41 protein-coding genes and 3 tRNA genes are annotated in these 46,544 nt (G+C 28.1%); 17 read left to right on the top strand and 27 right to left on the bottom strand.

Going from position 1 to position 46,544, the window contains the following annotated elements; translation table 11 throughout:
* The coding region (cyaB, locus tag LRB30_RS03620; protein WP_231019487.1) for a class IV adenylate cyclase at positions 1–371 on the bottom strand (371 nt) is incomplete at its 3' end.
* A gap of 96 nt (positions 372–467) precedes the next feature.
* On the opposite strand from cyaB, the gene LRB30_RS03615 reads away from it, so the two are divergent.
* Genes LRB30_RS03615 through LRB30_RS03600 form a run of 4 tightly spaced genes read left to right on the top strand, consistent with a single transcriptional unit; the run spans position 468 to position 4,933 of the window.
* A complete protein-coding gene (locus LRB30_RS03615) occupies positions 468–1,790 on the top strand; it encodes a TrkH family potassium uptake protein (protein WP_231014006.1) in 1,323 nt (440 codons plus the stop codon).
* Positions 1,791–1,795: 5 nt separating this feature from the next.
* On the top strand, positions 1,796–2,578 hold the full coding sequence (locus LRB30_RS03610; RefSeq protein WP_231014005.1) for a potassium channel family protein: 783 nt from the start codon (positions 1,796–1,798) through the stop codon (positions 2,576–2,578).
* 9 nt (positions 2,579–2,587) lie between these two features.
* Positions 2,588–3,559, top strand: coding sequence for a MinD/ParA family protein (locus tag LRB30_RS03605; RefSeq protein ID WP_231014004.1), 972 nt, complete (start codon positions 2,588–2,590; stop codon positions 3,557–3,559).
* A gap of 30 nt (positions 3,560–3,589) precedes the next feature.
* Positions 3,590–4,933, top strand: coding sequence for an ATP-dependent 6-phosphofructokinase (locus LRB30_RS03600; RefSeq protein ID WP_231014003.1), 1,344 nt, complete (start codon positions 3,590–3,592; stop codon positions 4,931–4,933).
* 21 nt (positions 4,934–4,954) lie between these two features.
* Here LRB30_RS03600 and LRB30_RS03595 read toward each other — a convergent pair whose 3' ends face one another.
* From LRB30_RS03595 to LRB30_RS03575, 5 genes are all read right to left on the bottom strand, one after another.
* Positions 4,955–6,286 (bottom strand): CoA-disulfide reductase, encoded by a 1,332-nt coding sequence (locus LRB30_RS03595; RefSeq protein ID WP_231014002.1) that lies wholly within the window; start codon positions 6,284–6,286, stop codon positions 4,955–4,957.
* A 14-nt stretch (positions 6,287–6,300) separates the two neighbouring features.
* Complete coding sequence (locus LRB30_RS03590; RefSeq protein ID WP_231014001.1) at positions 6,301–7,692, bottom strand: L-cystine transporter; 1,392 nt, start codon at positions 7,690–7,692, stop codon at positions 6,301–6,303.
* A gap of 65 nt (positions 7,693–7,757) precedes the next feature.
* A complete protein-coding gene (locus LRB30_RS03585) occupies positions 7,758–9,353 on the bottom strand; it encodes a glucose-6-phosphate isomerase (protein WP_231014000.1) in 1,596 nt (531 codons plus the stop codon).
* Between the two features lie 24 nt (positions 9,354–9,377).
* Positions 9,378–9,779, bottom strand: coding sequence for a ParB N-terminal domain-containing protein (locus tag LRB30_RS03580; protein WP_231013999.1), 402 nt, complete (start codon positions 9,777–9,779; stop codon positions 9,378–9,380).
* Between the two features lie 6 nt (positions 9,780–9,785).
* The gene (locus tag LRB30_RS03575) at positions 9,786–12,629 is read right to left on the bottom strand and encodes a penicillin-binding protein 1A (RefSeq protein WP_231019480.1); all 2,844 of its coding nucleotides are present in this window, start codon (positions 12,627–12,629) and stop codon (positions 9,786–9,788) included.
* A gap of 242 nt (positions 12,630–12,871) precedes the next feature.
* On the opposite strand from LRB30_RS03575, the gene plzA reads away from it, so the two are divergent.
* Positions 12,872–13,657, top strand: a complete 786-nt coding sequence (plzA, locus tag LRB30_RS03570; RefSeq protein WP_231013997.1) for a c-di-GMP-binding receptor PlzA — start codon at positions 12,872–12,874, stop codon at positions 13,655–13,657.
* 198 nt (positions 13,658–13,855) lie between these two features.
* Here the strand turns inward: plzA and LRB30_RS03565 are convergent, their stop codons facing one another.
* Positions 13,856–14,869, bottom strand: a complete 1,014-nt coding sequence (locus LRB30_RS03565; RefSeq protein ID WP_231019468.1) for an L-threonylcarbamoyladenylate synthase — start codon at positions 14,867–14,869, stop codon at positions 13,856–13,858.
* A 105-nt stretch (positions 14,870–14,974) separates the two neighbouring features.
* Between LRB30_RS03565 and LRB30_RS03560 the strand changes: the two genes are divergently transcribed.
* The 3 genes from LRB30_RS03560 (at position 14,975) to valS (ending at position 19,579) form a co-directional block, all read left to right on the top strand.
* Positions 14,975–15,766, top strand: coding sequence for a septal ring lytic transglycosylase RlpA family protein (locus LRB30_RS03560; protein ID WP_231019461.1), 792 nt, complete (start codon positions 14,975–14,977; stop codon positions 15,764–15,766).
* A gap of 191 nt (positions 15,767–15,957) precedes the next feature.
* Positions 15,958–16,947, top strand: a complete 990-nt coding sequence (locus tag LRB30_RS03555; protein WP_231019434.1) for a tRNA-dihydrouridine synthase family protein — start codon at positions 15,958–15,960, stop codon at positions 16,945–16,947.
* 4 nt (positions 16,948–16,951) lie between these two features.
* Positions 16,952–19,579, top strand: coding sequence for a valine--tRNA ligase (gene valS, locus LRB30_RS03550; protein WP_231014662.1), 2,628 nt, complete (start codon positions 16,952–16,954; stop codon positions 19,577–19,579).
* 82 nt (positions 19,580–19,661) lie between these two features.
* Here the strand turns inward: valS and LRB30_RS03545 are convergent, their stop codons facing one another.
* The 3 genes from LRB30_RS03545 to groES all read right to left on the bottom strand — a co-directional run bounded on the left by LRB30_RS03545 (position 19,662) and on the right by groES (position 21,421).
* Positions 19,662–20,258, bottom strand: a complete 597-nt coding sequence (locus tag LRB30_RS03545) for a hypothetical protein (RefSeq protein WP_231019421.1) — start codon at positions 20,256–20,258, stop codon at positions 19,662–19,664.
* 76 nt (positions 20,259–20,334) lie between these two features.
* Complete coding sequence (mnmD, locus tag LRB30_RS03540; protein ID WP_231014139.1) at positions 20,335–21,012, bottom strand: tRNA (5-methylaminomethyl-2-thiouridine)(34)-methyltransferase MnmD; 678 nt, start codon at positions 21,010–21,012, stop codon at positions 20,335–20,337.
* 136 nt (positions 21,013–21,148) lie between these two features.
* On the bottom strand, positions 21,149–21,421 hold the full coding sequence (groES, locus tag LRB30_RS03535) for a co-chaperone GroES (protein WP_002557327.1): 273 nt from the start codon (positions 21,419–21,421) through the stop codon (positions 21,149–21,151).
* Positions 21,422–21,562: 141 nt separating this feature from the next.
* On the opposite strand from groES, the gene LRB30_RS03530 reads away from it, so the two are divergent.
* The 3 genes from LRB30_RS03530 to LRB30_RS03520 all read left to right on the top strand — a co-directional run bounded on the left by LRB30_RS03530 (position 21,563) and on the right by LRB30_RS03520 (position 27,137).
* Positions 21,563–23,194, top strand: a complete 1,632-nt coding sequence (locus LRB30_RS03530; protein WP_231014140.1) for an ABC-F family ATP-binding cassette domain-containing protein — start codon at positions 21,563–21,565, stop codon at positions 23,192–23,194.
* Between the two features lie 34 nt (positions 23,195–23,228).
* Positions 23,229–24,926 (top strand): PQQ-binding-like beta-propeller repeat protein, encoded by a 1,698-nt coding sequence (locus tag LRB30_RS03525; protein ID WP_231019419.1) that lies wholly within the window; start codon positions 23,229–23,231, stop codon positions 24,924–24,926.
* 105 nt (positions 24,927–25,031) lie between these two features.
* Entirely contained in the window at positions 25,032–27,137 is a 2,106-nt protein-coding gene (locus LRB30_RS03520; RefSeq protein WP_231019409.1) for a P83/100 family protein, read from the top strand.
* 75 nt (positions 27,138–27,212) lie between these two features.
* Here the strand turns inward: LRB30_RS03520 and LRB30_RS03515 are convergent.
* Together LRB30_RS03515 and LRB30_RS03510 are read right to left on the bottom strand one after the other, a co-directional pair.
* Positions 27,213–27,285 (bottom strand) — tRNA-Pro (locus LRB30_RS03515).
* A gap of 7 nt (positions 27,286–27,292) precedes the next feature.
* Positions 27,293–27,366, bottom strand: a tRNA-Arg gene (locus tag LRB30_RS03510).
* Between the two features lie 100 nt (positions 27,367–27,466).
* On the opposite strand from LRB30_RS03510, the gene LRB30_RS03505 reads away from it, so the two are divergent.
* Complete coding sequence (locus tag LRB30_RS03505) at positions 27,467–28,102, top strand: endonuclease III domain-containing protein (RefSeq protein WP_231019407.1); 636 nt, start codon at positions 27,467–27,469, stop codon at positions 28,100–28,102.
* Between the two features lie 7 nt (positions 28,103–28,109).
* On the opposite strand, the gene LRB30_RS03500 is transcribed toward LRB30_RS03505, so the two are convergent.
* Genes LRB30_RS03500 through LRB30_RS03490 form a run of 3 tightly spaced genes read right to left on the bottom strand, consistent with a single transcriptional unit; the run spans position 28,110 to position 30,415 of the window.
* Entirely contained in the window at positions 28,110–28,970 is an 861-nt protein-coding gene (locus tag LRB30_RS03500; protein WP_231019400.1) for an ABC transporter permease subunit, read from the bottom strand.
* Entirely contained in the window at positions 28,970–29,950 is a 981-nt protein-coding gene (locus LRB30_RS03495; protein WP_231014145.1) for an ABC transporter permease subunit, read from the bottom strand. The genes LRB30_RS03500 and LRB30_RS03495 overlap by 1 nt, the downstream gene beginning before the upstream one ends.
* 6 nt (positions 29,951–29,956) lie before the next feature.
* The gene (locus LRB30_RS03490) at positions 29,957–30,415 is read right to left on the bottom strand and encodes a septum formation initiator family protein (RefSeq protein ID WP_231014146.1); all 459 of its coding nucleotides are present in this window, start codon (positions 30,413–30,415) and stop codon (positions 29,957–29,959) included.
* A gap of 98 nt (positions 30,416–30,513) precedes the next feature.
* Here LRB30_RS03490 and LRB30_RS03485 point away from each other — a divergent pair, with 98 nt between their 5' ends.
* Entirely contained in the window at positions 30,514–31,791 is a 1,278-nt protein-coding gene (locus LRB30_RS03485; protein ID WP_231019391.1) for a hypothetical protein, read from the top strand.
* Positions 31,792–31,984: 193 nt separating this feature from the next.
* Here the strand turns inward: LRB30_RS03485 and LRB30_RS03480 are convergent, their stop codons facing one another.
* From LRB30_RS03480 to LRB30_RS03455, 6 genes are all read right to left on the bottom strand, one after another.
* Complete coding sequence (locus LRB30_RS03480) at positions 31,985–32,998, bottom strand: DUF4340 domain-containing protein (RefSeq protein WP_231019388.1); 1,014 nt, start codon at positions 32,996–32,998, stop codon at positions 31,985–31,987.
* A gap of 19 nt (positions 32,999–33,017) precedes the next feature.
* Positions 33,018–34,526, bottom strand: coding sequence for a GldG family protein (locus LRB30_RS03475; protein ID WP_231014150.1), 1,509 nt, complete (start codon positions 34,524–34,526; stop codon positions 33,018–33,020).
* A gap of 5 nt (positions 34,527–34,531) precedes the next feature.
* On the bottom strand, positions 34,532–35,266 hold the full coding sequence (locus LRB30_RS03470) for an ABC transporter permease (RefSeq protein WP_231014151.1): 735 nt from the start codon (positions 35,264–35,266) through the stop codon (positions 34,532–34,534).
* Positions 35,263–36,192, bottom strand: coding sequence for an ABC transporter ATP-binding protein (locus LRB30_RS03465; RefSeq protein ID WP_231014152.1), 930 nt, complete (start codon positions 36,190–36,192; stop codon positions 35,263–35,265). The genes LRB30_RS03470 and LRB30_RS03465 overlap by 4 nt, the downstream gene beginning before the upstream one ends.
* A gap of 8 nt (positions 36,193–36,200) precedes the next feature.
* The gene (locus LRB30_RS03460) at positions 36,201–37,160 is read right to left on the bottom strand and encodes a ribonuclease Z (RefSeq protein WP_231014153.1); all 960 of its coding nucleotides are present in this window, start codon (positions 37,158–37,160) and stop codon (positions 36,201–36,203) included.
* A gap of 191 nt (positions 37,161–37,351) precedes the next feature.
* Positions 37,352–38,419: an NAD(P)/FAD-dependent oxidoreductase gene (locus LRB30_RS03455; RefSeq protein ID WP_231014154.1), complete on the bottom strand. Its 1,068-nt coding sequence runs from the start codon at positions 38,417–38,419 to the stop codon at positions 37,352–37,354.
* 201 nt (positions 38,420–38,620) lie between these two features.
* On the opposite strand from LRB30_RS03455, the gene LRB30_RS03450 reads away from it, so the two are divergent.
* The 3 genes from LRB30_RS03450 (at position 38,621) to LRB30_RS03440 (ending at position 40,073) form a co-directional block, all read left to right on the top strand.
* Positions 38,621–39,217: an ATP-dependent Clp protease proteolytic subunit gene (locus LRB30_RS03450; RefSeq protein WP_231014155.1), complete on the top strand. Its 597-nt coding sequence runs from the start codon at positions 38,621–38,623 to the stop codon at positions 39,215–39,217.
* Between the two features lie 46 nt (positions 39,218–39,263).
* The gene (locus LRB30_RS03445; protein WP_231019489.1) at positions 39,264–39,923 is read left to right on the top strand and encodes a hypothetical protein; all 660 of its coding nucleotides are present in this window, start codon (positions 39,264–39,266) and stop codon (positions 39,921–39,923) included.
* Between the two features lie 66 nt (positions 39,924–39,989).
* Positions 39,990–40,073, top strand: a tRNA-Leu gene (locus tag LRB30_RS03440).
* Positions 40,074–40,085: 12 nt separating this feature from the next.
* Here LRB30_RS03440 and LRB30_RS03435 read toward each other — a convergent pair.
* On the bottom strand, positions 40,086–40,943 hold the full coding sequence (locus LRB30_RS03435) for a DUF368 domain-containing protein (RefSeq protein ID WP_231014724.1): 858 nt from the start codon (positions 40,941–40,943) through the stop codon (positions 40,086–40,088).
* Positions 40,944–40,981: 38 nt separating this feature from the next.
* Positions 40,982–41,311, bottom strand: coding sequence for a nucleoside triphosphate pyrophosphohydrolase family protein (locus tag LRB30_RS03430; protein WP_075552402.1), 330 nt, complete (start codon positions 41,309–41,311; stop codon positions 40,982–40,984).
* Positions 41,312–41,421: 110 nt separating this feature from the next.
* On the opposite strand from LRB30_RS03430, the gene LRB30_RS03425 reads away from it, so the two are divergent.
* A complete protein-coding gene (locus LRB30_RS03425) occupies positions 41,422–42,315 on the top strand; it encodes a LysM peptidoglycan-binding domain-containing M23 family metallopeptidase (RefSeq protein WP_231019383.1) in 894 nt (297 codons plus the stop codon).
* Between the two features lie 246 nt (positions 42,316–42,561).
* On the opposite strand, the gene LRB30_RS03420 is transcribed toward LRB30_RS03425, so the two are convergent.
* The 4 genes from LRB30_RS03420 to LRB30_RS03405 form a co-directional block, all read right to left on the bottom strand.
* Entirely contained in the window at positions 42,562–43,920 is a 1,359-nt protein-coding gene (locus LRB30_RS03420) for a sigma-54-dependent transcriptional regulator (RefSeq protein ID WP_231019367.1), read from the bottom strand.
* A 2-nt stretch (positions 43,921–43,922) separates the two neighbouring features.
* On the bottom strand, positions 43,923–45,071 hold the full coding sequence (locus LRB30_RS03415) for a two-component system sensor histidine kinase NtrB (RefSeq protein WP_231014470.1): 1,149 nt from the start codon (positions 45,069–45,071) through the stop codon (positions 43,923–43,925).
* On the bottom strand, positions 45,068–46,114 hold the full coding sequence (locus LRB30_RS03410) for a hypothetical protein (protein WP_231014469.1): 1,047 nt from the start codon (positions 46,112–46,114) through the stop codon (positions 45,068–45,070). Before LRB30_RS03410 ends, LRB30_RS03415 begins: the two co-directional genes overlap by 4 nt.
* Positions 46,115–46,124: 10 nt before the next feature.
* Positions 46,125–46,544, bottom strand: a 420-nt coding sequence (locus tag LRB30_RS03405; protein WP_231019356.1) for a CvpA family protein, incomplete at its 5' end; no start/stop codon positions are given.

Below are 46,544 nucleotides of genomic sequence, written 5' to 3'. Positions count from 1 at the left end.
TCTACATTTAAATTATTAACTTGATAAATTAGACTTTTTTTTATTTTTTTGTATAGCTTTTTAAATTTAAGTTCTTTTATAAGAATTAAAAAATTATTAATACTGTCTATTTTGAATTCTATTTCTTTATTAATTTCTATATTATTATTATTATTATTATTATTGTTGTTGTTGTCTAATATTTTTTTTTTAAATGTAACAATTTTTTCTAGAGTATTTAATTTTCTTATTCTTATAATTTTTTTTTGGTTTGAGTAATAGATGTCGGTTTTTATTTCTTCTTTAATAAACTTAAATTTTTTATTTGCTAGCTTAATAATTCTTTTTAACTCTTTTGGAGGAATAAATGCTTTTGATTCTATTTCAAACATATATTAAAAATAATGTAATTATGATAATATTTCAATGTTAAAATATTATGCTATATAAGATGAATTTTTAATAATTTAAACAACTTTTTGTATGATATGTTGAAATTTGAATTTAGCGACAGGTTTTTACTTTTTAGTTATTTCGTTTTAATTATGTTTGTAGGCTCTCTTTTGTTGATGTTGCCTATTTCTTGGGAAGGTGATGGCAGATTAGCATACATCGACGCTCTTTTTACTGCTGTTTCTGCTGTAAGTATTACGGGCCTTATAACGGTTAAAATGGAAGGCTTTTCTACTTTTGGATTTATTTTAATAATGTTATTAATCCAGCTTGGGGGACTTGGATTTATAAGTATTACCACTTTTTATTTGCTTATACCTAAAAAGAAAATGAATTTAACAGATGCAAGAATAATAAAGCAGTATTGCCTTTCAAATATAGAATATAATCCTATTAGAATTTTAAAAAGCATATTGTTTATAACTTTTTCAATTGAAATGATAGGTTTAATATTAATACTTATTTGTTTTAAACTTAGGGGGGTGAATATTTCATTTTTAGAGGCTTTATTTACGACAATTTCTGCTTTTTGTAATGCAGGCTTTTCCATGCATTCTGAGAGTATTTATGCATGGCGAGATGTTCCTGAAGCTATAGTTGTGGTCTCTATTTTAATAATTTGTGGTGGACTTGGGTTTATGGTCTATAGAGATGTAAAGAATACTATTAAGAACAAAAAAAAGCTATCGCTTCATGCCAAAATAGTTTTTTCTTTAAGTTTCTTTTTAATTATAATTGGTGCAATTTTATTTTTTTTTACAGAGATGCATAAATTAAAAGCTGGTTATTCAATGGGTACTTTAATATTTAATTCAATTTTTTATTCGATTAGTACCAGAACAGCTGGTTTTAATTATCTTGATAATTCTTTAATAAGTGGCAGAACTCAAATAATTTCTCTGCCATTCATGTTTATTGGTGGTGCACCCGGATCAACTGCGGGAGGTATTAAGATTACAACATTTTTTTTAATTGTATTAGCTGTTGTTAAAAATCAAAACGGCAATGGATATATTATTGGGTCTTACAAGGTTTCAATAGATAGTATAAGATTTGCGCTTTTATTTTTTGCAAGAGCTATTTTTATTTTAAGTTTTTCCTTTTTTATGCTTCTTTTTTTTGAGGGAGGATCTGGCAATTGGAAGGTTATTGATTTGGGTTATGAAGTATTTTCTGCTTTTGGAACAGTTGGTCTTTCGGTTGGAGTAACTCAGGATTTGTCATTTTTGGGGAAAGTCATTATAATTTTTACTATGTTTGCAGGACGAATAGGGCTTTTTTCAATGGCTGTTTTTGTTTCAAGAAGGTCGCGTTTTGAAGAATTCACAAGGCCAAGGCAAGATATTTTGGTTGGTTGAAGCACATGAAAACATTTGTTATTATTGGACTTAGTAATTTGGGAATTCACTTACTTGAAGATTTAAGTAAGCTTGATTGTCAAATTATTATTATAGATACATCTAAAGAGCTTATTGAAGAATATGATGTGATATCTACAGAAAGCTTTGTTGTTGAGCAATTTACTAAAAATGCTTTAAAAAGAATAATTCCAGTAGATACAGATGCGGTTGTTATTGACTTTGATGATGATCTTGGCAAAAGTGCTCTTGTTACTCACTATTGCAATCTTTTAGGTTTGAAAGAAATATGTGTTAAGACCGAAAATAGGGATGATGCTGAAATATTAAAAACCCTTGGCGCAACAAAAATTATATTTCCAAGTAAAGATGCTGCAAGAAGATTAACTCCATTATTAGTATCTCCGAATCTTTCAACTTATAATATTATTGGGTATGATATTATTGTTGCTGAAACTGTTATTCCCAAAGAATATGTTGGTAAAACTCTTTTTGAAGCCGATCTTAGAAGAGAATGTGGGATTACAGTTATTGCTGTTAGAAATTTAAGTAATTCTAGATATGAATTTGTTGATGGCGATTATTTTTTTTTAAAAGATGATAAAATTGTGATTTGTGGGAAACCAGATAGTATTGAAAATTTCACAAATAATAAAGATTTAATTAAAGATTTAATTTCAGGCTCTAAAGAAGATGAAAATTTAAATAAAGATACTGGGAAGAAATCGAGATTTTTAGGGATTTTTAATTTTATGAAAATTTTTCAAAAAGATCGTAAGGATAATTAGGATTTAAGAATGACTAAAATTATTCCTGTAGCAAGTGGTAAAGGTGGTGTTGGAAAAACATCTTTTGTTGCAAATGTTGGTTACAAGCTTTCTAGTTTAGGTAAAACTGTAATACTTGTTGACCTTGATCTTGGAGGTTCTAATCTACATACGTGTTTGGGAGTTAAAAATAAGGGTGTAGGCATTGGTTCTTTTATTAACAAAAAGAGTAAAAGTTTTTCAGATTTAGTATGTAAAACGCCGTATGATAAACTTTATCTTATTCCAGGTGATGCTCTTTATACGGGAACAGCTAATCTTCCTTTTTCTATTAAGAAAAAGATTATAGAATCCATTCAAAAAGATCTTATTGCCGATTTTATTTTTTTAGATTTGGGATCTGGAACTTCTTATAATACAATAGATTTCTATTTGGCGTCTTATAGTGGTGTAATTGTTACAATACCGGAAACTCCTTCCATACTTAATGCTTATTCTTTTTTAAAGAATGCGCTTTATCGTCTTTTGTATTTAGGATTTTCGCAAAAGAGCCCCGAACGGGAGTATATTAGTAATTTTTTTAAAGATAAGATTGAAGGCACAAACCTTGGATTTAAAGATTTGGTTGTTGGGATTGAGCTTATTTCTTTGAGTTCTTCTTTAAAAGTTAAGAGAATGATGAATAATTTTTATCCCAGAGTTGTGTTAAATAGAATAGAAACTAGTGAAGAGATTGCTATGTGTGAAAATTTGATTAATGTTGTTAAGAATAATATTAATATACCAATAGAGTTTATAGGTTTTGTACCTTTTGCAAAAAGTTTCAGAGAGGCTATTAATAATAGAGTGCCATTTATTGATTTTGAGAAAAATTCAAAGTTGAATAAATATTTTGAATTCATAGCTGGTAATCTAATTAAATCTCCTATTGAGGGGTCTCCATATATTTACGACGACATATACGATATGATTAAAGATCAAAGTCGATTTATTAGAAAATAATTAGGCTATAATTCTATAAAGGAGTATTTGGTGTATAGAATTAAAAATGAAAATTTAGATTTTAAAATAGATGGCTTGGGAGAATGCAAGCAAAACAATCCTTTGATTGATTTTTATGCTAGTGAGGGTTCTTCACATTTTGTTAATGAAAAAAATAAAATCAAGTTTAGTGTATATAGAAATGAGGACGAAGGAGATAGATATGAAGATGTTCTTTTAGAAAAAGCCGGTCCTAGAGAAAAAATTTATTTTGTGCCTAGACATGTTAAAGCTGCGATTACTACTTGTGGTGGACTTTGTCCTGGCTTTAACGATGTTATTCGTTCTATTGTTCGAACTTTATGGAAAATTTATGGGGTTCGCAATATTTATGGAGTAAAATTTGGATATCAAGGACTTCTTCCCGAATCAAATTCATCTTTTATTAATCTTAATCCAGATGTTGTTGATGATATTAATAAATTTGGAGGCACTATTCTTGGTTCTTCAAGAGGCAGTATTAAACCTGTAGAAATAGTTGATACTTTAGAGAGAATGAACATTAATATGATTTTTAACATTGGTGGGGATGGTACTCAAAAGGGATCTCTTCTTATTGCTGAGGAGATAGAAAAAAGAAATTTAAAGATATCAGTTGTGGGTATTCCTAAAACTGTAGACAATGATTTTATGTTTGTTCAAAAATCTTTTGGCTTTGAGACTGCTGTAGAGCAAGCTGTTGCAGCTGTTGCCGGTGCTCATTTTGAAGCTAATAGTGCTTATAATGGCATTGGGCTTGTTAAAGTTATGGGGCGGGATTCTGGCTTTATTGCTGCTCATACTGCGCTTTCTTCTAATGATGTTAATTTTTGTTTAATTCCGGAGCTTGATTTTGATATAGAAGGTCCTAATGGATTTCTTGTTCATCTTGAAAGACGACTTTTAGAGAAAGAAAGCTTAGAAGAGATTCCTCATGCAGTAATATTGATAGCAGAAGGAGCAGGTCAAAAATATTTTGACCATTTTCCTAAAAAGAAAGACGATTCTGGGAATTTGCTTTATGAAGATATTGGGCTTTATATTAAAGATAAAATTACAGAATATTTTAAGGCAAAAAATATACAATTTACTCTTAAATACATTGATCCTAGCTATATTATTAGAAGTTCACCGGCTAATGCTAGTGATTCGCTCTATTGTGCTAGGCTTGGGTCGAATGCTGTGCATGCTGCAATGGCTGGTAAGACAAAAATGTTGATTAGTTTGTGGAGTACAAAATTTGTTCATATACCTATTAAGATGGCAGTAATTGATAGGAATAAGGTTAATCCAAATGGTTCTTTTTGGAGAGATGTTCTTTCAAGTACAGGGCAACCAATTAGCATGAAGAATTAAATTAAATTAAATTAATTCTTTCTATTTGGCAGCATTTCCAGCAATATTTAATATATCCCAAGTTCTTGAGAAGGGTGGAGAATATGAGAAATCCATCATCCCTAGCTCCTTTGTTGTGAGTTTTGAATAGATTGCAATTGCTAAGGCATGAATTCTTATTACGGCTCCATTTTTTCCTATTGCTTGTGCTCCAAGGATTATTTTGGTATTTTCCTCATAAATTAATTTAATATAAAGATCTTCTTGGCCTGGATAATAATTCGTATGATTTTTATCTTTTACAAAAATCGTTTTATATTTTATTTGGAGCTTTTTTGCATCTTTTTCTGTAAGTCCTGTTCTTGCAGCTTCTAAAGATAGTATTTTAATTGAAGCTGAGCCCAACGTGCCTTTAAATGCTACATGATTTCCAGCTAAATTTTCGCCAACTATTTTTCCAAGTTTGTTGGCTGTTGTTGCCAGGGGTATGTATTCATTTTTTTTACTTACTATATTATAAATAGTTGCACAATCTCCTGCAGAAAAAATATTTTTTATGCTAGTTTCACCATATTCATTTACAATTATTGCTCCATTTTCAGTAGTTTTAAGCTGATTTTCTAAAAATTCAGTAGCAGGCTTTATCCCGGTAGCAAGTATAACAGCGTCAGCTTGATAAGTATTTTTGTTTGTTACTACTCCTTCTACCTTTTTTTCTCCTATTAAACTTTTTACAAACTCATTTGTATGAAGATTAATTCCCTTTTTTATTAGTTCTTCTTCCATTATTGTAATTATTTCTTCGTCAAAGGAATCTATGAGTATGTGCTTGTCTAGTTGAATTAATCTTACATTTTTTCTTTTATTTTTTGCTGCTTCTACCATTTCAATTCCAATGTATCCAGCACCAATTATCACTATATTTTTAATCTCTTCTTCATCCATTAAATTTTTTATTTTTTGACCGTCCTCTAAATTTCTTAGCGTATGAAAATTTTTTAGATTGATATTATTGATTGGTGGTATAATAGGTTTTGCACCAGTTGCTATCATGAGTTGATCGTAAGTATTGTTAAAAATGGTTCCTGTTTTTTGATTTTTTATTACAATTGTATTGCTTTTTGCATCTACTTTGATAACTTCGTGGTTAGTTTTAATAGAGATTCCGGTTTTTTCGAATTCTTCTTTTGTTCTTGAGATCATTGTATTTGGGTTGTCAAAAAATCCTCCCACAAAGTAGGGCAGGCCACAGGTTCCAAAAGATACAATATTTGTTTTTTCATATATAGTAATGTCTAGCTTTTTGTTTAGGCGGTTTGCTTTAGCTGCGGCACTAGTTCCTGCTGATGTGCTTCCAATAATTATTATTTTCATCATTGTTTTCCTATTTATTTGCTTATGAGCTCTTTTTGGTTGTATATATTGTGGTTGAATTGTTTGAGCTGTTTGGCAGATATAACGCCTGCAAGCATTGAGCCGCCCACATTAACGGCCGTTCTTCCCATATCAATTAAAGGCTCAACAGATATTACAAGTCCAACCAATCCTACTGGAAAGTTCATTGCTGAGAGCACCATTAGCGAGGCTGTTGTTGCACCTCCGCCAGCTCCAGCAGCTCCAAATGAAGTTATTATTATTAATCCAATAAGTGTGAGTATAAATGAAATATCTGTAGGGTTTATTCCTTGAGTTGGTGCTATCATTATCGCAAGCATAGCTGGGTGTAGTGCTGCACAACCATTTTGTCCAATTGATGTTCCAAAGGAGCTTGATAAATTTGCTATTCCTTCGCTTACTCCCAGATTTTTAGTTTGAATTTCTATATTAATAGGTATGGTGGCAGCACTCGATCTAGATATGAATGCAAATGATAGTGCTGGAAATATTTTTTTTATAAAAGTAATTGGATTTAATTTATTTATTGCAATTAATGTCATATGCATAAGAAATGTAAGACCTATGGCAATGTAGGAAGCAATTACAAATTCCCCAAGCTTTATTATGCTTTTGATTTCGCTGGTTGCTGTAATTTTTGTCATTAAAGCTAATATAGCATAAGGTGTTAGTTTTAAAATTAAAGTTACTACACCCAATATTATATCTTGAAGCGTTAATATTATTTTTTTAAAAAATTCTACTGATTCTGGCTTTTTGATAGATGTTTTAAGGGCGGCTATTCCTATGATAGCTGAAAATATCACAACTCCGATGGTTGAGTTTTTTCTAAGTCCTGCGAGATCTTCAAATATATTTTGTGGAATAAGATCTGTGATTTTTTTTGTGATTGGTGTTTGCTTTAATATTTCAAGGCCTTTTTGCAATTTTTCACTTTGTAAAATTTCGCTAGTTCCTGCTTGTAGTCCTTCGGCTGTTAATCCTAATGCTAAAGCAGTGAAAATGCCAATTATGGCAGCAATACCTGCTGTAAATACTAGTGTTAATATTACAAGTAAGCTCATTTTTCCAACATCTTTACTGTTGGTTGATTTTATTATTGCAGATATTATTGATGTTATTATTAAGGGGATTATAATCATTTTAAGGAGCCTTACGTATCCATCGCCCAAAATACTTATCCAATTTATAGTTTCGTTTGTTATTTCTGAATTTGTTCCATAAAAACATTGAATAGTCATTCCAAATACTATTCCGATTGCTAACGATATAAACACTCTTTTTGTAAAAGAAACATTTTTTCTTTTACAAAAATAAATTATGCCTATTAGAATAAGCATAATCATAATATTAATTAATGTATATAATATACTTATCTTGTCCATTATTCCCTCTTATATAAGTTTAGTGCATTCTTTTTTAAACTTAAGGTGATATATTCAAAGATTAATTAATCTTGTTTTAATAAAATTTTTTTAGAATAAGATTCTATTACTTCATCTTCAAATGTGTTATTTTTTAAAATTTGGTTTGCAATAATTTTTCCTAGTTGAACTCCTTCTTGGTCGAATGAGTTTATATTTAATAGAAATCCCTCAAACATTACTTTATTCTCATAATGGGAGAGTATTGCTCCTATTGCATAAGGTGTTAATTCTTTTGAATATATTAGTGCAGAAGGCCTTTCGCCTTGAAAATTTTTATTTTTGTTACTATTTTCTTTGCCTTTTGAAAATGCTATTATTTGGGCTATTAGATTTGCTTTTAATTTATCATTGCTTGAGCTGTTATCAGTTATTGTATCTTCTTTAAGTTGTGTTTCATTGAAACCTATGAAATCCATTGGAACTATATCTGTTCCTTGGTGAAGCATTTGAAAGAATGAGTGTTGAACATCTGTTCCAATGCCCCCCCAAATTATTCTTACAGTTTTATAGTTTATTGTTTCGTTAAATCTATTTACACTTTTCCCATTACTTTCCATTTCAAGTTGTTGTAAATGAAGATAAAAATTTTCCATTGCTTTAGAATAAGCAATGATGCAGTTGCTATTGTAGTTGAGAACATTTCTTTCATATATGCTAATTAGTGCTGCTAAGAGAGATGCATTTTCTTTTATGTTTTTGTTTAATGATTTTTTGTCAGCTCCGCTAGCCCCTTTTATAATTTCTTTTGCAATTTTTTCTGTGAAGCAAAGAGTAAGTAATGTAAGTCCAACTGCTGATGTTGGAGAAAATCTTCCACCTATTGAGTCATGCATAAAGAAATATTCAAGATATCCTTTTTCCTCTAGTGCTAACATACTATCTTTTAATGTTATAATTACCATTTGTTTTTTATATTCTTTTATGCCATTTAATTTTAATTTGTTTATTAAGAATTGCATATTAGCTTTGGTTTCTAATGTATTTCCACTTTTTGAGACAATAATAAAAAGCGTTTCATCAACATTAATGCTGCTTAATACTTCTTCTGATTCGTCTGTATCAATGTTTGAAATAAAATAACCATTCATTATAGCTAGATTGTGTTTTTTTGCATAATTTTTTATTGAGCTATAAAGAGCTTTTGGCCCCAGGCTAGACCCACCAATTCCTATTTGAACTACGTTTTTAAACTTTTTACCATTTGAGCTTTTAATGTTGCCAGAATGAATTTGCTTTGCAAAATTATATATTTTTTCAAGTTCTGATTGGAAAAACTCTCTCATATTTTCTTTATTGTCTTCTATTACGTCCTTACCAATTTGTCCTCTTGTAAGGTGATGCAAGACTTTTCTATTTTCACTAATATTGATTTTTTCTCCATTAAGCACTTCTTTATATTTTTCTATTAAATTTGCTTCATCGCTTAAATTTTGAAATATTTTAAGGTGGGTTTCATTAATTTGCTTTGAAGCATAGTTATAATGTACACTATCTCCTTCTATTGTAATGTCATATTCTTTTATTCTTTTTCCAGTTAATGCCGTTTTGAGCACTTCTGGAGCAATTCCTTCAAGGATTTTAAAATTTTCAAGTTCATCAAGATTTTTGTAATTTAACATAAACACACACCCCTTTATTATGGTTTAAATTTTTCTATTTTTTCTTTTACACATGTTTTTAATTTTTAAGATAATAAATTTGAAAAATCTTATTATTATATTGCTTTCAGAATAAATTTTTAAGTAAGCTTCTCCTGTGTTTGCCTCGCTTCTTGTAAATGATTTTCTAACATTATTCTCATCAAGTTCAATTTCAAGTAAAGTTTTTTTGTTTTCAATTGAGATTACCTTTACCTCAACTTCTTTGCAACCTATTTCTTTTAAAGCTTGATATCTTCTAAGTCCTGCTATCAAGTTTTTATTTTTATCTATTATTATTGGATAAATTAATCCATGTTTTATAATACTGTTTTTAAGAGTTTCAATGTCTCCTATATTTTTTCTAATTCTTTTTTTTATTTTTATTTGATCGATATCTATTAACATATTGTTTTAATCCAATTGGATATCTTCTCCGTTGACGTCTTTATTGTTAATTTTCTCATTTTTATTGTTTTTTGAATTTAATTCTTTTGTGTTTTGTGTTTCTGTGTTTGTTTCATTAATAATGACTTCGTCTTTAATTTCTTTGTTGTTTTCAATAGGCATTTCTCGGTTATTATTGTTATTTATTGGCTCTTGTTGTGAGTTTTTATTTTCTATTTCACTTAAGGGTTCTTTGATGTTCATTTCTATTTCATCTTCATTTTGATTTTCTTCATTATTATTAGTGCTTTCAAGATCATTGTTACTGTTGTTATTGTTAATACTTTCAAGATCATTGTTATTGTTGTTATTGTTAATACTTTCAAGATCATTGTTATTATTATTGCTATTGTTGTTAAAGCTTTCAAGATTATTATCAAGATATTCAAATTCAGGAGTGTCAAAATTTATTTCATCGTTATTATTAATCTCATCAATTCCATATATGTTAAATTCTATTGTATTTTTAAATTCTTGTTTATTTTCGTAATATTTTGATTTTTCAACTGGTTGGGTGCCAGAAATAAATAGCTCATTTATTATTTTCTCATCAGCAATTTCTTCTGGTAGTAGGCCAGTTTCTGCTTGTACAGGGATACTAATTATTCCTGCAGGCTTTACAAAAACTTTTTTGGGCAAGTTTTTGTGATATTCTGCCATGAATTCTCCCCAACTAGGCCCTGCCAATCCTGTTCCTGTTCCAGATGTTCCCAGTGAATATCCTTTTTTGTCAAATCCAACCCAAAATGCTGTTGTTATATAAGGAGAATATCCTATTGCCCATCCGTCTGCCCAATTTTGTGTTGTTCCCGATTTTCCAGCAATGTCTGATTTAAAATTTTTGAGATTTGTATATCTTTGATTTACTAAGGTTCCGTATTGAATTGTTGATTTCATCATATCTGTGATGATATAAGCGGTTTGAGGAGACACTATTTGGGTTTGATGTTCCTTGCTTTTTATTTTAGCCAATATGTTTGCTTCTTCATTTGTTATTATTCTTCCAGCCCTGTCTTCAATGTATCTTATCCCATAAGGTTCGATTTCGTTACCACTATTTCCTAAAATTGCAAAGGCTCTTGCCATTTGGATTGGAGAAACCGATATTATGCCCAGTGCTAATGGATAAACTTTTGGAAACGTTTTTTCTATTTCTTTTGGATCTGTTATTCCTAGTAGTTTTGAAGAGTAGCTAATTGCAGAGTCAAAACCTATCCTGTCTAGTATTCTTAATGCTGGAATATTTAAGGACAAAGCTAATGCTTGGCGTGTTAAAACGTTGCCCCTCCATTTGCCACCATAATTTCCTGGAGCATAAACTTCTCCGTTTTTATTTAGAAATGCTACCGGAGAGTCTGAAAACATTGTGGCAGCTGTTATTTTTTTTAGATCAATTGCGGCTGCAAAATATAATGCTTTGAATGCACTTCCAGGCTGGACTTTTGCTTGTGTAGCTCGATTAAATTCATTGTCTTTAGTATGTCCACTTCCCCCAACCATAGCTCTTATTGCTCCGCTCGTTGTATCTATTGCTATCATTGCTCCTTCAGGCTGTGCAATTAGTTTTGGTGTTAATTTGTTTTTGATAATATATTCTTTTGTTGCCTTATCTATTTTATCAATTCCAAGTATAGCTCCAAAGCTTGCAATTAGATCAATATTGTCTTCGTAAAATTTTCTTTTTCTTAGTTTTTTATATTGCCTTCCATTTATTCTTAAATTTTTAATTCCTAATAAATCTGATATTGCATCTACTACAGGGACAATTTCTGAATTAATAATTATTGTTTCAGATGATCTATTTGAATTGTGCATTGTTCTTGCTTTATTAATCATATCGTTTGTGACTTTATCTGCATATTTTTGTGCCTCAAGATCAAGGGTTGAATATATTGAGTATCCATCTTTATATATGTTTGCACCATCTGGTAAATATTTTAGTATTTTTTGCCTTATATATTCAGAAAAATAAGGAGCTTGGTCTTTTTTGTTTGAAATTGCAGATGTGTCAGCCATTCTAGTCCAATCATAATTTTGCCAGTATTCATTAAATTCTTTTTCAGCAATTTCAGCCTTGACTATTCCATTTGATACAACTTGGTTTAAAACAGCGCGCTGTATTTTTTTTGAAAATTCTGGATTGTAAAGAGGTGAATAAAGTTTTGCGTTTGGAAGCTGAATTATCATCATTACAGATTCTGCTGTATTGATTTTATTTACACTTTTGCCAAAAAAGAATTTTGATGCTGCAACTATTCCATAGTTTCCGTTTCCAAAGTAAACTTTATTAAGGTACTTCTCTAGTATTTCGTATTTTGAGAGTTTTTTTTCAAGTTGAATTGCCCACCATATTTCATGTAATTTCCTCAAAATTGATCTTCTTGCTTGATTTGTGTAGAGGAGCTTTGCAAGTTGTTGGGTTAATGTGCTGCCGCCTGAAAAATATCTGCCAAGAACAATATTAAATGCAGCTCTAAATATTCCTATCAAGGAAAAACCTCGATGAGAAAAAAACCCAATATCTTCTCGTATTAAAAGCGTATTAATTAGATTGTCAGGCATTTTTCTCAAAGGCATTAATTCTCTATTCTCATCAGATATAAATTGAGTTATTTGTTTTCCATTAATATCTAAAAGTCTTGAAGGAACTGCTGGATTTACATATCCAAAATTTTTATCTTTTTGTATGTTTATAGTTTTAGATACTGCTAATGAGAGTGTAATAATAGAAAAGCTAACTGCAAAATATGTTAAATAAATAAGCAGCTTATGCATATTTATTTTTTTCAAATTGGGGCTATTTAATTTCATACTTTTTACTAAAGTATACTATAAGTGCATAAGAATTAATAATATTATAGATTGATTGTTATAGTGTAAAATTATTGTTATAATCTTACACTATGTAAACAGCGTTTTTAAGTTTTATTAATTAAAAGATGTTGTTAGGAGTGGGTAATGGCATGTTTTTGATTTTAATGAGTAGATTTATTGTTTGTTGATTAAGCTTTGTATAGTGTTTTTATATTCAAAAAAGGAGAAAGGAGAGGTTTATGCTTTTGTCTAGAAAAATAAGAGATTATGGGGCTAAGTATAGGGGCAAAGAGATTAAAATGAGTACAGAGATAAATAGTTTTTTAAATCTTTGCAATACTATTGAGATGAGAGTAGGCTCTTATACCGTTTTTGGAGTAATTTATTCTATTTCTATGGATTCTCTTAAGCTTATCTTTCAAGAAGATACAGTATTGCCTGCTTTGGCTAAAAATAAAAATTTAGGCTCTATTCAACTTAAAAAGAAATCAGATTCTAAGAGTAGTGTGGCTTTTTTTCCCTTTTTGTCTGTGAAGCTATTGAGTGCTTCTGCTTATTCTTCTTTGAATAAGGAATACAATTTATTAACATTAGAATTTTTATCTCCTGTTCCAGAAGAGATTGCTATTAAAGTTGGAAAGCTTCTTGATTTAAAACTTGGGCAAAATCAGAGAATTCATGAGAGGATTATTATCGATAAAGATTCTATTAGAAAGCTAAAAATTGATTCTGATAAAGCTTTTATCAAGTTTAATGGAGCAAAACATAAATGCTTAATAAAAGATTTATCTTATGGAGGCGCTTTAGTAATTTCTTCTTTTGATTATGGGGATGTTGAGGAAGATGCAATTGATTTGATTTTTAGTTTTGAATTTATGGATGAAGAAATTTTTATTGAAGGTAAATCAAAAAGCTTAAGCGTTATTCAGACGCCTAGTGGAAAGGTTTTTGCGCTTGGTATTGCTTTTGATGAAGACAAAATACCACTTGAGTATACTATGTTAATCCACGATTATTTCAATTAATCAGAAGATTGAAATTTTTATTATGTAATTATGCTAAAATTTGCTTGAAATACTTAACCTTAAGTTTTATTGGCTGTATTTGCTGGTTTTGTTAAGGTTGGAGAGGAGAGGTGTACTGTGTCTTTAGACTTTTGATTTTATTATTGTTTTATTAATAATAATTATTCCTTTTTGAATTTTTTAAATAACAATTTAGCATCATTTTTTGTTAATAAATCTATTTGAACTGGCTTTTTTGATTCTATTGTTTATTGAGTATCCAAGCTCTTCGTCTTTTAAGAATTCACTAAGTATTTGTTTGTAGTTGTTTTCAGAATTTACCAGTTCTTTGTAAAGATTTTGTGCATATTCTTCAAGGGTGTTAAATACTGTAATATTTTTTTTATCCCAAAAAGAATTAAATAAATAGGATTTTAGAGTAGCTTTCGTGATAAGTATTTTTGTATCTTTGTTTAAATATCTTCTTATGTTATCTTTACTTTTAAATAAATAGACGGGAATTTTTGGCTTATAATGTTCTATTATGTTTCCGGGTGATTTTTCCAGTTCTATTCTTGTTTCTGCATAATTTACTTTATATTTTCCTTGAAGTTCATTTTCTATCATTTTTTTTGTTATTGCACCCGGTCTTAATATCAGCACGTTGTCTTTTAGGTCAAATCCAATCACAGTTGATTCGATTCCAATATTAAAGTCTTTGCTCTCTTCTGTTTTTATTATTCCCCTTACAAGCCCATTTAATTCTTTTAAGGCCATTTCGAAATTTGTTGAGCTTGGTCTTTTTGATATATTTGCAGACGGTGCTACTATGGGGACTTTGGATGCTTTTATTAGGCTTAAAGCTGTTTTATTTGCAGGAATTCTTATTGCCACTGTGTCTAGATTTCCACTTACAAATCTAGATATTTTTATTGATTTTTTAAGAACATAAGTTAAAGGGCCTGGACTAAATTTTTTTATTAGTATGAAAGCACTTTTGGGAATATATTCTGATAATTCTTTTATTTTTTTAACAGTATCAACGTGTACTATTAAAGGATTATTAATAGGTCGTTTTTTTACTAAAAAAATCATTTTTACAGCATCCTCATTGTAAGCATTTGCTCCAATTCCGTAAACTGTTTCTGTTGGGAATACAACAAGCTCTCCTATTTTGATAAATTTTGCTGCTTTTTGTATTTGACTGTTGCTAATTATTTCTGTTGATATCATTTTTTAGACTTTTTTCTTTTTATAATTAAATCAAAAAAAATGTAAATAAGCAATTTGTAAGCCCAATTGTTTGTTGAAATATGTTTTTATATTATAATAAACATTATGAGAAATTTAATTTATGCCATCTTAAGAGATAAGAAAAACCTTGTTTTTCTCTTTGTATTTTTTTTTATTGCTTCTCATTTAAATTCTGCCACAGTAGGCCTTGCTTCATGGTATGGCGAAGCTTTCCACGGTAAAACCACTGCTAATGGCGAAAAATTTGATATGATGGCTCTTACGGCTGCTCATAAAGAATTGCCTTTTAATACTACCGTAAGGGTTACAAATCTTTTAAATAATAGATCAGTTGTTGTAAGAATTAATGATAGAGGTCCTTTTAGAAAGGATAGAATAATCGATTTGTCAAAACATGCCGCTGAGAAGCTTGATTTTTTAGGAATAGGGGTTGCTCCTGTAAAAATTGAAATAATTAAAAGTGTAAATGAAAAAAGACCTTCTGTATCAAAATCTAGTGACTTTAAAAAAACATTTAATAATATTCCTGAGATTAAAGAAGAAAAGAAAACTAATAAATCAGACGAAAATGTTTCTGTTGAAAATAAATCTTCGAATTTATTGGCAGATTATTTAGTTTCTACTGACAAAGAAACAGATTTTTACATACAAGTTGGATCTTATAAAAAAAAAGATTATGCTGATAGGGCTTATCAAATATTAAAAAAAGCGGGTCTTTTTGTTGTAGTAAATTCTCACGGGCCGTTTTATACCGTTTTTATTCCTACTAATGCTGATGATGTTCAAAGAAATATAGAGCTTATTAAATCTGCTGGATATAAAGATACTTTAATAAGAAAAACCAAGGTTCCAGGCGAGAGCCTTATTATGGATTGATTTTTTAAATTATTTTTTATTAAAATTATTTATTAACTTTTTAAAATTTTATAATTATGTCCTTTATTGCCAGTTCTTTTGTGATATTTTTTTATTTTAAAAATTGCAGTTTTATTTTTAGAAATCTAAATTTATTAAGCGATTGTTTTACTTTGCTTAAAATTTGTATTTTATTATTATATAGTTATTTTATGAAGTTTTTATTTGATATTTCTCTTCCAATTATGATTTTGGCTCCAATGGAGGACGTTACCGATACTGTTTTTAGAAATTTAATTCATTTAATAGGATCTGAAGAAGGAGAACCCGATATTTATTTTACTAAGTTTGTTTCTACAAAAGGGATTTTGAATAGATCAAAACAATCTATTCAAAATACTTTCTTAAAACTCAATGAACTTAATAGGTCTTTAATTGCTCAAATTTGGGGCAATGTCCCCGAACAATTTTATAGAGCAATAGAAATATTGGGGGGCAAGAGGTTTTGGGGAATTGATATTAATATGGGGTGTCCTAAGAGTAAGATAATTAAAAAAGGAGGTTGTTCAGCTTTAATTAATAATAAATCTTTGATTAAAGAAATAATTCTTGCAAGCAAAGAAGCGTGTGCGAGATTTAATTTGCCTCTTAGTGTTAAGACCGGGCACGGATTTTCATATCCAGAAGTTGATGATTGGCTGGGGTTTTTGTTAGGCCTTAAAATTGATATGTTAACGGTTTATCCAAGACTTGCTATTAATCAGAGCAAAGGTTCTGTTAATTTTGATATTTTTTATGAACTTGTTAAATTACGAAATAATCTTAGTCCTTCTACTCTGATTATTGGCAATGGAGATGTTTTGAGTCTTAAGGACGCTAGATATTATGTTGATAAATATTTAATTGATGGGATTATGTTTGGTCGTGGAATTTTTGATAATTTGAATTTATTTAAACCCTCTTCAAAGCACTTTTTAGATAGTAATTTAAATTTTAGGTTAAATATATTAAAATTCCATATAAAGGATTTTCATGCTACTTGGGGACTTGAAAAAGATTTTAATAAACTTAAAAAATATTTTAAGATATATTTTACTGAGAAAGAAAGACAGAGTAAATATTTTTCAAATCTTATAAATTCAAAAACTTATGAAGAGCTTTTTGAAAATTTAAAAGTTATTGAAATGGTAGGAGATTTTTAAAACGATGAATTGTAAACCTCTTGAAAAATATGATCCCAAGGCATTTGAAGACGAAATTTACACTAAGTGGCTTAAAAATAATGTTTTTTTGCCAAATAATTCTTTATTTGAAAAATTTATTATGGTTGCGCCCCCTCCTAATGTTACTGGCGTGTTGCACATGGGGCATGCTCTTAATTTTGTTTTACAAGATGTTCTTGTAAGGTATAAAAGAATGAAAAGACACAATACTTTGTGGCTTTTTGGTACAGATCATGCAGGAATAGCAACTCAGTCTGTTTTTGAAAGACATCTTAAAAAGATTGGTAAAAGCAAGGATGATTTTGCAAGAGAAGAGCTTGTTAGAGAAATTTTTAAATTAAAAGATAGGCATAGGGGTATGATTGTCAATCAGATAAATAAACTTGGAGCATCTTATGATCATTCAAGAGAAAGATTTACCCTTGATGAGAATCTTTGTAGAGCTGTTAACAGGGTTTTTAAGGACTTATATTCTAAGGGGTTGATTTATAGGGGCGAGTATCTTGTTAATCTTGATCCTGGATCTGGGAGTGTTGTTAGCGATGAAGAGATTGAATACAAAGAAGTTGATGGCAAGCTTTATTTTGTTAAGTACTTTATTGATAATTCTTCTTTTATTGAGGTTGCAACAACTCGGCCTGAGACAATGTTTGGGGATACTGCCATTGCTGTTAATCCTAATGATGAGAGATATAAGTCTTTGGTTGGCAAAGAAGTTACAATTCCTTTGACAACTAAAAAGATAAAAATTATTGCAGATTTTTATGTTGACAGTGCTTTTGGCACTGGAGCTTTAAAAGTTACTCCCGCGCATGATCCTAATGATTTTGAAATTTCAAAAAGGCATAATATTTCTAAGGTCAATATTTTAACTCAAGATGGAAAACTTAATAAAAATGTTCCTTTGCAATACCAAGGATTAAGCGTGAAGGATGCAAGATTTAAAATTGAGACAGAATTAATGGAAAAAGGTTTTTTGCAAGATGTCAAAAAGCACAGACAACAGGTTGGGCATTGTTATCGCTCAGGTGAGGTTGTTGAACCTTATTTGTCTACTCAGTGGTTTGTGAGAATGAAGCCTTTTGCAGACAAAGCTTTAAAGGCTTTAGAGAATGGAGAGTTAAGATTTTATCCTAAAAAGTGGGAAAATACATATAAACATTGGCTTTCAAATATTAGAGATTGGTGTATATCAAGACAACTTGTTTGGGGGCATAGAATACCGGTTTGGTACGATGTTGATACGTCTGATCTTGTTGTTAGTGATACTGATCCTTCTTTAGATGAAAAGAATATGGGCAAGAGGTTTATTCAAGATCCAGATGTTCTTGATACTTGGTTTTCTTCTTGGCTATGGCCTTTTTCTTCGCTTGGATGGCCCGATTTTACTGTTGATTTTAAAAATTATTATCCAACAAATACCTTAATAACAGCTTACGATATAATATTTTTTTGGGTTGCAAGAATGGTGATGGCAGGATTAGAATTTACAGGACAAGTTCCTTTCAAAGATGTTTATATTACGCCTCTTTTGCGGGACAAACAAGGCAAAAAAATGTCAAAGTCCCTGGGCAATGGAATAGATCCCCTTGATATTATTAATGAGTATGGAAGTGATTCTTTGCGGTTTACTTTATCCTTTTTGTCTGTTCAAGGTCAAGATTTAAATATTGATGCTAAAGATTTTATGTTTGGAGCTAAGTTTGCAAACAAAGTTTTTAATGCTTCCAAATTTATTCTTTTAAATTTTAAAAATAGAGAAATATTAAATGATTTAAAATTTAACAACATTGACAAATGGCTGCTTACAAGCTTAAATTCGACCATTTTTGGTGTAGAGTCTTCTTTTGCAAATTATAAATATAATGAAGCTTCAAAATTTGTTTATGAGTTTTTTTGGAATGATTTTTGTGATTGGTATATTGAAATTAGCAAAATTGATTTAAATAATGAAAATATTGATACTCAAAATATGGCTATTTCTAAATTGTTATTTTTTCTTAAAAAAGCATTATTAATTTTACATCCGTTTATTCCTTTTGTTACAGAAAAAATTTATTCTGAATTTTCAGAAAAGGAAGATATTTTAGCTTTAAATGAATATCCAAGTTTTGATATTGCCAATAATTTTCAAGAAGAATTTGAAAGTTTTAAAGTATTGAAAACTTTCATTATAGCTATTAGAACACTTAAGAGCGAATTTAATATACCTGCTAGTGTTGAAATTGATGTTGTTTTGAAGTTTGATGCTGATTTTAAATATGAGGCATATTTTAAGGCCAATGAAAGTATTGTAAAAAGAATGATTAATTTTAAAAACATATTTTACAATGAAAATTGTGATGGCATGCTTGGTATAGCTGCAGTTGGTTTTGAAATTTATGCAGATGTTAAGTCATTGATAGATAAAACTAAAGAGTTAATAAGGCTTGAAAAGCAGCTTGAAAAGTATAAAATGCTCAATATTTCTGTTTCAAAGAAACTTGAAAATAAAAATTTTTTAATGAATGCACCTAAGGAAATTATTGAATCTGAAAAATTAAAATTTGTAGAATTTTCTTCTTTAATTAATAAAATAAATAGTTATATTATTAATTTGAAAAATCTGTAAAAAGATTGAAAAATTATTATGTAATGAAATTAGTGTGGTTAACTTTTAAATAAGATGCTATTAGAAATAGCATCTTGAATCTTTAATTATCATTTAATATTTGAGAAGATAAGAAGTTTGAGTCTTGTAGTTTCATAAAGCTTTTTGTTATTGTTGATACATCTTCTTCTTTAATGTAGATTGATGGAAACCTTTTTCTTTGATCAAATATAAAATCGAAATCAATAATTAAATAAATTTGATTACTTTTTCGAGTTACACTTAGCTTTAATTCAAAATCATCGTCGTCTTTGTATCGTTTATAAGGATTTTCTTTAATCATTTTTGTCTCTAATAATATGATTTCATTTTCTTTAATGTTTTTTGGCCTGCTATCAAATAATATTAAACTTTTGATTATATTGCTAGTATTTAAAAGATTGAAAAAGCTGAAATTCCTTCTATATCCTTTTTCTTTTAGGATAAGCTTAACTTCTGAATCGTGATCTTTAATGTGTGTTCCGTTATGTTCAATTTCAATAATGCCTTCAAGGCTTGCATTATTTAGAACTTCGGAATATTTTTCTTTTTTTATTAGTATATCTTGTATAAAGAACAAATCTTTGATTGTTTCTTTTGCAAAAACATAATTATTGGATATCAAAAGGATTAATACCGTAACGAGTATTTTTCTTGTCATTAAAATTCTCCTTGTGCCATTGATAATATATTATACTTGGCGGAAATTTTTTGTAATGTATATTAAAAGTAAATTATTAATTTTTTTGGGCCTTTATCATATGTCTTTTATTTCCAAATCCTTTTTCTATGTGAATGTATTTGAAATTGGCAAATTTTAGGCCATCTTTTGCAATTCTTGCAGAGGAAAATGTTGAAAGCCTGCATTCTGTGCTGCTTTTCTCAGAAATTAAATTGAATATTTCGTTGCTCCACATTTCAGGATTCTTTTTAGGATTAAATCCATCTAAAAACCAGTATTCTACATTTTTTGGAATTTCTTTGATTTTTATTTTAGCATCTCCAATTAAAATTTTTAAATTTACATTTTCTATTATTTTTAGTTTTAAATTTTTTTTTGGAATTTTAGGGTAATGTTTTAACATTAATTTAAAATAAGCAGTTTCTTTAACGAAGAACTTTGAAATTTGCATTATTGTTTTTTTTTCAAGCGGATATTTTTCTATAGAATAATAATTAATTTTTGAGGTTATGTTGTTTTCTTTTATGAATTTTAAAAGACACACAAAGTTTAATCCTGTTCCAAATCCCAACTCTGCTATTAAAAGATTTTTTTTGGTTTTTAATTCTAAATCTAGATTACATCCTTTAATGAATGTATAAAAACTCTCTTCAATTCCATGCTTTGGATTGTAATAGATATCATCGAATTTGCTTGAATATATGGTTTTCTCTTTAAAAATTGGCTTTTTCATTTAATTTTATCTTTTCAAGCTTACAGAATTCTGTAAGCTTGAAATTTTTAATTTGATTGATCAGAATAATAAGTTTTTGTATATAAATTTTTAATTTTTTATAAAAAATTAAAGCTAAGTAGCTAAACTTAGCTTTTTATTCTTCTATTATTGCAACTATTTCTTTTGCTTTTAGTATCAAATGTTCTTTATTCTCGATTTTTACAGCAGCTCCTGCATATTTTTCATAAAGCACAGTATCACCAACTTTTACAGTGATTTCTTCTTTGTTAGAACCAACAGCTATAACTGTTCCAATATTTGTTTTTTCTTTTGCATTTTCTGGTATGTAAAGTCCTGAGATTGTTTTACTCTCAGCTTCTTTGATTTTTATTAAAACTCTATCAGCTAATGGCTTAATATTTTTCATTTCAAACATCTCCTTATGTAATAATATTAAATATACGAAAAAATTGAGAGTTGAGTCAATATATTTATATGGTGCTTGAAAATTAAATTAATTTTCAAGATAATTTTGTTATTAGAATATCAATTTAGGCAGGGTAATGGTTTGATAACTGTAAGTAATTTGGAAGTTGCATTTGGAGAGAGAGTTTTATTTAAAGATGTAAATATTAAATTTTCTCCCGGAAATTGCTATGGAATAATTGGTGCTAATGGGGCAGGAAAAAGCACTTTTTTAAAAGTATTAGGGGGAATGATTGAGGCTAATAAGGGTGAAATATCTATTCCTAAAAATCAAAGATTAGCAGCTCTTGAACAAGATCAATTTGCTTATGATGGATATAAGGTTGTCGATACTGTTATTATGGGACATAAAAGACTTTATTCTGTCCAAAAAGAAAAAGATGAAATTTATAGTAAACTTGATTTTACTGATGAGGATGGGATTAGAGCTGGAGAACTTGAAGCAGAATTTTCAGAGCTTGGGGGATACGAGGCTGAATCTGATGCAGCAGTTCTTCTTAAGGGCCTTGGAATAGATGAGGCAATTCATAATAATTTAATGGGTGATGTTGAAGGGGCTTTAAAAGTTAGAGTTCTATTAGCTCAAGCACTTTTTGGTGATCCTGATATATTGCTTCTTGATGAGCCTACCAATAACCTTGATCTACAATCTATTAAATGGTTAGAAGAGTTTTTAATTAATTTTGAAAATACAGTTATTGTTGTATCTCACGATAGACATTTTTTAAATCAAGTTTGTACCCATATTGTTGACATTGATTATGGCAAAATTCAAGTGTACCTTGGAAATTATGACTTTTGGTATGAAACAAGCCAGATTTTAAACAAGCAACTTAAAGATGCTAAAAAGCGATCTGAAGATAAAATTGCTGAACTTAAGACATTTATTCAAAGATTTTCTAGCAATGCATCTAAATCTAGACAAGCAACATCAAGGAAAAAGTTGATTGAAAAAATAAGAGTTGAAGATTTAAAACCTTCTTCAAGGAAGTTTCCTTATGTTAATTTTAAAAGCGAAAGAGAACTTGGCAAAAATGTTCTTACAATTAAAAATTTAATAAAAGAATTTGAAGGGAATTTAATTTTAAATAAATTTAGCATTATTGTTGAACCCCAGCAAAAGATTGTTTTTTTGGGAAATCCTATGTTTGCAACCTTTTTGTTTGATATTATTACAAATGAAGATAGAAATTATAAGGGTCATTATGAGTGGGGATCTACTGTTAATTTTTCATATTTCAATAAAGATAATGGAAAATACTTTGATTTAGATTTAAATTTAGTCGATTGGTTGCGTCAGTATTCAAAAGAACAAGATGAAACTTATATTAGAGGATTTTTAGGTCGAATGCTTTTTAGTCAAGATGAAGCTTTAAAAAAGGTAAATGTTCTCTCAGGAGGAGAAAAAGTAAGATGCATGCTTGCTAAGGCTATGCTTAGTGGAGCTAATGTTTTAATACTAGATCAACCTACAAATCATTTAGATCTTGAGGCAATTACATCTTTAAATGCCGGGCTTAAAGAGTTTAAAGGGGTTGTTCTTTTTACATCACATGATCATCAATTTATAGACACTGTTGCCAATAGGATCATCGAGTTTACTCCGAACGGGATAATTGATCGATATATGACTTTTTCTGAGTATATTGATGATGCTAAGATTAGGGATCTGAGAAATAATCTTTATGGCAGTAATGCTGGCTTTAGGCTTTAGTAGTGGTTTTTAGAAACTCAAAAGGTTTTGTATTTTGAGAGGTCTACTTTTCATATTTGTGTTTTCAGCTTCTTATTTAAGGCTTTATTCTGGTATTAATTTATATTTTCAAAAAGCATTAACTGGCAAAGTTGCTGGCAATCCAATTATTGATGAAAAACGCGATACTATTACGGTTTTAACAAAAGATAGATGGTTGACTACTTATACAATGTCACTTGAGAAGAAATATTCTTATAGACTAAATAGAATTCCATATCCTTTTCTTTTGAAAGATTTTGATAATGGGTATTATGTTATTACAGTTAGAAATGAAATTCAAAAGATCAAAAGAGGAAAGCTTGTTTGGAAGTATAAGCTTGATTTTTCACCTTTGAGCTCTCCTGCAATGGGAAATGTTAACATCCTAATTCCTCTTGTTAATGAAAAGGTTGTTTCTATTGATTTAAATAGCGGTGAAAAAATGTTTGAGGTTGACATAGGGGGTAGACCCGCTACTTCTCCTGTAGTTTTTGATAATGGAGATTTTTGTATTGCAAGTGAAAATGATGAAATATTTTTTTTTGATTCTTTGGGTAATAGGAAATGGTTTTCCAGATTAGTTGCTTTTCCTCTTTTGTTAATGATAAATACAAAAAAAGAGGTGGTTGTTGGGCATAAGTCAGGACATATTGTTGCTTATGAAAGAGATTTTGGGGAAATTGTTAGCTCTATTAAGTTAGACTTTCCTGTTAATTTTTTGTTTGAAAAGTTTAATGGTGAATATGTAGCGATTTCAAATGTTGGTATGTTTTTTGATTTGAATAGAAACTTTAAGCTTAAATTTAAAAAAAAAATGAACTTTGAGATTGAGAAAGCCGTTCTTTATAATAATAGAAATCTTTTAATTTCAACCAAATCAAATGGAATTTTGTCTTTTAAAGAGGATTTTGATATATTTTTTTCAGATGCTAAACTTAAGGGCTTGTCAGGACTTAGTGCTAATTCAGGCATTATTGTCTTGGGGGGAGGTGATTGGATTCTTAGTATTTATTATTACGAATACGACAAAGAGCTTGATGTTAGCGTTTGGAATCATTTTGGAGGTAATAAATACAATCAGGGCAGAATAGATTTAAAAGAAAAACGTTTTGTAGATTATGATAAAAATTATTTAATTCTTGAAGAGATTCTTAATTCTAATTATAGTGATACTGCTTATAATAAATTTTTAGAAATTTTGGATTTTCTTGCAGCTGAACATGGAAATTTTCCCCCAAAATATTTAAATTTATATGAAAAAGCTTTTAATGAGTGGCTTTTGTCAGAAAAGAGGTTTGATAGAATTTCTTCAAGAGGCAAGCTTTATAGATATTTTGTATATGTTAATGATGAAGCTTCAATTAAGAGTTTTATTAATTTAGCAATTAGAGAGAGAGATATTAATAATATAATTACCATAGTCCAAACTATTACTAAATTTGAAAGTTATTATGGGCAAGATTGTATTATATACAATTATATCCAAAATATAGTGTTAAATTATCAAGGTAATTTAGAAATAGCTTATTCTGTGATTTTAAATTTGAGAAATATAATTTTAAATTCAACAGACAAACCTCTTAAACTTTGTAAGCATAAGTATATAAAGTTATTAATGTTTATGAGACGGCAAAATTTTTCTGAAAATATTAATAAGTACATTAATGAAATTATTTCAAGCATTCAAGATATTTCCAGTACGCAAGATTGAATTATCTGTTTTGCATATAAATCCGATTGTGTTAAAATTAGGTTTAAATTGGTGAATTTAGTTGGTAAGGTAGATTATAATTAAGTTTATAGGAGAATTTCTTTTATGAAAAAAATATTACTAATCTTTAGTTTTTTTCTTGTCTTTTTGAATGGATTTCCTCTTAATGCCAGAAAAGTTGATAGGGAAAAATTAAAGGACTTTGTTAATATGGATCTTGAGTTTATAAATTATAAAGGTCCTTATGATTCTACAAATACGTATGAACAAATCGTGGGTATTGGTGAGTTTTTAGCAAGACCTTTGACCAATTCCAATAGCAACTCAAGTTATTATGGCAAATATTTTATTAATAGATTTATTGATGATCAAGATAAAAAAGCAAGCACCGATGTTTTTTCTATTAGCAGTAAGTCAGGGCTTGACAGTATATTGAATTTAAGAAGAATCCTTACAGGATATTTAATAAAGTCTTTCGATTATGACAAGTCTAGTGCAGAATTAATTGCTAAGGTTATTACAATATATAATGCTGTTTATAGGGGAGATTTGGATTATTATAAAGGGTTTTATATTAAGGCGGCTTTGGAGTCTTTAACTAAAGAAAATGCAGGTCTTTCTAGGGTTTACAGTCAATGGGCTGGAAAAACACAAATATTTATTCCTCTTAAAAAAGATATTCTGTCTGGAAATATTGAGTCTGACATTGATATTGACAGTTTGGTTACAGATAAGGTGATAGCAGCTCTTTTAAGTGAAAATGAAGCAGGTGTTAACTTTGCAAGAGATATTACAGACATTCAAGGCGAAACTCATAAGGCAGATCAAGATAAAATTGATATCGAATTAGATGATATTCATGAGAGTGATTCCAATATAACAGAAACTATTGAAAATTTAAGAAATCAGCTTGAAAAAGCTACAGATGAAGAACATAAAAAAGAGATTGAAATTCAGGTTGATGCCAAAAAGAAACAAAAGGAAGAACTAGATAAAAAGGCGATTAATCTTGATAAAGCTCAGCAAAAATTAGATTCTGCTGAAGATAATTTAGATGCCCAAAGAGATACTGTTAGAGAGAAAATTCAAGAAGATATTAACGAGATTAATAAAGAAAAGAATTTACCAAAACCTGGTGATATAAGTTCTCCTAAAGTTGATAAGCAGCTGCAAATAAAAGAGACTCTAGAAGATTTACAGGAGCAGCTTAAAGAAACTGGTGATGAAAATCAAAAAATAGAAATTGAAAAGCAAATTGAAATAAAAAAAAGTGATGCAGAGCTTTTAAAAAGTAAAGATGATAAAGCAAGTAAAGATGGTAAGGCATTAGATCTTGATCGAGAATTAAATTCTAAAGCTTCTAGCAAAGAAAAAAGTAAAGTCAAGGAAGAAGAAATAACCAAAGGTAAATTACAGGAAGGCTTAGAAAACGATTTAAGTAATGATGAAAACCTTAGGATGCTAGAAGAGCAAAAATTGCCTGAAGATCAAAAGTTAGATAGTAAAAAAGAATTTAAACCTGTTTCTGAGGTTGAAAAATCAGATAAGATTTCCAAGGCTAGTAGCGATGTTGGTAAATCATCACCCTTGGATAAACCTTTTTATAACGACATTGATTCAAAAGAGAAGTTAGATAGTGAAGATGCTAATTTTCAAAAGACCAAACCTCAGGTTGAAGACCAAGCTACTTTTTTGGATAAAGATTTGACTACTATTTCTATAGATTCTAGTAATCCTGTATTTTTAGAGGTTATTGATCCAATTACAAATTTAGGAACTCTTCAGCTTATTGATTTAAATACTGGTGTTAGACTTAAAGAAAGCACTCAACAAGGCATTCAGCGGTATGGAATTTATGAACGGGAAAAAGATTTGGTTGTTATTAAAATGGATTCGGGAAAAGCTAAGCTTCAGATACTTAATAAGCTTGAAAATTTAAAAGTGGTATCAGAGTCTAATTTTGAGATTAATAAAAATTCATCTCTTTATGTTGACTCGAAGATGATTTTAGCAGCTGTTAGGGATGAAGAGAGTAGTAATGATTGGAGATTGGCTAAATTTTCTCCTAAAAATTTAGATGAGTTTATTCTTTCAGAGAATAAAATTATGCCTTTTACTAGCTTTTCTGTGAGAAAAAATTTTATTTATTTGCAAGATGAGTTTAAAAACCTAGTTATGTTAGATTTAAATACTTTAAAGAAAGTCGAATAATTTTACGGTTAGATTGAATTTCTATAATTTTTTAAAAAACTAAAAAAGCTAAAAACATAAGTTTTTAGCTTTTTTTCGGGATGGTGGGATTCGAACTCACGATCCCCTGCTCCCAAAGCAGGTGCCTTAGCCACTAGGCCACATCCCGAATGAAGCGCACCAATTAGGACTCGAACCTAAAACCTACAGATTAGAAGTCTGTTGCTCTATCCAATTGAGCTATTGGTGCTTTAAATTCTAATGATGAGTATATCATTTTGAAAAATCCTTGTCAATAAAGTCTAGATACCTTTACTTTGTATATTTTTTATTTTTGTTTTGTGTTTATAATGTTTTATAATTTTTTTATGATTAATCTTGATTTGGTTGTAGATGAAACTTTGTTTAGATATCCTGATGTTAAGCCTTTTTTAAATTATAAAAACAATTATGAACTTTTAATAATGGTGATTTTAAGTGCAAGAACAACAGATAATTTAGTAAATAAAATTTCTCCACATCTTTTTCAAAGGTATGAAAATTTTGAAAGTTTATCAAGAGCAAATGTGAGAGATGTTGAAAAATTAATTTATAAGACTGGTTTTTATTCAAGGAAAGCTAAAAATATTGTAAATTGCTCTATTGATATTTTGGAAAAATTTAATGGCGTTATTCCAAATAATATTTTTGATCTTGTTAAGCTACCCGGAGTAGGTCGAAAAACAGCAAACGTTATTCTTGGTGCTGTTTACAATAAGCCTGCAATTATTGTAGATACTCATTTTAGCAGAGTTGTTACAAGGCATGCTCTTTCTTTGGAAAATTCTCCTACTAAGATTGAGTTGGATCTAAAAAGAAGAATAAAGCCTTGCAAGCAGTATAGATTTTCTATGGCTATCAATAAGCATGCAAGAGAAATTTGTACCCCTAGAAATGTAAGTTGTAATAATTGTTTTTTAAAAAAATTTGCTCCAAGAATTTGTTAATTTTTATTTAAGATGATATTAAATGCTTCATTTTTCTTCTCAGCTGAAAATTTATAATTGCTAATATTATGTTTATTCCTATTAATATGAGCAAGGGATTGATCCATATCCATAGATATTTATTGCCCATTTGCATATAGTTAAGCAGTTCTCCAAGACTGGGATATAGATTTTTATCTTGTTTTTGTAAAAAGCTTACTACTTCAAAAGTAGTAAGACTTCTTCCCATTTGTAATGGGATTATAGATGATATTGATGAGAATACTTCTGGAAAAATATGATGTAATATTATTCTAATTTTGCTTGCTCCCATAGCTTCACTAGCTTTAACATAATCTAAATTTTTTATTATTAATGTATTGTTTCTTGCAATAAAAGCAAATCTAATCCATCCATGGATCAATGCTAATAGTGTTGCTGTTTGAAGCATGTTGTAAGTTTTTTGGTTTAAAAAGTAATAAAAAACCAAAGATACAATGTAAAAAAAGGGTAACGTTTGCAATGTTTCGATTGGCTTTGAAATTAGCATGCAAATTTCAAAACTAAACATGCCAATTATTGTTCCAATAAAGATTCCAATTATTGCAGAAATTGTTGCGTAGCTTAGTGAAAGTAGAATAGAGTTTCTGGTTGCAATGATTAGTCTTGCCATAATATCTCTTCCCATTTTGTCGATTCCTAGTGGGTTGTCTTTTGTGGGTGGCATAGGCATATTTTTAATAGGTTTTAAATAGACTTTATTTGGATCTTTTTTATAGATTGCAATTTTTGAATTTTCATTAACTAGTGATGGCGTAATAATTAGTAATACAATAAATATTTTAAAGAGTATGATATATATTTTTTTTATTATTGTATCTGGTTTCATTAGTTTAGGGTGTCCTTATATGGGTTAATTTTGTAAATTAGTATATCTGTTATTATATTTGGAATAAGCATAATGAAAACACCAATAAAAATCAAATCTTTAGAAATAGCATAATCGTTGAATTTTAAAGCATTTAAATATAAGGCTCCAATTCCATCAATTTCAAACATCGATTCAATCATGGATGCTCCAAAAAAAGCGGTTGTAAGAATAGGTCTCATGTTTGTGAGCAGTGGTGTTATTGATGGAGTTAATGCATGTTTTAAGATTATTTGCAATTTATTTATTCCTCTTGATTTTGCGGCTTTTATGTAAAATTCTGATAAAGTTTTGTCAAGAGATTGTTTAAAAATTACAGAATTAAATATGAAGAATGAAAAAAACCATGCAAATCCACCTATTATTAAATTTTTTGGATTTAAATTAAGGTAATATATTAAAGATAATATTAAAAATACTGTTAAGTTTCTTGGCATGGAGTGGAGCAATAGCATTAAATATTCTAAAATGTTATTTATTATGTTGTTTTTTATGTAAATTTTCCAAATTATAATAAAGACTATTGCTGCAATATAAGAGAGTAGGGCGCCTGGAATTGAGACTTTTAAAGTATTGAATATTTTTTGAAAAATTATTTTAGTAGTTGGCTTTCCTTTGCTAAGCAGAGAGTATCGATGGTCGCCCCACAGCATTCCTTTGTTTTTTGTTTTGTATATTATATATGAATTGCCAGCTATATGCTTTAAAAAGCAATCTTTTTCTAATTTTGATTTGGGGTTAAAGTCATGTATCAGGGCATATCTTTCTATACTTTTATATACTCCAATGTATTGTAAGTAATTTTTCAAGACATTTGCTTTAACAAAAGGAATATACTGTTGTTCATTTGAAAAAAAATTTACTAACGATACGCAAAAAAATGATGCACAAATTAAATTAATTAATAAATATATTGTATTTTTAAAAATAAATATTTTCAATAAAGACTAACCCTTAGAGCTTTTGGAAGCAAGTTTATTGATTTTTATAATTTTTTTGGTTTGGATAATGCAGCTTGATAGAAAATAATAAATTAAACCTATTGCTATTGATATAAGGTAAAAATTTTGATTCTTGGCAGGGGGTTTTTGTAAGATTAATATTTGCCCTTGATTATATTGATCTTTATTGTTGTTGATTTTTATTACTGTTGAGTTTTTTGGGTAGTAACCCAATTTTTTAGCTTCTTTTAGAATTTCCGATTTAGATACTTGTAGGTTAATATATCTTGCTTTTAATTCTTTTTGAATTTCTTTTAGTTTTTCGATATGATTTTTTATTAATGTTAAGTTGTTATCCAATTTTTGATAATTAACAAATCCTCTCTCTCCAAATATGGGAGCTATTATGAAATAGCTTAGTATTCCCGAGTAAAAAGACATTGCAATTTTCTTATAAATAGTCATATAGCTTGTAATTATATTCTTAATATACTATATTTACAAGTAGTTAAAGTTGGTTTAGATTGTAGTTCTATTGAGTAGTTTTGGAGAGCAAGTTTGGCATGAAGGAAAGTATTTTTTTTATCAAAGAAGGTCCCAAGGAAGTTAATTTTGATATTGAAAAGGTATTTTTAAGAAGTGAGTCTGTTGATATTGTTTCTATAGCTCCAGATGACCTTAAAACTTTTTTAGATGAAAAGCTGTTAAAGCTCGATAACATATTAAAAGAAAGGCATGGTGAGTTGATTAATTGTTTAAAGGGTGTTGAGCTTCGTGTTGAGAGAGTTGAAAAAGAAATGCTTGATAATAGTCTTAAGCCTGTTCAAAGAGATTTTATTTCTTATGATTCGAGGGATTTTGAAAAAAAGTCATCCGATACGGATGATTCATTTTCCAAAAAAGAAGATAATTTGCCTAATATTTCTATTGGTCAAGAAGAATTAGATGCACTGCTTGAGGGTATCAATTATGCTCCAAAAGAAAATGAAGAAGTTCAGAATGATGTTGAATTTAATAGAGATAAAGATTTGAATTTGAATAACAATTTGAATGTGGCTGATAATTTTTCTAATAATATTCTTAAAAAAGAAGATATTGAAGGTATTAATGTTGGCAGTTGTAATGTGTCCATGGGAAATATGGAGTTAAATAATAATAACGATCACGGTGAAAAATTGGAAAATTTTGTTACAGGGGCAGATAAAAATTTAGATTCTGTTAATAAAAATTTAAATAATAGTCCTTTAGCAGAACATAAAGTGAGTGGAGAAGATACCCACTCCATTGCCAATTGTGATAGCTCTGGAAAATTGGAGAGCGTAGATAATACACAGAGTTTAAATTTAGTTGATGGGAATGAAAGCATTGAGCATGGAAATGGTGGTAATTTTGTCACGCTTAAAAGCTCTGGTGAATGTTTTGAGCTAAAAGAATTTGATGATTTTGAAAATATTTTAAAAGAGGACCTAGATTCTAAAGTTGCCGAGGACCCTTTTTCTAATGCTGAAGAAAAAAATTTGCATGATAATTTTAGAAGTAGAGCAGATCAAGACCAAAGCAATGATGTTGCTAATTATGAAAAGCCTAGCTCTAAAAACATAACTAAGGACTCTTTGCTTTCTGGTTTTAATTTTAATGATGTTGAAAAGGTTGTGGGTAAATTTAATGCTGAAGAATCTTTAAGCAATGTTGTGCTAAATAGCGATGAAAAAGCCATATTAATAAATTTTATTGATAGGGTAGAAAGTGAACTTGAATTAAATCCTAATAGAAATATGTTTAAAATTAAACAAGAATATGAAGTTTTAAAAAAAGTTAAATTTTTACTTACTAAAGGTTAAAAATCCATTCATTTAAATTCTTTTTTTTTGTAAAAATTCTTAAATTAATTTTTGATAACTGAGCGGCTTGTTTGATATTGATTTTAATTTAAAAGATATTATGAGTAAATCCAAACAACATCTTATCTTTTGATAAAATGTTGTCTTTGTCATGGTTACATTTTGATTATATTTATTTTTATATATAGCAAGATTAATCTGCATTGCTGTGATGTTCATGATGATTTTCTTGATTATCATTGCTAGAAATATTGTCTTTTTCCATTAATTTTTTTTCTAGGTTAAATACGTCAAAAAAAGTCCATTTGCTAGTCATGTAGTAATATTCATCTTTATCTTTTTTGATTAATATGTCTTTGTCATTTTCTTCGTTTTTATTAAAATAAACTTCAATATTATTGACACTTTTATTGCTCCATTTGATTTCAATTTTGTATTGAAGAATATAGTCATCTATTTTGGATTTATCAATTTCAAGTCCATCAGCTTTAAATTCGGCAATAATATTTAAAGGCCTTTCCTTTGTTATTTTTTGGTTATTTAAAAAATAAAGGCCATCTTTAGTGATAATTTCATAGTTATTGTTTATATTGTTTTCATTTTCCTTGTTTAATTTTCTTATTATTTTGAATGATAAATTTTCTAATTTTGTGTTTTTTTCTTGGAACAATGTAGTATCTGAAAATGTATTGTAAGAATTTCCTTTATATGATAAGAAAATGTTTTTTGTTAAGTAAACATTTTTGTCACTGCCTTTAATGTATGCCAGTCTTGAATCGCCTTCTCCTGATTTTCCAACAAAAATTTCTGTTAATAGCTTATTGTTATTGTCAAATAATTTAAAACTTGGATTTTTCCCAATTCCTAGTTCTTTGTGTTTTTTTTGATCTCTACTTACGAGCTTATTTTTTTCAAGCTCTTCTAATGTTTTGATTAGAGAGTTAACTTTTTTGTTGTCAACAGGAATATTTTGCTTGTTATATGTTAGTATCCAATCTTTTTCAAGTTTTGTTAGCGTTCCTTCGTGTTCTGTTTCAATTTTAGAAATTAAATTAAAGTCAAAATCAAAAAATTTTTCTTCCAGGATCCTTGCTACTTTATTTTCATTTGAAAAAATTATTCCCAATAAGAATGTAGATGTTAGCATCACTATTATCAATATTTTGATTTTTTCTTTATTGATTGAGAATATTTTTGGTTTTGTCATAAACGCTCCTTTCTTCTTATTAATTTGCCTTTCTTTTTCTAGTAAATCTAACAAGTCCAAATATTAATATTATTGTTGGAAGAATAATTAAGTTAACAATTATTAATGAAAACTTTGCATTGACTATTTCGTTTGAAGAGCTTGCAAATTTTAATTTAGCTCGTACTTCTCTGGACTTAATATTAAAAAATTCTTCCTTTTGCATTAAATAATCCGAAATTCTTCCTGATAGTTCAAAGTTTGATGGAGAACCGTTGTACATATAATCACTAAATATCATGCTTGATCCTGTTAGGATTATTTTAGAATTTTTGGAATATTGATCTTTATAAGGACTTTTAATTTTTCCTTCAATTGCATATCCTAGTATTTTAATTTTATTCTCTTCGAATTTATTTGGAACTTCAAATGCATTCAAAGATATGTTTGAAAGGTTGGGTTCTTTAACTTGCCATGATTGTTTGGAACTTGCAAATAGAGGTAAAAATTTTACTTCTGCTTCATCTTTTTTTATAAGCTCTAATGAGCTGCTCCAAGGAATTGTAGCGGTATAAAAATTTTTAAGTAATGGCATGTCTTCTTTTACAATATTGCTTTTGTCTATTAAGATCCATGGATAGTAAGTTTGGAAATTGCCACCCAAAAAGATTGTGGGCGCTCTTTTATCAAGAATAATATTATCGTTGTATTTTATGCCATAATTTTCAAATAGATCAAATAGACTGGATTTAATAGGCGTTATGCCATATGGATTTTGAGGATTGTAGTCAATTGTGCTTGTTGCAACAAATATTTTTCCATCATTAACAATAAAATCGTCAATTTTTTTTGCAATTTCTTCATCAATTTCTTTAGCGCCAATGATGAATAGTCCATTTATATCTTTTCTAATGTCTTCTAATTTTTCATTTTTTAAATCTATTTCTTTTATTTCAATTCCAAATGCTTTTTTCATTATTTCGGAAAAGTTTTTATGTGCTTCTTTTAAAGTGCTGTCTCCAAAAGCAAGTCCTAAAACTTTTTTGGTATTGTTTATTAGCTTGTCAAGTCCATTTGCAAGGTCATATTCTAAATTACTGATTTCTGTTACAACCGGTAGTACTTCTCTTTTGCCCTCGTAAATAATCTCAATTCCTGAGTATATTTTGAGTATTGAGAGCTGATTAATATCTCTTAAGTCTATTTGCTGAGAAGGAATGCCAATATGCTCTAATGGTGTTGAAATTTTATCAGCGTCAATTTCTTTATAAATTACCTTGCCTTTTGAAGCATCAGAAAAACTTATTAAAAAATTTTTTATTTGGTTTGGAAAAGCAAAATAATTTTCAAGGCTTCCTGAATTGTAATATGTAATATATATTGTTTCATTTGCACTTGAGAACAAATTTTTTGTAACTTTAGATATTGTAAAAGCTTTGTGTTTTGTAAAGTCTATTTTAAAAATGAAAATAGATATATTACAAAAAATCAAAAAGATTATTGTAAGGTTCAAAGTTAGGTTTAAAACTTCATTTTCTTTATTTTTCATAAAATTTATCTCCATTTTTTTAGTGTTATGCTGTGTGTGCTTAGTATTAGGAATGTGATTGTGAATGTAATAAAATAAATAAAGTCTGATAAGTTTAATATGCCCATATTAAAATAGCTAAAGTGATTAGTTATTGAAATAAAATTAAGCATTTCTCCTATTATATTTTCTTTTCCAAAGATCATAACCAATTTTCCAGAAAATAGTATTAATATCAGTGTAAATACAGTTAGAATGTAAGAGACTGTTTGGCTTTTTGTAATAGAGGATATGAATGTTCCCATACTTAGCACGGAAAGAGAATAAAGAATTATTCCTAGATATTGAAGCAATATTATTCCAAGATCAAATTCGCCCATGAAAATTGTCATTATTGTAAGGGGTAGGGTAAGTGAGAATAATATTAAGGTAAATATTTTAAGCATAATAAATTTACCCAAAACTATCTCTTGAGGACTTAGCGGCAAAGCATAAAGAAGCTCAATGCTTCCTGTTTTGTGTTCTTCTGAGAATACCCCCATGCTAAGTGCTGGCAGTACTAACATTAAAATAATAGGCATTGAAGAGAAATAAGAAGTAAGAGATGCATTGTCTTTAATGAAAAATCCTGATAAAAAAATAAATGAAAAGTTTATGAATATTAAAAAAAATAGCATCACAACGTATGCAGTTGGAGTTCCAAACAATATTTTTAGTTCTTTTTTAGAAAGCGATAAAGATTGCTTTAAATCTATTTTCATTTTTCTCTCTCCTTGGTTAATTTGCTAAATATCTTTTCAAGGCTTTCATGTTTTGGGATCATTGCTTTTAAGATTATATTGTTTTTTACGATGTAGCTAAAGAGATCTTCTTCTGTTTTGCCTTGAGATAGTTTTAATGAAATATTTAAGTCTTTTTCATGTTCTTCAAGTTTTATTAATGTGAAAATATCATTTTTGCTGTTGAAAATTTTTTTATCATTTTCAGATTTTTTTAAAGCTATTAATTCTATTTCAATCTCTTTAAGCTTATTTTTAATAATATTTTCTTTTGTATCATCAGCAACAATTACTCCATTGTTGACAATAATTATTCTTTTACAAATAGATTCTACTTCGCTTAGTATGTGTGAAGAGAATAATATTGTACTTTCTTTTGCAAGCTCTCTTAAAAATTCTTTAAATTCAATTATTTGATTTGGATCAAGACCATTTGTTGGTTCATCAAGTATTACAAGTTTAGGATTGTTTATTAAAGCGCCAGCTATTCCTACTCTTTGTCTAAATCCTTTTGAAAGTTGAGAAATCAGCTTATCTTCAACTTCTTTTAATTTGAATATGTTTATTACTCTATCAATTTCTTTTTTAAATTTTTTAACACCTTTTATTTCTGATATAAACCTTAAATATTCCTTTACAGAAAGCTCTGGATAAAGAGCTAGTTTTTCAGGAACATATCCTATTTGTTGTAGTATTTCTTTTGAATGCTCTACAATGTCTTTTCCGAAAATTTTTACATTACCTTTGCTTGGATAATGAAATGATGTTAAGATTTTGATTAATGTGGACTTTCCGGCTCCGTTTGGACCAAGTATACCAAGTACTTCGCCTTTTTCAACCTTAAAGCTAACATTAAATAGTGCTGTAAATGGCCCATACATTTTAGTAACTTTTTCTACATTTATCATATACCCTCCTATTTAATAATAAAGTTATTTTTGTTTGCTTCAAGTCTCATTCCATCTCTTGTTAAAAAAATTTCTCCGTCTGGATATTCCAATTTTGCCTCCTTTAGTAAATTTTCAAGATCTTTTCTTAATGTATATCTTTCACTAAAATGGATAAGTCCTGTTTGTAAAACTTTTGCTTGCTTTACAATATTTGCAGCCCCACCAGCTGTTAAGTGAAGTTTTTTATCTGCTTCTTTTTTTAGTTCATTTTTAAATGTGCTTTCAATTATTACAAGGTTAAAATTTTTGATTTGCTGTATGAGTTCTTTAAAATAACCAGTATCTGTAATGTATGCAACTTTTAGTCCTTTTTTAGATTTTCCAAGTATTTCTGATGGCTTTATAATTTTCCCGTTTACCAATATTTCTTTTCCATCTTGTAGGGCTTTTCTAATAGGTCCTTTGGGAATATTTAACTCTTCTGCTTTTTCTGTACTGAATTTGCCGGGTTTATCTTTTTCTATAAATAAATATCCAACACATTCTATTGAGTGTTTTAGCTTGGTGTATTCAATTTTTTTTGTTTTATCCTCATATATTATTTTTTCGGTTTTATCTATTATTATTTCTTTATAAATTATTTCATAGTTTTTATATATTTTAAGCATATCTATATTGGCTTTTGTATAGTTTTTTATTCCAACAGGTCCAGCGATTATTAATGGGTCTTTTCTTGTTTCTCCACTTTGTGACATTAGCATCACTATTCCGAGTAGTCCTGTGATGTGATCAGCATGTAAATGAGTAATACAAATCATTTTTATTTTTTGCCAAGATATTTTTTGTTTTCTTAAAGACATTTGAGTTCCTTCTCCACAGTCGAATAAAAAATTGTCCCCATTGTATTCGATGAGTACAGACGACAAATATCTATTATGGAGTGGTCTTGTTCCTCCAGTTCCTATAATGTTAATATTGAATCCCAAAGATTATTCTCCCGGTTTGTTCTGAAAGTATTAACCAATTTTAATTGCTTTGTTAAATTTTGCATCACTTTCTAGTTTCTCTTTGGATAAGAATTATTTTAGCTCAACTTAAATATTATATTATTTTTTCTTGAATTTAGAAATATTAAGAAATACAATTGTTTGCCAGTATGGATTTAAAAATTTTGATTTTAACAATTATCCAAAATACTATAATATTTTTCATATCTTTTAATATTGTAATGATTTGGAATTTTGTCAATTTTTTCAATATTATTAACTAATAAATTGGATAAGTATGGCGCCATTGATATACCTCTTGTTCCAAAGCCATTTAATATGAAGATATTTTTATACTTGGGGTGTTCTCCTAAAAAAGGCTCTCTGTCAAGGGTTGAAGGTCTTATGTGGGCTTTTTGGCTGATGACTTTGCATTTTAGATTTGTTATTTTTTTAAATTTTTCTAATAATTCTAATTTTGCCCATTCATTTGTAAGTGTATCCCAAGTGTTCCATTCGTAAGTTCCTCCAAGGTAAAATTTATTGCCTTTTAAGTGAATTAAAGATGCATGTCTATTGTAAATCTCTTTAAAATTCAATTTTTTGCATTCCAATATAATGATTTCACCTTTTGCAGGCTCAAATGGGAGATAAGAAAAAAATCCTTTGAGTTTTTCTTTATATCCTTTTGCAAATATTAATTTTTCAAATTTTAAATCCTCTATTTTGAAAAAGCTCTCTCTAAGTTTAATTTTATTTTCGTCTATATTTTTGTTTATATATGATTTTTTTTTGATTAAATATTTTTTAATATTTTTTATATAGATTTTTGTATTAATCCTGGCGCCTTGTATTATCATTCCGCCGTTAGAGTCGTTTGAAAAATTGTAAATTTTTCTATCTTGTATTTTTAAAATAAATTTTGTTATGTTTTTATCATTTTTAAGTTTATTAATCAGTTCATTTTTTTGGTTTTCAGTAGTAAAGGGTCTAAAGATATTTTTTTCTATAAAAAAGTTAGATTTAATGGTTTTTTCAATTTCTTGATAGTAGTTTTTTGCAAATTCAAAAATATGTGGTTCTTTCCAGGCAATATTCATTTTTCTGCCCATAATAGGATTAATAAGCCCGCCCGCTACTATTGTTGCTTTTGTATCTTCATCATCAAAAAGAATTACTTTTTTATTTCTTTTAAGCAATTCGTAAGTAATGGTGCTTCCTGCTATTCCTCCCCCGATAACTGCAAATTCATGATGCATTATAAACTCCTTTTTAGATTTTACTTAATTTGTAAAATTTAGAGTATTTTTTGACTTTAATGAAGTTCAATTAAAGATTTATTAGTCTTTTGCTTTTTGGAAATTAAGTATAATCGTTTAATTTTTGTGCTTTTTTATCATTTAAAAACCTTTTATTTTCAATTATAATATATCATTATGTTTTTGTATAAGGGATGTTTTATGACCGGGAAAGAAGATAATGATGCTTGTGATTTGCATGATAAATCATTGAAATTGGTTTTAAAGAGTAGATCAATAGTTATTGCTGGTGAGATTACTAAGGATGTTTCTAGGCTTTTTCAGGAAAAAATATTATTGTTAGAGACTTTGGATTTTAAAAAGCCCATATTTGTGTATATTGATTCAGAAGGGGGCGATATTGATGCTGGATTTGCTATTTTCAATATGATTCGTTTTGTTAAGCCTAAAGTTTTTACAGTTGGAGTAGGGCTTGTTGCTAGCGCTGCTGCTTTAATTTTTTTGGCTGCAAAATTAGAAAATAGATTTTCGCTTCCCTTTGCTAGGTATTTATTGCACCAACCCTTGAGTGGATTTAAAGGAGTTGCTACAGATATTGAAATTTATACTAATGAGTTAAATAAAGTTAAAAAAGAACTTAATAATATTATTTCAAAAGAAACAGGTCAAAAAATTTCTAAAATAGAAAGGGATACTGATAGAGATTTTTGGCTAGACAGTAGTGCTGCAAAAAAGTATGGACTTGTATTTGAAGTTATTGAGACAAAGTATCAACTTGAAGAGTTTATTTTCGCTTAGTGTTTTATTTTTTTCCTGTAATGTTGTAGGCACAGATTTTAGTGTTTTGGAGCTTAAGGTTGCAAATTTTAATTTGAATGATGATTCTTATCAAGTGTTACTTAATTCTGCTTATAATATTCTAAATCAAAGTTTTGATTTAATAATTATTAAGAACCTTGAGAATAAAAATGTGCTTGATTTAATTAATAATAGAGTTTTATTTAGAACTTTTAAGAATGCTTATTTTATTGATCAGGGCAGGGGCCTTTCTGTTAGTATTCTTTCTAGGCGCAAAATAAATATTAAAGTTTTAAGTGTAATGCAAAATTCTTGTGATTTAAAATTGGGATTGCTTGTGGATTTTGATTTTGGAAATAATCACTATGGTATTGTTATTTATAATTTAAGCAAGGATTTTATTAAAAGTTTTACTAGTTTGCAAATTGGTGAGCAAATTTTATATTTAAAAGCCCAAATGGATAAATTAATGTTTATTTTAGATGAATCTGAATTTGTTATTTTTGATTTATTAATCAAAAATGGATTTTTTAGCTTAATAAATGATTCAAACGATATTTCAATGTTAGCAAATAAAATTGATTTTAGAGTTTTTTCTAGTTTTTTTGCTAAGGTTTCTTTATATTCATTTATGTTTGTAATTTTAGATTATTTGCATAGCAATTATGTTATTGAGAATTTTCCTCAAAGGATAGTTATTAATTGAGTTTTATATTTATTTTTTTATTTAACTTGACATTGTAATATAATATTATTTATTATATTATTCTATGCCGAAGTGGTGGAATTGGTAGACACACAGGACTTAAAATCCTGAGGAGGAAACTCCGTACCGGTTCAAGTCCGGTCTTCGGTATTTTAAAATTTTTTATTTACATTTCTCAGATATTTTTTTGTTTGTAAAGATTCCCAGTATAAATGATATTCCTAAGGATGTAAAAGATGTAGAGCTGATTTTAAAGTTCAATTTTAATACAATTAATATCATTTGTAGAATTGATCCAAAAATTAAGCCTTTTGATAAATAAATAAAATTATTTAAGTGATTATCTATTATTTTCTTTATTATTAATATTGATGTAATTATTCCTATTGTTGCAGCTGCTGCAAATATTGTAATAAGAATAATGTTAAATTCAGATACAATAAGTATTATTTCTTTATAAAAGCCAAGTAGCAAAAGCATTGCAGATCCTGAGATTCCTGGCAAGATCATTGATGCTCCGCTTATTGTTCCAGAGAATATCAATAATAAGTAATATTTTGGTGAGTTTTTGTCTTTAGGCATCGTACTTTGCAATTGTATATTAGATTCTTTGAGTATTAAGAAGAGTAGAACAATGGTCATGCCAATAAAAAACAATAAATTATTTAATATTTTTGTATTATTATTTATTTCTTTTATGGATATGTCTGCTTTTAGTGTTAGCATATTTCCAAATGTTAATCCTATGAAAAATACTATTAGCAGTGCCTCTATTATTCCATTGTCAAAAGCATAAGTTTTAAATATTTTTGCAGTTAATAATATTGAGGTTAACATTCCTGTTGCTAAAATAATTAAAAACATTAAATTTTTTTTAATTTCTGTGAGTTTTAAGATTTCTGAGATAGAGCCTATTATTTTGTAATAAATTTTTAATATTAAAGCCAGTGTTCCCCCAGAAACCCCCGGGATTATGTTTGCAATTCCAAGTAAAATTCCCTTGATATAAATATTAAGCATTTTTATTTTAGACTTTGAATATTTTTAATTTAAATGTCTTATCTGTCATCGCCTTCGCCATTTATTGTTCCATTTTCATGTCTTTTTTGTATTTTTTTTAGGTTTGTAAGGGCAACATCTTCAAGTGTAATTCCTAGATTATTGCTTAAACTTGACAAGTACCATAATACATCTCCAAGTTCTTTTTTAATTGATATTAAATACTCATCATCAATAATGTAATTTTTATCTCTTCCCAATTTTTTTATTTTTTCAACAACTTCTCCAGTTTCACCAGCAAGGCCAAGTGTTGTTAAAATTAATTCTTCTTTTTTATTTTTGTATTTAGCAGTTTTTTTTGCTCTTTCTTGGTATTCGTTTAGCTCCATATTGAGAGACAGTTTATTACAGTTTGTTATTATTTGCAAGTCCAAATAAGATTTATTTTTTTTATGTTTTTTATTATATTTGATTAATTAATCGTAAAAGAATTTGTAGTATGAGTAAAACTTTTTTGTTATTTAAAGTAGCTTTCTTTTTTTTAAAAATAATTTGTATTTTTTCTTATCCAGAAATAAAAAGTTTTTCAAGAAAAGATCCTATTTTTTCTGATCTTAAAATTAAAATTTTAAAATATAACAAAAAACAACATATTCCTTTGTTTTTTTATTTGGACAAAGTTAAAAAAGGAGATACTTTTTTTAAAATTGCTAATAAAATAAACGGATGGCAGTCTAGTATTGCTACTGTTAATTTATTAGATTCTCCTGTTTTGAGTGTTGGACAAGAGATTCTTATTCCTAACAAAAAAGGAGTTTTTGTTTTTGATAGTAAAGATTATAGGTTTAATAATTTGCTTTTAGCAACAAGGGATCTTACTAAAGCTGAAAAGGTAAAAGTTAAAAGGAACGACAGAGTTTATGAATTTTATTTTTTTGATTTTGTTAAGAATCCAGATTTTGGACTTTTTTCAGGCACAGAGTTACTTTTTTTCTTAAATGCCAATTTTATTTTTCCTTTAAAAAAATTTATTGTTAGTTCTGATTTTGGATTTAGAAATGATCCTTTCACTGGCAATAAAAGTTTTCATACAGGAATAGATCTTGCAGCTCCAATGAATACGGAAGTATATTCTTCTTCTTCGGGAATAGTTATTAAAGTTGGATACAATGATCTTTATGGTAATTTTGTTGTAGTTGGGCATAAAAATAATATTAAATCTCTTTATGGACATTTAAATTCATATTCTGTAAAGATAGGAGATTTTGTTAAATCGGGCGAATTGCTTGGCAGAGTAGGACAAACAGGGCGTTCAACAGGGCCTCATTTACACTTTGAAATATTGAAAAAAAATGTTCCCATTAATCCCTTAAGGGTTTTAAAGAAAAGCTAGGTTGAAGGCCAGTTAAATATACAATATTAATTATTAAATTGTATTTATTATTAATAAATAATAGTGTATAATTAGTTATTTGATAGAAATATTTTTACACTTTTTGGACAAGATTTTAAAAAGAAAGTGTTTCATTTTAATATAATTATTGACATTAAAAAATTTTTTGGTTTCAAAACAATACATTTAATTTAAAAAGATATTATTTTTTTGTATTTATTATAATTTAATAATTGAAAATAAATCTTATTGATCAATGTTATATTCGATTATTTTATTGTGTAAAGTTTTTCTTCCTATTTTTAGTATTTCAGCGCATTTGCTCTTGTTGTTTTTAGAATGAAAAAGCGTTTGTTTTATTATTTCTTTTTCGGCTTCTTTTAGACTAATTCCTATTGGTAGTGTTATTTTAAATACAAGATTTTCATTATTTTTGATTTTTGCTGGCAAATCTTCTTTAGTGATTTGTTTACCTTTTGATAATATTAATGCGCTTTCAAGTACATTTTTTAATTCCCTAATATTTCCTGGCCAATCGTAATAATAGAGAGCTTTCATTGCATCATTAGAAAGAGTTTTTTCTTCTCTGTTGTTTTCCTTTGCTACGTCTTTTATTAGTATGTTTGTTAAATAGGATATATCATCTTTTCTTTCTCTTAAAGGTGGTATGTTTATATTAATAATATTTAATCTATAAAATAAATCTTCTCTAAATTTTTCCTTTTTAATTTCCTCTTCAATGTTTTTGTTTGTTGCAGCCAGAAGCCTAATATCAACTTTAATTGTAGTCTCTCCCCCAACACGTTCAAAGGTTTTGTTTTGCAGTACTCTTAAAAGTTTGACTTGAATTTCGGGCGAAATTTCTGCTATTTCATCAAGAAAAATTGTGCCTTTGTTTGCAAGCTCAAATCTGCCTTTTTTTTTTGAAATTGCTCCAGTGAATGCACCTTTTTCATGACCAAAAAGTTCACTCTCAAGAATGCTTTCAGAAAGTGCAGCGCAATTTACTTTTATAAATGGTTTGTCATTTCTATTTGAAAGATCAAAAATAGCATCTGCTATTATTTCTTTGCCAACACCGCTTTCGCCTGTTATAAGAACAGATGCATTTGATTTTGCTATTTTTATTACAAGTTCAAAAATTTTTTGCATTAATAGTGACTTTCCCACGATTTTTTCATAATATTTTAAATCTTTTCTTATTAGTATATTTTCTAAATTAGTATTTTCATCATCTTTATTTTCTTTTTTATTTAGTGATCTTTTTATTATTAGTAAAAGTCTTTCAAGGTCTAAGGGCTTTGTTAAAAAATCGTAAGCACCCTCTCTCATAGCATCTACAGCAGAATCAACTGTTCCGTGGGCTGTTAAAATAATAAAAGGTATTCCCAAGTTTTTTTCTTTAACTATTTTGAGCAATTTTTCTCCAGATATCTGAGGCATTCTCAGATCAGATATTATTACATCAAGATTTTCATTTTCAATTGTTTCAAGAGCTTCTTCTCCGTCACTAGCAGTGAAAACAAAATATCCTTCATCTTCAAGATAGGTAGCAATTCCCTCTCTAATATTCTTTTCATCATCAGCTACAAGTATTTTGCTCATTTTTAATACCCTTCAATTAAAATATTTTTTTTATTTAGTTTAGGAAGTGTAATTGTAAAAATAGTGCCTTCGAACTCTTTGCTTTCCACAAAAATTTCACCCCCAAGCTCTTTTATTATTTTATAAGAAATAGTAAGTCCTATTCCACTTCCTTTTTCTTTTGTGCTAAATTGAGGTTTAAATATTTCTCCTTTTACCTCATCTTTTACTCCGTTTCCATTATCTTTTATGTTGATATGTATTTTATTGTCTTTTTCGAAGAGAAAAATTTCTATTTTTTTTATTTCTTTTTTTGTTTCAAGTAGTGCTTCTTCTGCGTTTTTAACGATATTTATAATAACTTGTTTTAATAGTTTCTCATCAATGAGAATATTGCTTATTTTGTTTAAATTAAGCAATAGTTTTATGTTTTTGCTTTCTAATCCAGGATTTAACAATTCACATACACTGCCTATTACTTGTTTAATGTCTTTTTCTTGTAAGTTGATTTTTATTGGCCTGACAGTTAATAAAAATTCTGTTACTATTTTATCTACTCTATTTATTTCTTCTTTTATTACTTTAAAATAATTTTCAGCTTTACCATTTTTCATTTTTTGTTTTTTAATTTCCTTTTTTAGCAGTTGTAAATTTATATCGATTGCTCCAAGCGGGTTTTTGATTTCATGGGCAATATTTCTTGCATGTCTTGTAAAGGAGGCCAAAGCTTCAACTCTTCTAAATAGCTCCTCTTTTCTTTTTTTCTCTTTAATGTCTTCGATTAAAATAATGTTGCCTTCAAGTTTTTTTTCTTTTACATAAGGCATAAATGAAATTTTAATATATATATTGTTTGAGATTGGAACTTCTAATCCTATTATTTTATCTTCTGTTCTAACTAATTCTTTTATTAAATTTATTAAGATTGGAATTTGAAGATCATCAAGAATTTCTATTTTTGATTTAGATGTTAAAGCTAAAATTTGGTATAAAATCTTGTTTGAATAGATTATGTTGTTTTGCTTATCAAGTACAATGATTCCTTCATTAATTGATGCAAATATGCCGTCATATATTTCTATTTTTTTGTAAATTTGTTCAATAAATTTAGTTTTTTGTTCATTAGACAATTTGTTTAGCTTTGTTAAAGCTTTTTTGAAAAAGTTGTTCATATCTCCTCATAATTTAGCATCAAGTTTTCTATTATTAATTTTTTATTTTGATTATAGGGTCGATATTTGTAAATATTTTTCAAATGTTGCGTGTATTTGAGATATTGATTTATATTTATCTTTTTTTCTAAAAAATCTTTTCTAATGTTAATTAGAAGCTCGTTTAAAAATATTTTAAAGCTTTCATCATCTTTTATAAAGTCGATTTCTTCAAGATTAAATATGGATTTTTTCTCTTTTATTATATTTAAAATTTTTGTCAACTCTTTTTTTATTTTTTTACTTTCTTCTTTGTAAAATGAAGCGAAATACTCCTCAATTGTTATGTCTTTATTTATTAGAAAGCTTTCTTTAAATCTTTGAATTTCTAAGCTTCTTTCTGGTTTTGTGAAATTGTAAATTCTAAGTCTTGAAAGTATTGTTTTTGGTATTTTGTTTTTATTTCTTGCTGTTAAGATAAAGTAAATATTTGAAGGGGGTTCTTCTAGTATTTTTAAAAGTGAGTTGTGCACGTTAAATGATAAATTTTCGATTTCGTTTATGTAGATTACCTTTGGTTTTTCTTTTTCAGAAAAAATCCAAGTCTGAATTTTTTTTACATCATAAACAGTAATAATATGATTTAATTCTTTTTTTATATTTTCTATATTTTTTATAAGTTCATTTTTTATGTTTTCATTGTATTTTTTTTCATAATAAACAGAATTAATGTAGTTGATATTTTTCTCTATTTTTTTTAAATTTTTTTCATTACTGAAATAACATTTGGTAAAAATTACAGTTTTAATATATTCTAGGTATTGATTTGTTATCTTTTGTGAGTTTGTAGAAAGATGTGCTTTTGCTTCTACTGTGTCAAGATTTATAAAAATAAGGAAATTAGGGTTTGTTAAGTTTTTTACGTTTAATATTTTTTTTGCAAGTTCAATTGCGCTAGTCTTTTTTGATGAAAATTTTTCTCCTAGTAAAAGAATCGCATTTGGCAATGTTTTTTGATCATATTCGTTTATTATCTCTTTAGCAATCTTTGGAAGCATTGTCATTTTTGGCTCCTTATTTTGTTTTTGAAATTTTAAAGAGATAGTTTATTCCAGGATTTAAATAATCAAGTAGTTTGCTTTCTTTTAGGAAATATTCAGGTTTAAATATTTGTTGTGAATGTATTATGTAAACCACGATTGCAATTATTCCAAAAGCTTCAAGTAGTCCAAGCACTAAGCCTAGCATTCTATTGAAGAATAATAATTTGAGTTGACTTATTATTGATTCTATTAATGATTGTAGGATTAAAAATCCTATATGTATGAGCAGAAAAAATACAAGTAGTGCTTGAATATAGGATAGTTCAATAATAGGTTCAACCAGTTTTCTAAACTCTTCAGTTTTTTTATAAAGCAGTAGTATTAAAACAAAAACTTCAGCAAATCCACTAATTTCTTTAATAAATCCTCTTAAAAATCCTCTAAATCCTAA

The sequence above is a fragment of the Borreliella americana genome (genome assembly GCF_021043605.1).
GTDB classification, from domain to species: domain Bacteria; phylum Spirochaetota; class Spirochaetia; order Borreliales; family Borreliaceae; genus Borreliella; species Borreliella americana.
The sequence above is the reverse complement of the archived record's forward strand: the minus strand, read 5'-3'. Positions and strand labels throughout refer to the sequence as shown.

Bases quoted from the DNA above. Each gene is read 5' to 3' on its own strand.
- LRB30_RS03435 (WP_231014724.1), bottom strand. From the start codon at position 40,943: ATGCTTAATATTTATATCAAGGGAATTTTACTTGGAATTGCAAACATA.
- LRB30_RS03585 (WP_231014000.1), bottom strand. From the start codon at position 9,353: ATGTTAAATTACAAAAATCTTGATGAACTTGAAAATTTTAAAATCCTT.
- LRB30_RS03450 (WP_231014155.1), top strand. From the start codon at position 38,621: ATGACCGGGAAAGAAGATAATGATGCTTGTGATTTGCATGATAAATCA.
- LRB30_RS03615 (WP_231014006.1), top strand. From the start codon at position 468: ATGTTGAAATTTGAATTTAGCGACAGGTTTTTACTTTTTAGTTATTTC.
- LRB30_RS03430 (WP_075552402.1), bottom strand. From the start codon at position 41,311: ATGGAGCTAAACGAATACCAAGAAAGAGCAAAAAAAACTGCTAAATAC.
- LRB30_RS03555 (WP_231019434.1), top strand. From the start codon at position 15,958: ATGAAGTTTTTATTTGATATTTCTCTTCCAATTATGATTTTGGCTCCA.
- LRB30_RS03580 (WP_231013999.1), bottom strand. From the start codon at position 9,779: ATGTTAATAGATATCGATCAAATAAAAATAAAAAAAAGAATTAGAAAA.
- LRB30_RS03545 (WP_231019421.1), bottom strand. From the start codon at position 20,258: ATGACAAGAAAAATACTCGTTACGGTATTAATCCTTTTGATATCCAAT.
- LRB30_RS03505 (WP_231019407.1), top strand. From the start codon at position 27,467: ATGTTTTATAATTTTTTTATGATTAATCTTGATTTGGTTGTAGATGAA.
- plzA (WP_231013997.1), top strand. From the start codon at position 12,872: ATGCTTTTGTCTAGAAAAATAAGAGATTATGGGGCTAAGTATAGGGGC.
- LRB30_RS03560 (WP_231019461.1), top strand. From the start codon at position 14,975: ATGAGAAATTTAATTTATGCCATCTTAAGAGATAAGAAAAACCTTGTT.
- LRB30_RS03480 (WP_231019388.1), bottom strand. From the start codon at position 32,998: ATGACAAAACCAAAAATATTCTCAATCAATAAAGAAAAAATCAAAATA.
- LRB30_RS03415 (WP_231014470.1), bottom strand. From the start codon at position 45,071: ATGAACAACTTTTTCAAAAAAGCTTTAACAAAGCTAAACAAATTGTCT.
- LRB30_RS03595 (WP_231014002.1), bottom strand. From the start codon at position 6,286: ATGAAAATAATAATTATTGGAAGCACATCAGCAGGAACTAGTGCCGCA.
- groES (WP_002557327.1), bottom strand. From the start codon at position 21,421: ATGAAAAATATTAAGCCATTAGCTGATAGAGTTTTAATAAAAATCAAA.
- LRB30_RS03610 (WP_231014005.1), top strand. From the start codon at position 1,796: ATGAAAACATTTGTTATTATTGGACTTAGTAATTTGGGAATTCACTTA.
- LRB30_RS03485 (WP_231019391.1), top strand. From the start codon at position 30,514: ATGAAGGAAAGTATTTTTTTTATCAAAGAAGGTCCCAAGGAAGTTAAT.
- LRB30_RS03520 (WP_231019409.1), top strand. From the start codon at position 25,032: ATGAAAAAAATATTACTAATCTTTAGTTTTTTTCTTGTCTTTTTGAAT.
- LRB30_RS03565 (WP_231019468.1), bottom strand. From the start codon at position 14,869: ATGATATCAACAGAAATAATTAGCAACAGTCAAATACAAAAAGCAGCA.
- LRB30_RS03420 (WP_231019367.1), bottom strand. From the start codon at position 43,920: ATGAGCAAAATACTTGTAGCTGATGATGAAAAGAATATTAGAGAGGGA.
- mnmD (WP_231014139.1), bottom strand. From the start codon at position 21,012: ATGAAAAAGCCAATTTTTAAAGAGAAAACCATATATTCAAGCAAATTC.
- LRB30_RS03410 (WP_231014469.1), bottom strand. From the start codon at position 46,114: ATGACAATGCTTCCAAAGATTGCTAAAGAGATAATAAACGAATATGAT.
- LRB30_RS03455 (WP_231014154.1), bottom strand. From the start codon at position 38,419: ATGCATCATGAATTTGCAGTTATCGGGGGAGGAATAGCAGGAAGCACC.
- LRB30_RS03590 (WP_231014001.1), bottom strand. From the start codon at position 7,692: ATGGACAAGATAAGTATATTATATACATTAATTAATATTATGATTATG.
- valS (WP_231014662.1), top strand. From the start codon at position 16,952: ATGAATTGTAAACCTCTTGAAAAATATGATCCCAAGGCATTTGAAGAC.
- LRB30_RS03425 (WP_231019383.1), top strand. From the start codon at position 41,422: ATGAGTAAAACTTTTTTGTTATTTAAAGTAGCTTTCTTTTTTTTAAAA.
- LRB30_RS03575 (WP_231019480.1), bottom strand. From the start codon at position 12,629: ATGAAATTAAATAGCCCCAATTTGAAAAAAATAAATATGCATAAGCTG.
- LRB30_RS03465 (WP_231014152.1), bottom strand. From the start codon at position 36,192: ATGATAAATGTAGAAAAAGTTACTAAAATGTATGGGCCATTTACAGCA.
- LRB30_RS03605 (WP_231014004.1), top strand. From the start codon at position 2,588: ATGACTAAAATTATTCCTGTAGCAAGTGGTAAAGGTGGTGTTGGAAAA.
- LRB30_RS03475 (WP_231014150.1), bottom strand. From the start codon at position 34,526: ATGAAAAATAAAGAAAATGAAGTTTTAAACCTAACTTTGAACCTTACA.
- LRB30_RS03500 (WP_231019400.1), bottom strand. From the start codon at position 28,970: ATGAAACCAGATACAATAATAAAAAAAATATATATCATACTCTTTAAA.
- LRB30_RS03490 (WP_231014146.1), bottom strand. From the start codon at position 30,415: ATGACTATTTATAAGAAAATTGCAATGTCTTTTTACTCGGGAATACTA.
- LRB30_RS03470 (WP_231014151.1), bottom strand. From the start codon at position 35,266: ATGAAAATAGATTTAAAGCAATCTTTATCGCTTTCTAAAAAAGAACTA.